Here is a 57,671-nt window from a genome sequence, read left to right on the forward strand (position 1 = left end):
GCAGTCGGCACCGTTGCCGGATGCGGCGTAAACGCCTTATCCGGCCTACGGATGGTGCGGGAATTTGTAGGCCTGATAAGACGCGCAAGCGTCGCATCAGGCAGTCGGCACTGTTGCCGGATGCGGCGTAAACGCCTTATCCGGCCTACGGAGGGTGCGGGAATTTGTAGGCCTGATAAGACGCGCAAGCGTCGCATCAGGCAGTCGGCATCGTTGCCGGATGCGGCGCGAGCGCCTTATCCGGCTTACCGATCACAATACAATCAGTTCTTTTTCACAAACTCAGATTTCAGTTTCATCGGACCAAAACCGTCGATTTTGCAATCGATGTTATGGTCGCCTTCAACCAGGCGGATGTTTTTCACTTTGGTGCCAATTTTCAGCATCGAAGAGCTACCTTTCACTTTCAGATCTTTAATGATGGTAACGCTGTCGCCGTCAGCCAGCAGATTGCCGTTAGCATCTTTAACGATCAGCTCGTCGCTTTCCTGTGCAGGTTCTGCGTCGTTCCATTCGTAGGCACATTCCGGGCAGATGTACATGCCGTTATCTTCGTAGGTGTATTCGGAGTTGCATTTTGGGCAGTGTGGTAATGACATGTGGATTTCCTCAAAAGTCAGCAGGGCAAAAGCGCCAAAAAACGGCAGATTGCCGAAAAAGGCCGCAATTATACACAAAATCCCTGAGTTTGTCGGGGGTACTGCTGATTTTAGACGACGATCGTTTTCATTTGAAAGGAAACGCAAAAAGAAAATAATCTTTTTGCCTCCATTTATTATTTAAGATAAGGTTAATGTTCTACTTGTTCTTTTTTTAATTCAAATGATATTTTTTATCTTTCTGACGTTTTAAACGTATCGGAAGACGTTATTTATTCTAATAAAAAATAACACTCTAAATATAAAATTATTTCTTGCAGTAATTATAAAAGCCGAAAACAGAACTCAAAAGCAATCTGGCTAAATAAAAGTAATAAAATTTGCTTTAAGGAAGAATTTTCTATGTACACACAGACCCTGTATGAGTTAAGTCAGGAGGCTGAACGCCTGTTACAGCTTTCTCGCCAACAGTTGCAGTTACTGGAAAAAATGCCTCTCTCTGTCCCCGGAGACGATGCGCCACAACTGGCTTTACCCTGGAGTCAGCCTAATATCGCCGAACGTCACGCGATGCTGAATAATGAGTTGCGTAAAATTTCCCGACTGGAAATGGTGCTGGCGATTGTCGGTACCATGAAAGCAGGGAAATCAACCACCATTAATACCATTGTTGGTACGGAGGTTTTGCCTAATCGTAATCGCCCAATGACTGCGCTGCCGACGCTTATTCGCCATACGCCCGGGCAAAAGGAACCGGTACTGCATTTTTCACATGTCGCGCCAATCGATTGTTTAATTCAAAAATTACAACAGCGCCTGTGTGATTGCGATATTAAGCATCTGACCGATGTGCTGGAAATAGATAAAGATATGCGTGCGCTTATGCAGCGGATCGAAAATGGCGTCGCTTTCGAAAAATATTATCTGGGTGCCCAGCCTATTTTTCATTGTCTGAAAAGTTTGAATGATTTGGTGCGACTGGCGAAGGCGCTGGACGTCGATTTTCCTTTTTCTGCTTACGCCGCCATTGAGCATATTCCCGTGATTGAAGTGGAGTTTGTCCATCTGGCGGGGCTGGAGAGTTATCCCGGTCAATTGACGTTACTGGATACCCCCGGGCCAAATGAAGCCGGGCAACCGCATCTGCAAAAAATGCTTAACCAGCAGCTGGCACGCGCCTCGGCGGTACTGGCGGTGCTGGATTATACGCAATTGAAATCGATCTCCGATGAAGAGGTCCGTGAGGCGATTTTGGCGGTGGGGCAATCGGTGCCGCTGTATGTGCTGGTCAATAAGTTCGATCAACAGGATCGTAACAGTGACGACGCCGACCAGGTGCGGGCACTGATTTCCGGGACGCTGATGAAAGGCTGTATTACGCCACAGCAGATATTTCCGGTGTCGTCGATGTGGGGCTACCTGGCGAATCGGGCGCGCCATGAGTTAGCCAACAACGGTAAGTTACCACCGCCAGAGCAACAACGCTGGGTGGAAGATTTTGCCCATGCCGCGCTCGGCAGGCGCTGGCGTCATGCCGATCTGGCTGACCTCGAACATATTCGTCATGCTGCCGATCAGTTGTGGGAAGATTCGCTGTTCGCCCAGCCAATTCAGGCGTTGCTTCATGCCGCTTACGCTAACGCCTCGTTGTATGCTCTGCGATCTGCCGCGCATAAACTGTTGAATTACGCGCAGCAGGCGCGGGAATACCTGGATTTTCGTGCGCACGGGTTAAACGTCGCTTGTGAACAATTGCGGCAAAATATCCACCAGATCGAAGAAAGTTTGCAGCTATTGCAACTCAATCAGGCGCAGGTGAGCGGCGAGATTAAACATGAAATCGAGCTGGCCCTGACCTCCGCCAACCACTTTCTGCGTCAACAGCAAGATGCGCTGAATGCGCAGTTAGCCGCCTTGTTTCAGGATGATTCGGAGCCGTTAAGCGAGATTCGTACCCGCTGTGAGACACTGTTACAGACGGCGCAGAACACCATTAGTCGCGACTTTACGCTGCGTTTTGCCGAGCTGGAATCCACCCTTTGCCGGGTGTTAACCGATGTTATTCGCCCCATTGAGCAACAAATCAAAATGGAATTGAGCGAGTCAGGGTTTCGTCCTGGGTTTCATTTTCCTGTTTTTCACGGCGCAGTTCCCCACTTCAACACTCGCCAGCTGTTCAGTGAAGTCATTTCGCGCCAGGAAGCAACGGACGAGCAGAGCACGCGTTTAGGCGTTGTGCGTGAGACTTTTTCGCGCTGGTTGAATCAGCCCGACTGGGGACGGGGAAATGAGAAATCCCCGACAGAGACGGTTGATTACAGTGTGTTGCAACGAGCATTAAGCGCAGAAGTCGATCTTTATTGCCAACAAATGGCTAAAGTTCTGGCAGAGCAGGTCGATGAATCTGTTACGGCAGGCATGAATACTTTTTTCGCTGAGTTCGCTTCATGTTTGACGGAATTACAGACGCGTTTACGCGAAAGCCTGGCTCTGCGTCAACAAAATGAATCGGTGGTCAGGCTGATGCAGCAGCAATTGCAGCAGGCTGTGATGACTCACAGCTGGATTTACACCGACGCTCAGCTGTTACGCGATGATATTCAAACACTTTTCACGGCAGAACGATATTGACCAAGACGTTACTGGACGGCCCCGGTCGCGTGCTGGAGTCGGTTCATCCGCGCTTTTTAGTGGATCTGGCGCAGGGCGATGATGCCCGCCATCCACAAGCCCATCAGCAGCAGTTTCGTGAACGACTGATGCAGGAACTTCTTGCGCGTGTGCAGCTTCAGGCATGGACGAACGGCGGGATGTTAAATGCGCCGCTTAGCCTGCGTCTGACATTGGTGGAAAAACTGGCGTCGATGCTGGATCCCGGTCATCTGGCGCTGACGCAGATCGCGCAGCATCTGGCGCTGCTGCAAAAAATGGATCACCGCCAGCACTCTGCTTTCCCGGAGCTCCCCCAGCAAATTGCCGCCTTGTATGAGTGGTTTTCAGCCCGTTGTCGCTGGAAGGAAAAGGCGTTAACGCAACGAGGCCTACTGGTGCAGGCGGGTGAACAGAGCGAGCAAATTTTTACCCGCTGGCGTGCTGGGGCGTATAACGCCTGGTCGTTGCCTGGGCGCTGTTTTATCGTTCTGGAGGAGTTGCGCTGGGGGGCATTTGGCGATGCCTGCCGTCTGGGAAGCCCGCAAGCGGTGGCGTTGTTGCTGGGTGATTTGCGCGAGAAAGCGACACAACATCTGGCAGAGAGTATCAATGCGGCACCGACCACGCGTCACTATTACCATCAGTGGTTTGCCTCTTCGACCATTCCGACGGGCGGGGATCATGCTGATTTTTTAAGTTGGCTGGGAAAGTGGACCACGGCAGATAAACAACCCGTTTGCTGGTCAGTGACCCAACGCTGGCAAACTGTCGCGCTGGGGATGCCACGACTCTGTTCAGCGCAGCGTCTGGCGGGGGCAATGGTCGAGGAAATCTTCTCTGTAAATTTGGTGTAAATAATCAGTTACATCAATGAGTCCTAAACGAAATCCATGTGTGAAGTTGATCACAAATTTAAACACTGGTAGGGTAAAAAGGTCATTAACTGCCCAATTCAGGCGTCAACTGGTTTGATTGTACATTCCTTAACCGGAGGGTGTAAGCAAACCCGCTACGCTTGTTACAGAGATTGCATCCTGCAATTCCCGCTCCCCTTTTGCGGCCGTCGCGCTGATTTTTCTGGCGTTTGCGGAAATGGGCCAACTCTGCGAGGAAAGCTATGCTGAAAAGGAAAAAAGTAAAACCGATTACCCTTCGTGATGTCACCATTATTGATGACGGTAAACTGCGTAAAGCCATTACCGCAGCATCACTGGGTAATGCAATGGAATGGTTCGATTTTGGTGTTTATGGTTTTGTTGCTTACGCATTAGGTAAAGTTTTTTTCCCGGGGGCTGACCCCAGCGTGCAGATGGTTGCTGCACTTGCCACTTTCTCCGTTCCCTTTCTGATTCGACCGCTTGGCGGACTCTTCTTTGGTATGTTGGGCGATAAATATGGTCGCCAGAAGATCCTCGCTATCACTATTGTGATTATGTCGATCAGTACGTTCTGTATTGGCTTAATACCGTCCTACGACACGATTGGTATTTGGGCACCGATTCTGCTGTTGATCTGTAAGATGGCACAAGGTTTCTCGGTCGGCGGTGAATATACCGGGGCGTCGATATTTGTTGCGGAATACTCACCTGACCGTAAACGTGGCTTTATGGGCAGCTGGCTGGACTTCGGTTCTATTGCCGGGTTTGTGCTGGGTGCGGGCGTGGTGGTGTTAATTTCGACCATTGTCGGCGAAGCGAACTTCCTCGACTGGGGCTGGCGTATTCCGTTCTTTATTGCTCTGCCGTTAGGGATTATCGGGCTTTACCTGCGCCATGCGCTGGAAGAGACTCCGGCGTTCCAGCAGCATGTTGATAAACTGGAACAGGGCGACCGCGAAGGTTTGCAGGATGGCCCGAAAGTCTCGTTTAAAGAGATTGCCACCAAACACTGGCGCAGCCTGTTGACGTGTATTGGTCTGGTAATTGCCACCAACGTGACTTACTACATGTTGCTGACCTATATGCCGAGTTATTTGTCGCATAACCTGCATTACTCCGAAGACCACGGGGTGCTGATTATTATCGCCATTATGATCGGTATGCTGTTTGTCCAGCCGGTGATGGGCTTGCTGAGTGACCGTTTTGGCCGTCGTCCGTTTGTGCTACTTGGTAGTGTTGCACTGTTTGTGTTGGCGATCCCGGCGTTTATTCTGATTAACAGTAACGTCATCGGCCTGATTTTTGCCGGGTTACTGATGCTGGCGGTGATCCTTAACTGCTTTACGGGCGTTATGGCTTCTACCTTGCCAGCGATGTTCCCGACGCATATCCGATACAGCGCGCTGGCGGCGGCATTTAATATTTCGGTGCTGGTTGCCGGTCTGACGCCAACACTGGCGGCCTGGCTGGTCGAAAGCTCGCAGAATCTGATGATGCCTGCCTATTACCTGATGGTAGTGGCGGTGGTTGGTTTAATCACCGGCGTAACCATGAAAGAGACGGCAAATCGTCCGTTGAAAGGTGCGACACCGGCGGCGTCAGATATACAGGAAGCGAAGGAAATTCTCGTCGAGCATTACGATAATATCGAGCAGAAAATCGATGATATTGACCACGAGATTGCCGATTTGCAGGCGAAACGTACTCGCCTGGTGCAGCAACATCCGCGAATTGATGAATAAGCTGAAACGGATGGCCTGATGTGACGCTGTCTTATCAGGCCAATTGAAGTCTTAAGGTTCACTTAATCTCTGACGCGCATACTCTCCTCCAGGTTAACGGAGGAGAGTGCAATGAAAAACCGTGTTTATGAAAGTTTAACTACCGTGTTCAGCGTGCTGGTGGTCAGCAGCTTTCTTTATATCTGGTTTGCCACGTACTGATCTTTCTTCAGCCGTACCCAGGCCCGCGTGCCGGAAGTCTCTTGCCGGTTTTGCAGGAAAAACTGCCCGTGATGCAACTGTGTAATGCGGCTGACAATACTTAACCCCAGACCAATCCCGCCATAACGGCTGTCCATACGTACAAACGCTTTACTCAACTCCCCGCATTTACTCTCATCAATACCCGGTCCTTCATCTTCAACGGCCATGACCGCTCCACCATCTTCTTGCAGCTTAATCATAATGTTGCTGCCTTGCGGGCTGTAACGATGGGCGTTTTCTACCAGGTTTCGCAATAACATCCGCAGCAGGGTTGCATCACCCTGAACGGTGATGTCGGCGGCGCTCTCTGGCAATAGCAGGGTTTGCTGTCGCTGGTCGAGCATGGTACTGAGTTCGTCATACGAGGGGAGAATGACATCTTCCAGCAGTTTTACATGTTGATAATTACCGGAAGAAAATGACTGTCCGGCACGCGCCAGTTGCAGCAGCTGGGAGACACTCTCCATCATCTGATCAAGTCGAGCCACTAACGGTGCTACATCAATGTGATGCGTTTTCGCCAGCAGTTCCAGATGCAAACGCACCCCCGCCAGTGGCGTTCGCAGTTCGTGCGCGACGTCAGCGGTAAACAACCTTTCGTTATCCAGCGTGCTGGTCAGGCGACTGACCAGATCGTTCAACGCCGAAACCACCGCTTCGATTTCGAGGGTGGCGCTGTGAATGGCAATAGGCGTTAAGTTGTCGGCGGTGCGCGCTTCCAGCTCTTTTTGCAGCTCCGCCAGCGGCCGGGTGATGCGGCGTACCGCCTGATAGCAGATAAATAGCGTCAGGCTGACCATAAAGACGCCGGGGACGATCAGGCTGGCGACCGCCTCGCGGATCTCGCGCATGATGTGGCGATCGTTGTTGCGATTGTCGCGTAGCGCCTGCTCAAACAGCTGAATCTGCTCGGTACTTTCATGCCATAGCCAGAAGACGCTGATCAGCTCAAACACCAACAAAATGGCCCCGATGGTCAATATCAGCCGTTGGCGCAGCGATATTGGTCGGCGCAGAAAACGCATCAGATTCAATTAGTTTTCCTCATTTGCGACCAGCATATAGCCAAAGCCGCGCACGGTGCGGATACGGGCTTTGCCCACTTTGTCGCGCAGATTGTGGATATGCACTTCCAGGGTGTTGGTCGAGGGTTCATTGTCCCAGTTATAGATGTCGTTGTAGAGAATTTCCCGATGCACCGGGCTGCCTGCTTTAAGCATCAGGCGCGACAGCAGAGCATATTCTTTGGGCGTCAGAATCAACTCTTCACCGCCCATCCATACCTGACGGCGACCCATATTCAGCGTCAGATTGCCAACAATCAGCTCACTTTCGCCCTGATTATTATGGCGTCGTAGCAGGGCGCGGATACGGGCGTGTAACTCTTCCAGCGCAAAAGGCTTCACCAGATAGTCATCGGCACCGACATCCAGCCCGGCGATTTTGTCGGTCAGCGTATCGCGAGCGGTGAGGATCAGTACCGGCAGGGTGTATTTTTTCTGCCGGATACGGGCGAGAAAATGCAGTCCATCTTCGTCGGGTAACCCTAAATCCAGTACCACCAGGCTGTAATGACCGGCCTCAAGGCTTTGTTCCGCCATCCGCGCGGTTGTCACGCCATCGCACGCGTAGCCTTCGGTTTGCGCCGCCAGAATCAATCCCTGCAATAACAGCGTATCGTCTTCAACAATCAGAATTTTCATTCACTCACTCTCCTGCAAGTTTGCAGAATATCATCCGCAGCCTGGTAATACTTCGTCTCAACGCCAGTTAATCCCAATAGCGTGGAGAATAAATTATCTTGTGAATAGTGTTGCGTTTGCGCCTGTTTTTGCAGGCAGTTCTGGTCAACCTGATACCGTTTTTGATAATCCTCCGACAGCCACAGCAGCATTGGTACCTGTTTTTGGCTATCCGGGGCGATGGCATAAGGCAGACCGTGCAGATAGATGCCATTTTCACCTAACGACTCACCGTGGTCAGAAAGATAAACCAGGCTGGTGGTGAATTTATCCTGATGTTCTTTCAGCAGATTAATCGCTTTATCAACAATATAGTCGACGTAAACCAGCGTGTTGTCGTAAGTGTTCACCAGTTGCTCTTTGGTACAGGTCTGGATCTCGTTAGTGTCGCAGGTTGGGGTAAATTTCCTGAACTGCGGCGGATAGCGGTTGTAATAGGTCGGACCGTGGCTGCCGATGGTGTGTAAGACAATCACGCCATCACCCTGCAGGTTATTGATGTACTCTTCCAGCCCGTGGAACAGCACTTCGTCATAGCATTCGCCGTTGATGCACTGACCAGGCAGGTTCAGCGCGGTGACGTTCTGGTGAGGTACGCGATCGCAAACGCCTTTACAGCCGCCATCGTTGTCTTTCCACAGCACGTTGATGCCCGCTCGCTGAATGATATCCAGCACGCCTTCCTGGTGCTGTGCCAGCTCTTCTTTGTAGTGCTCACGCGGCATATCCGAGAACATGCACGGTACTGAAACTGCCGTTGCCGTGCCGCAAGATGCGGTATTAGGGAAATAGACCACGTTATCTTTTGCCAGCCGCGGGTTAGTTTCACGCGGATAGCCATTGAGGGAGAAGTTCTCCGCCCGCGAGGTTTCGCCGACAATCAGGATGGTCAAATTTTTACGTTTCTCTTTCTGCATTAATGGGTTGCGGTGCGCATCTTCACCAATTCGCACCAGCGGCAGATTTGCCAGTCGCTGATGGGAGTACCATGACCAGCTGGCAACAATGCTGTTAGAGGGGCTTAAGGATTTCACCAGCTCTTTGTTATTGCGAAACAACGAGGCGTAGTCTTTATAAAACAGTGCGGCGACCAGCAAAATCAGCAGTACAGAAACCAGAATATTGGCACCACGGAAAAGAACACTGCGCAGGCGCGAGGTGGCTGGTTTGATTTTAATCCAGCAGGCAATCAGCGCAGCAAGCACGCCGCTGAATCCCAGCGTTAATAACATTTGCGGCGTCATCAACGCATAACTTTCTGCCGGAGTGGTATCAATAATATTGGCAATCATCGAGCGGTCGATGACGATGCCGTAAGTCATTATGAAATATTGTGCAGCCGCGCCGACCAGAATAAACAGGCAGGCCAGCGGTCGATTAAGCCATAAGAAAGAGCTTAGTGTCAGGACAATATTAATCACGCTGAAGGCGACGACTGGCATCGACAAGAAAACCAGTACGTTATGCAGCGAGTCCAGCGGCAGCGCCTGCAACACCTGTTTAAAAAAGGCAATATTCAGGCAGATAGAGATATAAAAAGCGGCCAACAATAGCCAGGCGAGTAAATTCAAAGAGGGTCTTTTTAGTAGGCGCTTCAACATCACGGTGTTTCCATCGAACAAAGTGCGCATATGCTCGCAAAGCAAAATTAAGCCAACCTTAAGTTCTTAAGGTTGGCTTTTATGTTTGCTGGATTAAGGGGAATTAATCTTTGCTTATTGGTGCATCTAAGGGATACGGGTTTTTATGCAGCCGGTTGTAATTCAGTGCATACATAGCGGTGATGACCATCAGGGTGACAAATGACCACATAACCTCTTTCGCCCCGGACCCCACCACGGCCCAGATGCAGTAGAGGAAGGCAATGGTAGTCACTGCCAGATATGCCGGGCGTGCTTTCCCAAAATGACCGTGGCCGAGCAGCAGTAACGCCGCACAGGTGTAAAGATATGGCACCAGTGTAAAGATGACCGAGACGGAAGAAACCAGACCGAACTCTTTGGTCGCGTTTGGCGAAATGCTGCTGAGCTGGAAGATGGTCATCAAAATACCGACGATAATCAGCCCCGCCACTGGTGTACCCGCTTTATTAACACGGGCAAAAATTGGTGGGAACAGTCCGTCATCGGCAGCGGCTTTCGCCGTTTGACCCGCCAGCAATGTCCAGCCGCCCAGTGAACCTAAGCAACCCGCAGCTGCGCAGAAGGAAACAATGGCCCCGGCGGTGTCACCCAACGCCATCCGTGCGGCATCACCGAATGGCGAGGCAGAAACGCGCAGTGCGGCATTAGGGATCATCCCCATAATCGCGGTGGTGGAGAGCACATAGCAAACGGCGGCAATCAATACCCCACCAATGGTGGCGATAGGGACGTTGCGTTTCGGGTTTTTCACCACACCTGCGGCAACGGAGGCACTTTCCACACCGATGAACGACCACAGCGTAACGTTAAGGGTACTTTGAATCGCGCCGAAGGTGCCCAGGCCGCTGACGTTCCATGCCGCCATATAGGTTTCACCACGGAACCAGAACCAGCCAAATACGGCAATCCCGACGATGGGGATCAGCGCCAGCACGGTGGCAACGGCCTGCACGCGGGTGATCATTTTCGGACCGACAATGTTCAGCAGGACGAAGATCCACAGCACCACGACGCAGGTGATGGTTAATACCAATGGATCTTTCAGAATCGGGAAGAAGTAACTTAAATAACCTACGCCAATGACCACCATGGCGATATTGCCGATCCAGCAGGCCAGCCAGTAGAGGACGTTGGTTTGATAACCGAGAAACGGCCCAAAGCAGCGGCGGGCGTAAGCGTAAGAACCACCAGGACTTGGGTCGAGGAACGACATTTTGGCGTATACCATCGAGAGCCCCAGCGCACCGATAATCGTCACCAACCATCCATAAATGGCAATCCCGCCAGTGGAGGCCAGGTTTGCAGGTAACAGAAAAACACCTGACCCCATAATATTCCCCGACACCATCAGGGTGACGGGGATTAAGCCCACTTTGTGAGCATCAGCATCCGAAGACATAATTAAACTCCTGCGAAGGCGAGCTTCGTGACAATAAATTACGTCATATCATACGCCTGCATTCGATAGTTGAATTATTATCGACCGGGTTATCGCTGATGCCGTTATTAATATAGCTCTTCGTTAAGGTTAAAAATCAGGCGACAGTGCGTTCTCTGTGCTGACTAACATAATGCAGAGGCGTCATACCGTAGAAGTCTTTAAAGACAGAAATAAAGTACGACGTACTGTTGTAGCCGCAGGATTGTGATACCTGAGAGATATTTTTACCGTCCATCATTAATTCATTTACGGCATAACGCATGCGGCAGGTGGTGATTATTTGGCTATAACTGGTGTTTTCGCTTTTCAGCTTTTTCTTTAACAGACTCGGGCTAAGACATAAACAACTGGCTACCATACTAAGATTCCAGTCTTTGTGGATATCGCTTTCAATAATTTGATAAACGCTGTCACTTACACAATTACGTAACATATACATCATTAGTGAAAGGAATTTTTTACTGTCGAGAAAACGGGATAGCACAGTGAATAATAATGCACGTGTTCGTTCCTTTTCTGACTCAGTTTCAGCGGGCATCATGCTGTGTTGCGCGGCAACGCGAAAGACGTCTGGCGTCAGGCATGGCAGAGTGAGGATGGGCGTAGCGCTACGTTGCCATACTGGTATTTGCGAGAGATCTTTATTCAGAAACCGGAGGTAATCTTTGATGATGTCGTGACTAATATGAGCAACCAAAGTGTTATTAAGAGAGGAGACGTCGATAATATTATTTTCACAATTTAATAACGCCATATGGTTAGCTTTAAGGCTAATAGGTTCTTTCCCATTCACCCTTATCCAGACATCTTTTTCAGTCAATAAAACAATACAAGGTTGGTCGCTGCAAATCCTCATACATGTACTCCTGAGTGCGAATAAAAGACCAGTTCTCGCTAAAGCGAAGCGATACCGGGAAATGGTTATATAATTGTATGATGAATATAAACATGCATAAAAATAACGAGTTTTACTAATATTACAAATTTTTATAGTAATTTCTCATGTACATATTTTTTTACAGGGTAAATAACAGGCAAAAAAAGCGCGGGGTGGGACCGCGCAAAAAGTATGACATTTTTTGTTTGCAGCAATTTTTATGAAAACGTTGCCATACTTAAAAGGCCTCAAGCCAGGCGGCGTAATGTTATTTAAACAATTACGCCTTCAGCGGAATAGTGGTTACGCTTTCACACACATAACGTGGTAAATACCGTCAATAATTTCAGTCCCTTCAGTTTCGTGTTCAAATCCAGGGAAATGATGGTCCCAGGATTGCAGCGAGCGTAAATAACTTACTTGCGGACTGTTTTTATCGCCGAAGTTTTCACCAGACAGCAGCATCGGGATTCCTGGCGGATACGGGATAACTGAGTTTGCCGCGATGCGTCCTGGTAGGTTTTCAATGGATACCAGTTCGACATTGTTGTCGACAATCGCGTTGTACGCTTCTCGCGGGGTGATTTCCGCCACCGGCAGGCCGGAATAGGCTTCGTTCAACCGTGCGCCAGGGTTGTTTTCTTTCAGCCAGGCAAACATGGTGTCACCCAGATCGTGAATCCCCATGTTCGCGTAAGTGTCAGGATATTGTTCAACAAGTTCCGGCATCACCTGCGCCAGCGGTGTGTTGGCGTCATAGTGGCGTTTGAAGGAGCAAAGGGTGTTAACCAGAGTCCCCCATTTCCCACGGGTTACGCCCATAGAGAACAGGAACATAATCTGGAAGTCAGTGGTGCGGGTAGGCACAATGCCGTGGCGACCAAGCCAGGCAGTGACCAGCGCCGCTGGAACGCCGGTTTCTTCCAGTTCACCATCTTCACCCATTCCCGGAGCAAGGATGCTGACTTTAATCGGGTCGAGCATACTCCAGTTATCCGGAATATCTTTGAAGCCGTGCCAGCTTTCGCCCGGATGCATGACCCAGCAGTCCTGAACGGTGGTCAGCAGTTTGGTTGGTGCGTCAGCAAAGTCATAGGTTTTGCCGGTTTGTGGGTCGGTGACGACTTCTTTGTTCCACGGTTTGAAGAACCAGCTACCGTCAGCGGTGAACTCTTTATACAGCCGCGCCATCGCCTGACGGAAATCAACCGCTTCGTCGATCACTTCCTGCGTCAGTGACAGGCCGCTGTTGCCGTCCATCATCGACACCGCCACGTCGTTGGATGCGCAGATGGCATACAGCGGGGAGGTGGTGGCATGCATCATGTAGGCCTGGTTGAAGCGGGAGAAGTTAATCGCCCCACGACCTTCACGTACATGAATATAAGAGGCCTGTGACAGTGCATTCAGCAGTTTGTGGGTGGAGTGGGTGGCGAAAACGGTAGGACCGTTGTGATCGCCAGGTTCGCCGCGCATGGCATAGTGATCGGCATAGATCGGGTTGAAACGTGCATAGCCGTACCAGGCTTCGTCAAAGTGCAGACGATCGGAGGTTTTTTCCAGCAGATCCTGCGCTTCTTTAGCGTTATAACACACGCCGTCATAGGTACAGTTGGTCACTACGCAGTAAGACGGTTTTTGCCCGGTTTTGTCTTTAGTCAGCGGGCTTTCACTGATTTTCTTCTGCAAGGTTTCAGGTTGCATTTCCTGCGGATAGATTGGCCCGATAATGCCGTAGCGGTTGCGGCTTGGCACCATGTAGACCGGTTTCGCGCCTGTCAGCATCAAACCTTGTTCGATGGATTTATGGCAGTTACGGTCAACGACCACGACATCGTTATCGGTCATGCAAGCCTGCATGATGGTGCGGTTAGAGCCGGAAGTACCGACGACTACCGACCAGGAGCGATCGGCACCAAATACGCGTGCAGCATATTTTTCGCTTTCGCCAAATGCGCCAGTATGGTCAAGCAAAGAACCGAGGGAAGTTCGTTCGATGCCCATGTCGGTGCGGAACAGATTTTCACCATAGTAGTCATGGTAGAAACGTCCGGCGGGTGTTTTGGTAAAACCAACGCCGCCCTGGTGGCCTGGCGCTGCCCAGGAATATTCATGGATGTCGCTATATTTCATCAGCGCGCTGAACAGTGGCGGCAACAGTTGCTGGCGGTAGCGGGTCATCGCGGCAACGGCGCGTCCGGCGATAAAGTCGGCGGTATCTTCCAGAATCCAGGCGAATTCATCGACAAGCTCCAGCAGATCCCGGTCCATTGCGGCGAGGGCTTTTTCCCGATCGCCCAACAGGAAGACCGGCACGTTTTGTTGGCGCTCATGAAGCTTACCGATCAATTGTCTGACGTTTTGATGTTCGTCCGGATGTTCCATTTGATAGCTGAACATCAGGCAGTCAATGGCTTCGTTTGAAGAGAGAATGGCAAAACCATCATCAAAGGAGGTGGATTTAATCACGGTAACATTTTGCTGGCTTAAAGCATCTGCCAGACGCTCAACGGCGTTACCGACCCAGGTGTCTTGATGGAGAAACTCGCTTTCAACAATTAATACTTTCATCATTGCTTACCCGGTTATGAAGGAATCTTCGTTGCGGGCAAGTATCTTCCGGCCTTTTCGGGCTGTAAAGCGCGTGAAAAACAAACATTTTTGAAATATTTGTTTTTATAAACAATATGTTATGTGATTATTTTAAATTATTTTCACTGCTTATTATCGACGGCTAAACTATTTTTTTGGCTGATACTGATATCGTCTTTAGCCGGGAAACGTCTGGCGGCGCTGTTGGCTAAGTTTGCGGTATTGTTGCGGCGACATGCCGACATATTTGCCGAACGTGCTGTAAAAACGACTACTTGAACGAAAGCCTGCCGTCAGGGCAATATCGAGAATACTTTTATCGGTATCGCTCAGTAACGCGCGAACGTGGTTGATGCGCATCGCGGTTATGTACTGTTTCATCGTCAATTGCATGACCCGCTGGAATATCCCCATTGCATAGTTGGCGTTAAGTTTGACGTGCTCAGCCACATCGTTGATGGTCAGCGCCTGATCATAGTTTTCGGCAATAAAGCCCAGCATCTGGCTAACATAAAATTGCGCATGGCGCGAGACGCTGTTTTTGTGTGTGCGCGAGGTTTTATTGACCAGAATCGGTTCCCAGCCAGAGAGGCTAAATCGCTTGAGCATCAGGCCAATTTCATCAATGGCGAGCTGGCGAATTTGCTCGTTCGGACTGTTCAATTCCTGCTGCCAGCGGCGCACTTCAAACGGGCTAAGTTGCTGTGTCGCCAGTGATTTGATCACCATACCGTGAGTGACGTGGTTAATCAGGTCTTTATCCAGCGGCCAGGAGAGAAACAGATGCATCGGCAGATTAAAAATCGCCATGCTCTGACAGGTTCCGGTATCTGTTAGTTGGTGCGGTGTACAGGCCCAGAACAGCGTGATATGTCCCTGATTGATACTCACTTTTTCATTGTTGATCAGGTATTCCACATCGCCATCGAAAGGCACATTCACTTCGACCTGACCATGCCAGTGGCTGGTGGGCATGATATGCGGTGCGCGAAACTCAATCTCCATCCGCTGGTATTCCGAATACAGCGACAGCGGGCTGCGGGTCTGTTTTTCGTCGCTGCTGCACATAAACGTATCTGTATTCATGGATGGCTCTCTTTCCTGGAATATCAGAATTATGGCAGGAGTGCAGGAAGATGACTGCGAGTGGGAGCACGGTTTTCACTCTCTTCCCAGAGAGGCGAGGGGACCATCCGAGCATTCTGAGGCCGAAAACTCTGCTTTTCAGGTAATTTATTCCCATAAACTCAGATTTATTGATGCTTCACGCAGGATCTGAGTTTATGGGAATGCTCAACCTGGAAGCCGGAGGTTTTCTGCAGATTCGCCTGCCATGATGAAGTTATTTAAGCAAGCCAGGAGATCTGCATGATGTCTGCACCCAAAATTACATTTATCGGCGCTGGTTCGACGATTTTCGTTAAAAATATTCTTGGTGATGTGTTCCATCGCGAGGCGCTGAAAACGGCGCATATTGCCCTGATGGACATTGATCCCACCCGCCTGGAAGAGTCGCATATTGTGGTGCGCAAGCTGATGGATTCAGCAGGGGCCAGCGGCAAAATCACCTGCCACACCCAACAGAAAGAAGCCTTACAGGATGCCGATTTTGTCGTGGTGGCATTTCAGATTGGCGGTTATGAACCTTGCACGGTGACTGATTTCGAGGTCTGTAAGCGGCATGGTCTGGAACAAACCATTGCCGATACGTTGGGGCCGGGCGGTATTATGCGCGCGCTACGTACCATTCCGCATCTGTGGCAAATTTGCGAGGACATGACGGAAGTCTGCCCCGATGCCACCATGCTCAACTACGTTAACCCAATGGCGATGAATACCTGGGCGATGTATGCCCGCTATCCGCATATCAAACAGGTCGGGCTGTGCCATTCGGTGCAGGGAACGGCGGAAGAGCTGGCGCGTGACCTCAATATCGACCCGGCTACGCTGCGTTACCGTTGCGCAGGTATCAACCATATGGCGTTTTACCTGGAACTGGAGCGCAAAACCGCCGACGGCAGTTACGTGAATCTCTACCCGGAACTGCTGGCGGCTTATGAAGCAGGGCAGGCACCGAAGCCGAATATTCATGGCAATACTCGCTGCCAGAATATTGTGCGCTACGAAATGTTCAAAAAGCTGGGCTACTTCGTCACGGAATCGTCAGAACATTTTGCTGAGTACACACCGTGGTTTATTAAGCCAGGTCGTGAGGATTTGATTGAGCGTTATAAAGTACCGCTGGATGAGTACCCGAAACGCTGCGTCGAGCAGCTGGCGAACTGGCATAAAGAGCTGGAGGAGTATAAAAACGCCTCCCGGATTGATATTAAACCGTCACGGGAATATGCCAGCACAATCATGAACGCTATCTGGACTGGCGAGCCGAGTGTGATTTACGGCAACGTCCGTAACGAGGGTTTGATTGATAACCTGCCACAAGGATGTTGCGTGGAAGTAGCCTGTCTGGTTGATGCTAATGGCATTCAGCCGACCAAAGTCGGTACGCTACCTTCGCATCTGGCCGCCCTGATGCAAACCAACATCAACGTACAGACGCTGCTGACTGAAGCTATTCTTACGGAAAATCGCGACCGTGTTTACCACGCCGCGATGATGGACCCGCATACTGCCGCCGTGCTGGGCATTGACGAAATATATGCTCTTGTTGACGACCTGATTGCCGCCCACGGCGACTGGCTGCCAGGCTGGTTGCACCGTTAAAACGCGACTAAACGCTACTGCGCCGGGGGATTTATTCCGGCGCACACCTCTGACGATACCAATAACAGAAGGCGGGCGTTGGTAACAGCGACCCGATACCCTATGAGCATTTCAATGACTACAAAACTCAGTTATGGATTTGGAGCGTTCGGGAAGGATTTTGCGATCGGCATTGTGTATATGTACCTCATGTATTACTACACCGATGTCGTCGGGCTGTCTGTGGGTTTGGTCGGTACTTTGTTTCTGGTGGCGAGGATCTGGGATGCTATTAACGATCCGATTATGGGATGGATTGTAAATGCTACGCGATCGCGATGGGGTAAGTTCAAACCCTGGATCCTGATCGGTACGTTGGCAAACTCTGTAATCTTATTTCTCCTCTTTAGTGCGCATCTGTTTGAAGGTACTACTCAGATTGTCTTTGTTTGCGTGACCTACATCCTCTGGGGCATGACTTACACCATTATGGATATTCCCTTCTGGTCGCTGGTTCCAACCATAACGCTCGATAAACGTGAGCGCGAACAACTGGTTCCTTATCCGCGTTTTTTTGCCAGTCTGGCGGGCTTTGTTACGGCAGGTGTGACGCTACCATTTGTTAATTATGTCGGCGGTGGCGATCGGGGATTTGGCTTTCAGATGTTCACTCTGGTACTGATCGCCTTTTTTATTGTTTCAACCATCATCACTCTGCGCAATGTGCATGAAGTCTTTTCGTCAGACAATCAACCGTCTGCTGAAGGAAGCCATCTGACACTTAAAGCCATCGTTGCGCTTATTTATAAAAACGATCAGCTTTCATGCCTCTTGGGTATGGCTCTTGCTTATAATGTAGCCAGCAATATTATTACCGGCTTTGCTATCTATTATTTCTCATATGTTATCGGTGATGCGGATTTGTTCCCCTATTATCTGTCGTATGCGGGAGCTGCTAACCTGGTGACGTTAGTATTCTTCCCACGCTTAGTTAAATCATTATCCCGACGCATTTTATGGGCCGGAGCATCTATTCTTCCGGTGTTAAGCTGTGGTGTTCTCCTGTTAATGGCATTAATGAGCTATCACAACGTCGTCCTCATTGTGATTGCGGGTATCTTGCTGAATGTGGGAACGGCGCTTTTCTGGGTATTACAGGTCATCATGGTGGCAGATACCGTTGATTACGGTGAATATAAACTGCACGTACGCTGTGAAAGCATCGCTTACTCCGTGCAGACTATGGTGGTGAAGGGCGGTTCAGCCTTTGCGGCTTTTTTCATTGCGGTTGTGTTAGGGATGATTGGCTATGTACCGAATGTTGAACAGTCTACGCAAGCCCTATTAGGTATGCAGTTTATTATGATTGCTCTACCGACTCTGTTTTTCATGGTAACGCTGATTCTCTACTTCCGTTTCTATCGCCTCAATGGTGACACGCTGCGCAGGATCCAGATCCATCTGCTGGATAAATATCGCAAAGTACCGCCCGAGCCTGTTCATGCTGATATTCCGGTCGGTGCAGTGAGTGATGTGAAAGCCTGACGTGGACAATAGCTAACGAAAATGGCCTGATGCGATATGTTTATCAGGCCATGTCTTAATGTAATGCTTTGGATTTGCAAATTTTGTAGACCGGATAAGGAATTCACGCCGCATCCGGCGTCAACAAAGCGCACGTTGTTATCCGGTTATCAAGCCAAAGCGCCGTAGCTGGCGGCAATGAAAGCGAGCGAGAAATATCACCGTCGTTAATGCGCCAAGCAGCGCGCAGAACATATCGGATTGCGTGTCCCACTGGTCGCCCTGGGTGCCGAGAAAATCATCCGCTCCCTGGCCCATTGCCAGCGCCGCCCACCACTCGATTAATTCATACATCGCGCTTATCGCCAGCGCCACGCAGCAGACCAGAAACGCCACCATCTTATGTCCGCGAACGTACATCCCGCGCACAAGGATCTCTCGTGCCACCAGTGCAGGCACCAGCCCCTGGAAAAAATGCCCCAGTTTGTCATACGGATTACGGCTCAACCCCAGCCATTCCTGCACCTCAAAACCAACGGGGACTTTCGCGTAGGTGTATTGTCCGCCGACCATCAGGATGATGGCGTGAAAGAAAATGAGCGTATAGAGCAGCGGCGTTAACGGATAACGTCTGGCGGTGGCAAGCAGTAGCGGCACGACAATAATCACCGGTGTCACTTCCATCAGCCAGGTGAGTTTGTCATGGGCCGAAATGCCGGTATAAATCAGGATTAACGTTAGCGTCAGTGCGCTGGTGTTAAGAATTAACGGCTTGAGTGTGCGGGTCATGGTGAGTTCGCAAGTCAGGGAAAATACTGACTATTCACCAGCAAGCGTGAAATTACAATCGCAAAAGAGGTGGCCCAGGGGGATCACCTGGCAGCATGCTGCCAGGCGCTGGGCCGAAGAGGTTACTTAGTGCAGTTCGCGCACTGTTTGTTGACGATTTGCTGGAAGAAGTCGTTGCCTTTGTCATCGACCAGGATAAACGCCGGGAAATCTTCTACTTCGATTTTCCAGATAGCTTCCATACCCAGCTCCGGATAAGCGACGCATTCCAGATCCTTGATGCTCTGCTGCGCCAGTACCGCCGCCGGACCGCCGATGCTACCGAGGTAGAAGCCGCCGTGTTTATGACACGCGTCGGTAACCTGCTGACTGCGGTTACCTTTCGCCAGCATGATCATGCTGCCGCCGTGGGATTGCAGCAGATCCACGTAGGAGTCCATACGACCTGCGGTGGTTGGGCCAAGTGAACCTGATGGATAACCGGCAGGGGTTTTCGCCGGACCCGCGTAGTAGATCGGGTGATCTTTGATGTACTGCGGCAGTTCTTTACCGGCGTCAATCAGCTCTTTCAGCTTGGCGTGTGCAATATCTCGGCCCACGATAATGGTGCCGGTGAGCGACAAACGAGTGGATACCGGATATTGCGAAAGCTGGGCGAGGATCTCTTTCATCGGGCGGTTAAGGTCGACCTTCACCGCTTCGCCTTCACCGGCCTGGCGCAGTTCTTGTGGAATGTACTGGCCTGGATTGCGTTCCAGTTTTTCGATCCAGATACCTTCGCGGTTGATTTTCGCTTTAATGTTACGGTCAGCGGAGCAGGAGACGCCCATGCCTACCGGGCAGGATGCGCCGTGACGTGGCAGACGGATAACGCGAATGTCGTGCGCGAAGTATTTACCACCAAACTGCGCGCCAAGACCGAGTTTCTGGGCCTCTTCCAGCAGTTCCTGTTCCAGCTGGACATCGCGGAACGCCTGACCATGTTCGTTCCCTTCCGTCGGCAGTTCATCATAATAGTGAGCGCTTGCTAACTTGACGGTTTTCAGGTTGGTTTCCGCAGACGTACCGCCAATCACAAACGCGATATGGTACGGCGGGCAGGCTGCCGTACCGAGGGTACGCATTTTCTCAACGAGGAAGTTTTTCAGTTTGCCGGGAGTCAGCAGGGCTTTGGTTTCCTGGTAGAGATAGGTTTTGTTGGCAGAGCCGCCGCCTTTAGCAACACAGAGGAATTTGTACTCATCGCCATCTACCGCGTACAGGTCGATTTGCGCAGGCAGGTTAGTGCCGGTGTTGACCTCTTTGTACATGTCCAGCGCCGCGTTTTGCGAGTAGCGCAGGTTATCCTCGATATAGGTGTTATAGACGCCTTTCGACAGCGCTTCTTCATCACCGCCACCGGTCCACACGCGCTGGCCTTTTTTACCGACGATGATCGCGGTGCCGGTATCCTGGCAGGTCGGCAGCACGCCTTTGGCGGCGATTTCGGAGTTTCTTAAGAATTGCAGCGCCACGTACTTGTCGTTTTCGCTGGCTTCTGGATCGTGAAGAATAGCCGCAACCTGTTTCTGGTGTGCCGGACGGAGCATGAAAGAAGCGTCGTGAAAGGCTTGCTGCGCCAGCAGGGTCAGGGCTTCTGGTTCCACTTTCAGAATGGTTTCGCCGTCGAAGTCGGCAACGCTAACGTAATCGGAAGTGAGTAGATAGTATTCGGTATTGTCTTTCCCCATCGGGAAAGGTGCCTGGTAGATAAAGGGTTTGTTTGACATAGCTTCCAGCCTGTAACTCTGTATTTGTTATTCGAAAATGGCGTGCCGCGTAGTCACGGGCGGCACGCAAAGTGCATTTATAAGAACCCGTACATCGCGGCGAAGATCCAGCCGAAGACGCACGATACGCTCACACCAATCAACCCCGGCAGAATAAAGCTGTGGTTGATGACGAAGCGACCGATGTGGGTGGTGCCGGAACGGTCAAACTGAATCGCTGCCAGATCGCTCGGATAAGTCGGCAGGATGTAATAACCGTAGCAAGCCGGTGCTGAAGCCACGATGTATGCTGGATCAACGCCGATCGCCAGCGCGACCGGAACAATCGCCGCCAGCGCCGCAGCCTGAGAGTTTACAAACTTAGAAACCAGCAGCAGAACAATGGCATAGGCCCACGGATACTCTTTCACCATTTCACCCAGTACGCCCTGAATTTCAGACATATGCGCACCGAACATGGTTTCTGCCATCCATGCGATACCGTACACCGCCACGATGGCGATCATACCGGAACGGAAGACTTCGTTTTTTGAGATAGACGCGGGATTGGTTTTGGTCAGGATAATAATCAGCGCCCCGGTAAGCAGCATAAACATCTGAATAACCAGTACCATCGACAGCGGTTTGCCACCGAAGGATGGACGCAGGTCCGAATCAGCACCAAGAAGTGCGACTACAGCGATTGCCCCGAGGAAGATCCACATTGCAAGCCAGTTGCTTTTCGGCAGTTTTTTATCGAGCAGCGTCGCGGTATCACCGTAAACATACTCACGGTTTTCCGGTACGGAGATGAATTTCTGGAACTCTTCGTCTTTATCCAGATCTTTACCGCGGAACCAGCTGAAGATACCGATCGCCAGGATACCGATTAACGTCGATGGAATGGTGATTGCCAGCAGGTCGAGGAACTCAAGATGGCGACCATCAAAGGTGACATTACCCAGCATTGCAACCAGAGACACGACCGCAACCGACACCGGACTGGCGATAATCCCCATCTGTGCACCGATAGAACTTGCCGCCATCGGGCGTTCCGGACGGATGTTGTTCTTAATGGCGACGTCGTAGATGATCGGCAGAATGGTGTAAACCACATGACCCGTACCGCAAAGAATGGTCAGCGTACAGGTCACAAACGGCGCGACAATTGAGACATATTTCGGGTTGCGGCGCAGCAGCTTCTCGGCAATTTGCAGCATGACATCAAGACCGCCCGAAGCTTGCAAGGTCGCCGATGCCGCCACCACCGCAATGATAACCAGCATGACATCAACCGGTGGTTTACCTGGCTGAAGGTGGAAGACGAAGACCAGAATGACCAGACCGATACCGCCTAATAAACCCAGCGCGATACCACCCTTTCTGGCACCATAAAACAGACATATCAGTATTATGATAAGTTGGATAGTAAATAACATGTGTGAACCCTCGCGATAATCCTATTTAAATTTTTGCTGAATAGATCACAGTCACGTTCTGTTTTGTATGAACTGTTTTCAGAGCCTGACTAAATATCCGTTTGGTCGTTACCGGCTTTAGCAAATACCTCACAGTGAATATTGGCTGATTAAAGCAGCGGCAAATTTATGCACTGTGATAAGCGGCTTTTTCAGAGAGAAAAACTCTCTGGCGATGGGTTTATAGTTTGTACTGCGCAGATGTTAATGTTTTGTTTGCTGTTATCTTATTGATATTTATCGGTCTATTTTTTGTTCTCAGGGCAGATATCATTAGGTTTATAGATTAATCTGATCTACCCATTTGTGGGTAAAAATACACATAATGCGGGTGACATAATAGTTAATTAACTTTTGTTAGCGTTTTGAAATTAAAAACACCGTTCATCTGAAGAGATATTAATTTTTAACGATGATGGAGGGATAATTATATTTGATCTGGCACAAGTTTTACTGATGAAGAATGTAACTTGTGCCAGGGGTATTTTGCATTACGGTAATAATTATTACTTACAGATAACCAGCGATCCGTTATTGGCAATATTGTTTCAGCAGTGAGTAGTGTTCTGCCTGAATACGGTAACGGTAAACCGGACGCCCTGTGACGCCATAATGGATACTGGTGAACAAGATGTGGCAGTTGACCAGCCAGATGAGGTATTTTCGGCAGGAAACACGCGAGATGTTAACCTCGTTAGCCAGCTCGTCGGTTGAAAACTCATAGTCCTGATGCGCGTCAATCCACTGGCACAGCGTGCGTAACGTCTGCGGCGTTAAGCCTTTTGGCAAGCGACGAGGATCCTGCTCGTTGGAGCTGCTGCCGTGGATTAGCTGATCAAGCTCGGCCTGGTCATAATACTGATGTTTTTCCAGCGCCATTTTCTTTTGCCGCCAGCCGGTGAGCGCCTCTTCAAAGCGGGAAGCCTGGAAGGGTTTGATCAGGTAATCCACAACACCGTAATGCAGGGAATCTTTAATGGTTGCCGCATCGGCTGCGGAGGAGATGACAATCACATCACTTTTGCAACGCGCGTTATGCAGGACAGGCAGTAAATCGAGCCCGTTCTCTTTTTGCATATAGATATCGAGCAATATCAGGTCGATAGGCGTATCGCTATTGAAGATAATCTCTTTGGCTTTCTCCAGCGTCGAGGCTGTTCCACAGCATTGAAAGCCTGGGATTTGTGCTACGTATCGGCGATTCAGCTCCGCGACCATTGCGTCGTCATCGATAATTAATACATTGATCATCTGTTCGACCTCTCCCCGTCCCAGGGTATCTGGACAAAAAATTGTGTGAAAATCCCGGGTTCCGATTCCACGGCGATGCTGCCGCCGAGATTTTCTACCTGTTGTTTGACAAGTGCTAAACCGACGCCTCGCTCGCTTCCTTTTGTCGAGACACCTTTGTCAAAAATGTGATCGATTTTGTCGGGTGCGATCCCCGGTCCATCATCGTTAACTTCACAGTGCAGCCAGCCGTGACGGTAGTGCAATGTTACGCTAATTTCGCCTCCGGGTTCCGGCCCTAATGCTTCCAGCGCGTTTTCTATCAGATTTCCCAATGTGGTAATCAGCGTCGCGACCTGGTCCTCACTGCCGCTGTCTGGCAGTTGGCTTTCACTGTTTAAAATCAGCGTATGGCCTAAATCGGTCGCGCGGTTAATCTTGCTGATTAAAAAACCAGCGATAACCGGAGATTTGATCTTACCCAGCAGAGAGCCAATCTCTTCCTGATAGTTATTGGCTGTTTTGAGAATGTAATCTTCCAACTGCTTATAACTCTTCAGATGCAATAATCCGAGAATCACATGCAATTTATTCATAAATTCGTGGGATCGTTCACGAAGTGCGTCAGCATAGTTGACCAGACCGTCGAGTCGCTGCATCAGTTTACGTACTTCAGTTTTGTCTCTGAAGGTTGAAATGGCACCGATGATAACGCCATTACTGCGCACCGGAACGGTGTTGATCAGTAATAGCCGGTCTTTAATCGTAATCTCTTCGTCGCGGCGCGGCGTACCGTCGCGTAACACTTCCGAGACATCTACTACCTGTGACCACGAGTGGCTTAGCGTCGACAGCTTCTCATCGTCCTGCGACTTACGGTAATTCAGCAATTCTTGTGCGGCATCGTTGATCAGCGTGACTTCACCGCGATCGTCCACGGCAACGACGCCTTCTTTGATGGACTGCAACATGGCCTGGCGCTGCTCAAACAGCGTGGAGATTTCGTAGGGTTCCAGGCCAAAAAGAATTTTTTTCAGTACTTTAACCAGAATGCAGGTGCCAATCAGTCCGACCAGCATGCCAAATAATACCGACCAGATAATGCTCCAGCGACTGTCATTGATCTGTTGGGTCACGCGGCTTAACTCAAGGCCGATCGCCACCACGCCAATTTGCTTATGATTTTCATCGTAGATGGGGGTAAATACGCGTAAAGCCTGCGCCAGAAAACCGCGATTGATAGCGACATTTTCTTCGCCATTCAGCGCTTTAAGGATGTCATCACCTTTAAATGGCTGACCAATACGCTGGGCTTCAGGATGCGAGTAGCGAAGACTTTGCATATCGGTAACGACAATAAACAGCAGATCGTTGCGTTTGCGCACGGCTTCCGCGATGGCCTGGATGCCGCTCTCCTGCGGTTTTTTCTGCAAGCCCTGACGGATTTCCGGCGAGTCGGCGAGGGTACGCGCCACCGCCAGTGCCTTGTTGGCTAGCCCGTCTCGCGTCATATCACTGATTTGCGAGAAGTAAATCAGATGCACCACCAATAGCACCGAGAACAGTACCGCGCTGACCATTAAGATCACAGTGGTACTCAATTTCATCGGACGTTTGCGTAACATGCGGTAGGGCAATGAATGTCTCATCAGCTTCCTTGTGTGACAAATTTCTTAAGCATTATCTCTGATGAGGCGGGTAATTCAAAGGGAGTAAGAATGATTGGCTATATAGGGGAAGAGATTCTGGCAACGGAAACTGCCAGTGCTGTATGAAGATTCCAGGGCTATGCTTATAGTGAAAACCATACTGATGAGAGAGGGAAGGTCATGGATCGGGCGCTACTGGACGGGGGTTATCGCTGTTATACCGGCGAAAAGATCGATGTCTATTTCAATACTGCGATATGTCAGCATTCTGGCAATTGCGTACGTGGCAACGGCAAGTTATTTAATCTCAAACGTAAGCCGTGGATCATGCCGGATGAAGTCGACGTCGCCACTGTGGTGAAAGTGATTGATACGTGCCCGAGTGGCGCGCTGAAATACCGTCATAAATAAGCGAGGGTAAAATGGAAATACGCGAAGGCCACAATAAATTTTACATTAATGACGAACAGGGCAAGCAAATCGCTGAAATTGTCTTTGTGCCGACCGGAGAGAATTTAGCGATTATCGAACATACCGATGTCGATGAAAGCCTGAAAGGGCAAGGGATTGGTAAACAGCTGGTTGCGAAAGTCGTGGAAAAAATGCGTCGGGAAAAACGAAAAATTATCCCATTATGTCCATTTGCGAAACACGAATTTGATAAAACGCGGGAGTATGATGATATTCGCAGTTGATGGGAGAGTACAGAGTCACGATATTTTTCATGCTCTCCGCGGGGTGATGCAGGAGAGCATCTGAAGGGTAGGGGGATGCACAAAGAATGGTCAGAGAGCGCGTTTTTTTGTCCCAAGTCATCCCCTTTACTGAGCAAAAAAAAAAGAATATCTCCTATATGAGAATCATCGATCGGGGTTAATAAGTTTTGCGTCCCCAGAGCGTTTAAAATTGATAGGAGTCATATTATGGAAGGTAAAAACAAGTTCAATACTTATGTTGTTTCTTTTGATTATCCATCATCTTATTCCTCAGTGTTCTTAAGGTTAAGATCATTGATGTATGATATGAATTTCTCCTCTATCGTGGCTGATGAATATGGGATACCACGACAATTGAATGAAAATTCCTTCGCAATAACGACATCGTTAGCCGCAAGTGAAATCGAAGATTTAATCAGGCTTAAATGCTTAGACTTACCGGATATTGATTTTGACCTCAACATTATGACCGTTGATGACTATTTCCGTCAGTTTTACAAGTAGCCAGGAAGGATAAGAAGAACATAAAAAATGGCACTATTCTCTAAAATATTAATTTTTTATGTGATTGGTGTGAACATATCCTTTGTCATTATCTGGTTTATCTCACATGAGAAAACACATATTCGTTTACTTAGTGCATTCCTGGTAGGAATAACCTGGCCAATGAGTCTGCCTGTGGCATTACTTTTTTCTCTCTTTTAGGAGCTGTAGTTGAGTGGACCCGCTGGTTATCTTGAAACGAAGCGTCTCTCCTCAAAACTGGATTTGCGGAACGACGAACGAAGCAGTCGCCTGACTGCTTCGTTCATTTAGTGAAATTTATTTCTGTGGGCGCATCGCTGGGAAGAGAATAACGTCGCGAATAGTATGGCTGTTAGTAAACAGCATAATCATTCGGTCGATACCAATACCCAGACCAGCGGTTGGCGGCAGACCATATTCCAGCGCAGTCACGTAATCTTCGTCATAGAACATGGCTTCGTCGTCACCTGCAGCTTTAGCGTTAACCTGTTCCTGGAAACGTTCAGCCTGGTCTTCTGCGTCGTTTAATTCGCTAAAACCATTACCGATTTCACGACCACCGATGAAGAATTCAAAACGGTCGGTGATTTCCGGGTTAACATCATTACGGCGTGCCAGCGGTGACACTTCTGCCGGATATTCCGTAATAAAGGTTGGCTGAATCAGATGTGCTTCTGCCACTTCATCAAAGATCTCCGTCACAATACGTCCCAGCCCCCAGCTTTTCTCTACCGTAATACCGATAGATTCAGCTAATGCTTTAGCAGCATCAAAATTATCCAGGTCGGCCATATCGGTTTCTGGACGATATTTTTTGATTGCTTCGCGCATGGTAAGTTTTTCAAACGGTTTGCCGAAATCAAACACATGCTCGCCATAAGTGACTTTAGTGGTACCAAGAACCTCTTGTGCCAGGGTGCGGAACAGGGACTCCGTCAGTTCAATCAAATCGTGGTAATCCGCATACGCCATGTAGAGTTCCATCATTGTGAACTCAGGATTATGGCGAACAGAAATACCTTCATTACGGAAGTTACGGTTGATTTCGAATACCCGTTCAAAACCGCCTACAACCAGACGTTTCAGATACAGCTCCGGCGCGATACGCAGATACATATCTAAATCCAGAGCATTATGATGGGTAATAAACGGGCGAGCAGATGCCCCACCTGGAATTACCTGCATCATCGGGGTTTCTACTTCCATAAAGCCGCGCGCGACCATGAACTGACGGATAGCGGCCAGAATTTTTGAACGGACAACAAACGTTTGACGGGATTTATCGTTAGCGATGAGGTCCAGATAACGTTGACGATAACGGACTTCCTGATCCTGCAGACCATGGAATTTATCTGGTAAAGGACGTAGTGCTTTAGTCAGCAGGCGCAGCTCAGTACAGTGAATGGAAAGCTCACCCGTTTGCGTCTTAAACAGCGTACCGCGGGCACCGATAATGTCACCCAGATCCCATTTTTTAAACTGATCGTTATAAACACCTTCTGGCAGGCTATCTCTTGCAACGTACAGTTGAATACGGCCACCGACATCCTGCAACGTTACAAAGGAGGCTTTCCCCATGATACGACGGGTCATCATTCGGCCAGCAACCGAGACTTCAATGTTTAAGGATTCCAGTTCCTGGTTATCCTTCGCATCAAACTCTTCGTGCAACTGGTCAGAGGTATGGTCGCGGCGAAAATCATTGGGAAACGCCACACCTTGCTGACGCAGTGCCGCCAGTTTTTCGCGGCGATTTCTCAGTTCATCGTTAAAATCAATAGCCTCATTGGCTCCCCGTGTTTCTCGTTCAGACATTTTGGTTCCTCTAAATCCAGCTTTCAATTTAGCGTAGATAAAGAGACAGATCGGTACACTGTATTATCTGCCTCGACTATTAATAACTCAGTTTATCTTATCGAAACTAACGCTTACCTCAAGTTGATATCACTAATAAATAACCATAAAAATGGTTTAAATAACTTATTAATCTCGATTTACTAGTGTGATAAACTGAAAGTTAATTCATTCATAACCAATTGTTTTTACGACAGTTAATCGTTGCTCTCCTGTATCATATTCGTCGGCGTGCTAAACAGAAAACGGGCAGCAAAGGCCAATACCACGATGATCGCGACACAAGCCAACGTCCACTCACCCATCTGAGAAAAGAATCCCTGGTAAGCTGCAATTGCCATACCGCTAATTTGCGACTCTGTGGTCTGCTGTGCCACGACGCCTGCCAGCCAGTTGGCGACCGCGCCTGTTGCCAGCATATAAATACCGGTTAATACGCCAGACATTTTCAGACGCGTGATTTGCGCAATCGCCACCGGGTCAATAAAGAGTTCGGCAAAGCCCATTAGCGCCAGCCCGGATATCATCACGCCCATTGACGCTTGACCGTCAGCCGCTGCATGTCGGGCATCAAATGCCAGCAACATAAAGCCACAAGCCATCAGCAATAAGCCAAAGGCAAACTTCAGCCAGACGCGCAATGTTGAGTTGCCGTGGCTTTCTGGCGACGCCAGCCAGGCCAGAACAACCCCAGCGAGCATCACCGCAATTGCGTTCACTGACTGGAATAGTGCAGTAGGTACTTCAATATTGAATGCCTGACGATTCACAAAGCGATCGATAAACAAGCTGATGGTACTGCCGCCCTGTTGTGCCAGTACCCAGAATAATGTCCCGACAAACATCAACAATACAATTTGCCAAAGAGCACGGCGGTGTTCGGGGAATTTGATCATCATGCGGGCAATGATTTGTGCGGCAATGAGGCAAACGATCGCCAGCAAATATCCTGACCAGTCGTTCTCCAGCAGCAGGGTAAAAAATACAGGGGCTAAACAGAGCATCACCACTAACCAGCTCCATACTGGTAAGGCAAATTTGACGCTTGTGAGCGCTTTTTTATCCATACTACGCGTGGACTGGAAATGACGATGACCGCTTAAGAAAATCAACAAACCGATAAACATGCCGCCACCCGCAAGGGCAAAGCCAACATGCCATCCATACCACTGAGCAGCCAGGCCGCAGGCGATGGGGGCTGCGATAGAACCGATATTGCCCGCAGCATACAGCAGCGAAAAACCGCCATCACGTCGATGATCTTTCTCGTCGTAGAGCTCGCCAAGTAAACAGCTGATGTTTGATTTGAATAAACCGTAGCCACAAATAATGATAGCCAGCGCCAGATACAGGCTAAAAGTTGAATTTGTATCAATGCCCAGCACCACATGGCCAAGGGTCATTAACAGCGCGCCGGCAATCACTGCAGTGCGGTTGCCGAGCAGGCGGTCGGCAAGCCAGCCGCCGAGAATAGGGGTAACGTAAACCAGAGAAGCATATGCGCTGAACAGGCTGATGGCATGGTTATCATTAAAACCAAGCTGATGGGTGAGATAGAGAATGAGTAAGGCACGCATGCCGTAAAAACTGAAGTACTCCCAGATTTGGATCGCCACGATATAGTATATCGCGCGCGGCTGTGAGGGTGTTTTCATGTGTTCTCCTTATGAGCAAAAAAGGGAAGTGGCAAGCCACTTCCCTTGTACGAGCTAATTATTTTTTGCTTTCTTCTTTCAATACCTTAACGGTATAGCGGCCATCAGCCTGACGGTATGCACCGTGAATATCGGTTTCAAAGCCCGGATAGTGAGCGCCGATTTCACACAGCATCTGCAGGAACTCCAGAACCGGACGGCTTTCTTCGGTGATCATTTCACCCGGCATTACCAGAGGAACTCCCGGCGGATACGGAAGGATCATATTGGCGTTAATACGACCTACCATTTCGTCGAGGTAAACTTCTTCGGTCATACCGTGCAGCTCTTTCTGGAACGCAGCATACGGAGTCATTACCATGGTCGGCAGAACTTCAAATGCGCGATACATCAGATCCGGCAGATTGTGGTGAACAATCAGTTTGTGGATATTCTGAGCCAGTTCCTGAATACGCATGTTTTCATAGAATTCAGGATCTTCACGATACAGAGACGGCAGCATGTTTTTCACACGCAGGTTCAGATCGAACGCACGTTTGAAGTCTGTCAGAGCACGCAGCAGGCTCAGTGCTTTGGTCTTATCGATACCGATGCTGAACAGGAACAGCAGGTTATACGGACCGGTTTTCTCAACAACGATGCCATGTTCGTCGAGGTATTTCGCCACGATGCTGGCCGGAATACCGAAGTCGCTCATGGTGCCGTCTTTTTCCATCCCCGGAGTCAGCAGGGTGACTTTGATCGGGTCAAGATACATGTGCTCGTTATCGATGTTTTTGAAGCCGTGCCAGGTGCTGTCAGAACGCAGCGGCCAGCATTCAGTGGTATCGATATGATCCGGCTGCCATACATCAAAGAACCAGCCATCAGATTCCGTTCTCAGACGTTTGATCTCTTTACGGAATTTGATCGCACGTTCAATGGAACCGTTGATCAGACGCTTACCTGCATTGCCTTTCATCATCGCCGCAGCGGTTTCAGTGGACGCCACGATACCGTAGTGCGGAGAAGTGGTGGTGTGCATCATGTAGGCTTCGTTAAAGGTTTCTTCGTTTACGTCACCTTTAACGTGGATCATGGAAGCCTGAGAGAACGCCGCCAGCAGTTTGTGAGTAGACTGGGTTTCGTAAATCACTTTCCCTTCTACACGGCCACCGCTCATACCGCATTTACCTTCGTAAATCGGTGAGAAGTTGGTGTAAGGCACCCACGCGGAGTCAAAGTGGATGGATTTCACATCCAGTGTTTTCTTGATGAAGTCGGTGTTGTACAGCAGACCATCATAGGTAGAGTTGGTAATTACGGCATGTACCGGCCAGGTCGCGTTTGGTGTTTCTTTCACGCGCTTAGCAATGGTAGCGTGCTGGAATTCACTCTGTGGGATACCACCAAGAATACCGTAAGCGTTACGGGTCGGGCGGAAATAGATTGGCGTAACATCGCTCATCATCATCAGGTGGGTCAGCGATTTGTGGCAGTTACGGTCAATCAGAATGGTGCTGCCTGCCGGAGCAGAGTACATACCAACAATTTTGTTCGCAGTGGAAGTACCGTTGGTCACCATGTAGCTGCGGTCTGCGTTAAAGACGCGAGCGATATACTGTTCTGCTTCTTTGTGTGGACCACTGTGATCCAGCAGAGAACCCAGTTCAGATACTGAAATGGAAATATCAGATTTCATGGTGTTCGGACCAAAGAAATCATAGAACAGGCTACCTACCGGGCTTTTCTGGAATGCAGTACCGCCCATGTGACCAGGAGTACAGAAAGTATATTTACCTTCACGAACATATTTAAACAGTGCTTTAGTCAGCGGAGGCAGAATAGTGTTGATATATTCGTCAGTGGTCTGCTTGATCTTATTAGCAATATCTTCAGCAGCACCCAGCGCATACTCAAAGAAGCTAATCTGTAAACGCAGGTCATTCAGGCTTACATCGAGAGTGGAATACGTATTAGCGAACGCGTACAACGGCAGGTTCTCGTTCATTTTGCTAATTTCTTCGCACAGCTCGAGATTATATTTATCCCAGTCAAAAATAACGCCGCACAGACGCGCATTGTTTTCGATCAGTTTTAATAAGTCGTCACGGTCGTTCGGGTAAACAATCTGGAAGTTCAGACGTTCAAGCGCGCGATGAAGTTCACGGATGGGTTCTTCTTTAAAATAAACCCCCATGTGATTCAATATTGCAATAACGTTCATAGTCATATCTCCAGGTAAAAAAGGCCCCTCCCAACACATGGGACAAAATGAAAGGAGGAGCCTCGGAAAATACTTTTAATTAATGTGCGTTAGACGCTGTGTGGTTATCCATTGAGTGGCTCTGGCGCTCGTGCATTTTGCGAGCGTAGAACATCAGAATAATCAGGCTGACGATGAAGGTACCTGCCAGCTCGAAGGAGCTTGCGCCCATCAGCGCGATGAAGCAGAACACGCAACCCAGTACAGAGCAGATCAGGCTGACAAAGTTGCGGATGTTAACGCCTTCAAAACGAATCAGGTCAACGCAAGAGTAGAAGTACGGCAGCATAGTCAGCAGTACTGCGATACCGGTCAGTTCACCGAACAGGTCAGATGCTTTACCACCGGCAGAGTTCATCAGAGTGATGAGGATCATCAGGGCAGTCATTTTCACTGCAGCCAGCAGCAGACCTTTTTTCGGAATACCGTTGCTGTCGACTTCACCATAAACTTTCGGGAAGTTACCGTCGTTAGCGGCACGTACACCTGCCTGGCCTACCAACATCATCCAGGAGCCCAGAGAAGTCAGGCACGCAAAGGCGGTGAATGCAGAAACCAGCGGCGCAGCCCAGTTACCGAGGATAGTTGAAGCACTGATTGCAAACGGAGCACCGGAAGCTGCCATTACAGAAGACGGATACATACCGGAAAGCACCTGAGTCGCAGCGATATAAACAATACCTGCTAAACCAGTACCCAGCATGGTTGCCAGCGGAACGGTACGTTTCGGGTTTTTAACCATACCAGTACTTACTGCTGCGGATTCAACACCCACGAAGGCCCACAGGCAGAGCAGAATACTTTTAATGATCGCATGACCATCAGTGGTATCCGCAGTATTCCAGTTAGCTGCATAAGTTGCAGCATCAAACCAATGCCAGCCAACAATAGCAGTCATCACCACAGGAATAAGAACCAGCACCAGACCAATAGTGGTTAAACGGCTTACCCAGGTACCGCCGAGCATATTTACAAAGGTAAATACCCAGACGATAGCAATACAGGCGATACCCGCCGGAACAGGATCATTTAATACTGGGAAGAAGGTGGAAAGATAAGATACAGCGGTAATACCAATCGCCAGGTTACCAATCCAGTTAGCATGGTAATAAAGAACACCTGTCTGAAAACCAAATGCAGGGGAAATTTCTCCGGCATAAGCAATTGGGCCACCTTGTTGCGGGTTTTTTGTTGCCAGTCGGGCATATACATACGCCAGCGACATTGCACCAATAATAGAGATAATCCAACCCCAGATAGCAATACCACCGATACTTGCTAGGTTCGCAGGTAATAATGCAATACCGCTCCCCATCATATTACCGGCAACCACACCGGTACAGGCAAATAGCCCGATCTTCTTGGCAGAACTCATGCTCTTCTCCTAATTTCATTTTTGAATTTGGAGTCCGGGTCATGATGTATAACTATTTCCTGACCAGACCAAACTGGCGCTAAGAATACTCACGAAAAAAGGATTAATCCTAAAGATTAGGTGAAATAACACAAAAGTTTCTGTAAGTGAGAACTTGAGGTTTTTTATTAACACATCAGGATCGCAAGTTGATATCATGAAAAGATAAACATTCAATGTTTACAATGGATTGCGGGACATTTTCTGGTTAAATTTATGTAATAAAAATTATGCGGCAAATAAATTGCCGCAACATATTATACCAACAGAAACATACAAAAACTCAACAATAAATATTGCCGAGCATAAATCAACCCGGGAGTTACTTATTCTGAAGCGAGAAATTTGTCGAGATAAGGTACAACATAAGGAACAGAAGTCTGGAATATACCATTTTCAATCCAGTAAAGGGTGTTTGCCCCTGGGCGTAAATTAAAGGCGGTGAGATATGCATCAGCTGCTTCCCGGTTCATCCCCTTCATTTCATAAACCTTGCCAAGCAACACATAATTTAGCCAGGACATTTCAAGATCAATGCCAGTATTTATCGCCTGGTAAGACTCATCTGTTTTACCTTTTACCAGAGCACTGACCGCTTTTATTTGATATATAATGGACAGGTTATTCAATTCCGGTAGTGTAACAATGTTATCTATTTCTGTGTTCAGTGCTGCTAATTGTTTTTCATCTAAAGGATGTTGAGAATGGCGCACGATATCAACTAATGCTTTTTCTGCTCTCGCGTAGGTAAATTCTGGGGATGATTGAACAATCTCACCTAATAATTCACTGGCACGGTTCAATGATTTATCATCGCCATGCAGTAAATAATCATGTGCCTGATAAAAATTAGTTAATAACGCACCACGATGAGGCAAAATTTGCTGGAGCATCTCCTGCATTCGTTGTGGCCACGGTTGGTTTAACGCTTTTGATAAACTCTGGAGTAAATCATTTTGAATCGCCAGCTGATTACCGTTAGTGATGACATAACGTTTATCCAGCATGGTTGAACCATCTGCATTGTCTACCAATTTTACCGACATAAAGCATTGTTGAGCACGGTATTGGCGCTGATTAACAAACGCAATAGATAATGTTTTACCGGAACTGCTCGGTTCATCAATGTTGTAGTTGATTTTGTCATGCACCATAAAGGTGGAGAAGGTGTTAAGTGATGTCGCCACCAAATCACCCACGCCTATCGCGTAAGAGAGCTGATACGGGGAACTCCAGCTGTTACAACTTTTATTTACCATATTAATGTCAATATCGCGTGGATTGAGCAAAATACGCGATTTGCTCATCGGAAGACGTGTATCAAGACTTGAAAACGCTACCAGTGCTACACAGATACCTAACGACAACAGGAAAAAAAACCATACCCAAAAGGTAGTGAATCGTTTGCTTTTAACTGGGGATTGTTCAGGTGGCGTTGCGGTGTTTTGAATGTTAAGACTGTGGGAGGGAGAATCTGTGTCAGGAACCGCCTCTGGTATAGGGGGAGGCGAAGATAGCATTATTTCCTCTCCCTCTTCTTCGCTGTACCAGATAACCGGCACCATTAATTTATAGCCGCGCTTTGGTACAGTAGCGATATAGACAGGACTATCTTCATCATTATCTTTTAATGACTTACGTAGTTCTGAGATACTCTGCGTCACAACGTGATTGGTGACAATACTTCTCTTCCAGACATTATCGATAAGTTCATCCCTGCTAAGTACTTCGCCACTGTGTTGAGCAAAGAAAACCAGAAGATCGATTAATCTCGGCTCAAGGGTAAGTTGACGCCCATTGCGGCTAATTTGGTTTATGGACGGAGTAACAAGCCATTCGCCAACGCGAACTACAGGTTGTTGCATAATAGAAACTCATTCGAAAAGGGAATGATGCAATGATAATTGCCACAACCTATTTTTACCATCTATAGATGGGTTTATTTACATATTATTGGTGAATGCAAGACGTTATTTTTACCAGACATAAACTTCTTGATCACATAGTATTGAGAAAGGATTTTACTGAGAACCAGAAGTAATATTCCTTACCATCAAAATTCATCATCTTTGCCAAAGAAAAATGTTCAGAAAATAATCCATGGAAAATTGTCCGGAGCGCTTACTATTTTAATGGATTGTTAGTCTTTGCATGAGCAAGCGGACTGATACATTTCTCTTTGTTCTCATTCAGAAAATCTCATCAGTCGGCGTTCAGACCGGTGTTGTGCTTTATGGATGCGTTACGCTCCTGATGACGTCATTTGACATTCAACAGCATCACGGGGTCGCACGACATTTCACGTCAGTCAGCGCTATAGCTCAGGAACAAATTTTCCCGAATTGGGATATACCCGCAAAATGCTGGTGTTGTGGGGAGAATTTGGTTGAGTTCGGTAGAAATGATTTTTAGGCAGAACGCTTAAATTGTGGCGTCCTGAAACGAAAAACGGACCTCCGTGGAGGTCCGTTTATATGAATTTGGTGCCCGGACTCGGAATCGAACCAAGGACACGGGGATTTTCAATCCCCTGCTCTACCGACTGAGCTATCCGGGCAACGGGGCGCATTAAACCGTAATCTGCACATCTCGTCAACCTAATTTCAGTAAAAGCGATTCAACTGCTTAAGATTGCGGCAAATCGCTTCTTTTCTGTGTTTCTGTCAGGTCAGTGCGCCACCCTGGCGGCAGCGAGCGAAGCGCAGGATATCTTCTGCCAGCCGATGTGCGGTGTCGACATCCGCCTGGCTACGATTCACCAGCATTCGGCTTAAACAGCCTTCCAGCACCAGTTCCATCTGCTTTGCTACCATCGCCGGATCGTCAACTTCCAGCGTGGTTAACAGTTCGTGGGTGAAATCGTAGGCCGCGCTTTTTTGCTGATCGGCCAGTTGATGAATAGGGTGGCCAGGATCGGGATAAAACGTACAGGCAGCGATAAACAGACAGCCCGGATAGCGGTTGTTTTTAACGCACTCCGATAACGCCTGATAACGTGCCAGCAGCTTTTGTTCGGCGGTTTGCGTTTCGTCCAGCATCAGCTGACGACGCCAGACATCTATCTGTTGGCTAAGATAACGCAGCGCATCGTAGAGGATTGCCTCTTTGTCTGGCCAGAAACGGCGCAGCTCGTCCAGTGGATAATCCACACGTTCAGCAACCATCTCCAGCGTGGTGTTGGCAATCCCTTGTAATTCTAATAATTTCAGGGCTTCTCCCAGTACATCTTCACGTTGCACGCTATTTTCCTCCGTCTTTCCCACTGCAAGTGTCGTTCACGGTTGGCGATCGCGCAAATGTGCGCTGAAGGTTTCAGCATCCATAAAGCCCGTGACGCGTGCTTGTGGATGCTCCTGGCCTTGTCCGTCAAAAAAGAGAATTGTCGGTAGGCCAAGGACATTAAGATGCTTTAACAGCGCCACATCTTGTGCGTCGTTGGCAGTGACGTTGGCCTGAAGTAATACCGTGTCTGCTAACGCTTTTTGCACCTGCGGGTCGCTGAAGGTGTATTTCTCAAACTCTTTACAGGCGACGCACCAGTCGGCATAGAGATCTAACATCACCGGTTTGCCTTTGGCTTCAACGAGCGCCTGATTTAACTCATCTACCGTTTTGATTTGTGTAAAGTTGAGATGCGTCTGAGTTTGCGCGGTATGCGTCGCACCAAATGCCCAATCCTGAAGTGGGCGCACGCTAACTAATGCCGCTGCCAGCAGGATTATTTGCACCACGCGCATCCAGCCGCGTTTGGCCTGTAGGCTGGTGATAAAGGCCCAGCCAAAGAATGCGACACCAAGCGCCGACCACAAGCGTAATCCCCATATATCACCAATCACTCGCTCCAGCAGGAAGACCGGCAGTGCGAGGATCACAAAACCAAACGCGGTTTTGACTTGTTCCATCCACGGGCCGCTTTTCGGCAGCAGGCGGTTACCAAAGACGGTTATTAGCATCAGCGGCAGGCCCATGCCCAACGCATAGAGATAAAGCGTGCCGCCCCCCAGCAACATGTTCCCGCTTTGGGCGATATACAGCAGAATCGCGCTAAGCGGTGCGGTGGTGCATGGTGAACAGATCAGTCCGGCAATCGCCCCCATAACAAACACACCGCCAGGTGAGCCGCCCTGTTGGCGATTGCTCATCAGCGTGAGACGTGTTTGCAGCGAAGAGGGGAGTTGCAGAGTAAACAAGCCAAACATTGACATCGCCAGCAAGGTAAAGACGATAGCGAGGCCAATGAGCACGTATGGGTGCTGTAGCGCCGCCTGGAACTGTAACCCTGCGGCGGCAACCACCAGACCCAGTGCCGTGTAAGTCAGCGCCATCCCCTGCACATAAATAAAGGTCAGCAACAATGCTCTGGCAGTGGAGAGCCGCTGTTTACCGCCCAGCACGATACCAGAAATCAGTGGGTACATTGGCAGCACGCATGGCGTAAAGGCGATACCAATACCGATCAACAACGCCCAGAGCGCGGAAAAGGGCAATTGCGCGGTGGGCTGCTCTTGCTGCGGAACAGACACAGGCTGTGGCGCTGAGTTGTTGACGACCACTTCGCTTAACGGAACGGTTTTGGTTTCTGGCGGATAACAGAAACCGGCATCAGCACAGCCCTGGTAGGTGACAGTTAACGTCGCTCCCGCACTCGCCTTGTTGATGGTTACGGGAAGCGTCAGCCGATCGCGGTAAATCTCGCTTTTGCCGTAAAACTCATCTTCATGCCAGACGCCTTGCGACAGCTGTACGTCGGCAATTTTCGCGTGTTCCGGCGTAATGCGGATCTGTTTACGGTAGAGGTAATAACCGTCTTTGATCTGCCAGGTCAGATTCAGGTCATGTTGGTTTTGCTGAAAATCAAAAGCAAAGGCTTGATCCGCGGGGACAAATTGTGAACGTCCCGGCGCGTCGAATAATCCGGCAAAAACGGAAGTGCTGCAAAGTAGCAGGATCAGCGTAAAGATGCGTTGAGCCATGAGAGGTAATCTGTGTCTCCGTGTGTAACAGGTAAAACCAGAAGTTCCGGGGTTTGATATGGATGATGAGACTTCAGGCATTCCAGCAGTGCCTGCTGGTGAGATACGGTAGTTTTTAAAATCATCTGCACTTCGTATTCTTGCTCCAGCTTACCTTCCCAGTAATAAAGAGAGGTTGCGCCGGGGATCAAGGTCGCGCAGGCCGCCAGTTTTTCCGCCAGCACTTTGGCGGCTAAATCCTGGGCTGTCGCTTCATCCGGTGCCGTACATAGCACCACGACAGACGCGGTATTCGAACTTTTTTCATCAAGCATAAACACCTCGCAAGAACAGATGGAACCGCAAGAGAGAGGTCACTATACAACGGACGGGGGAAGGATGTTAGTCGGCGGGAAAGAAAGCGGGGCCTGAAGCCCCGCGATTGATCATTACAGCATGAAGCTACCCAGCACGAAGCCGAAGCAAACGGCCAGGGCAACACCCAGAGTACCCGGGATGAAGAACGGATGGTTGAAGACGAATTTACCGATACGGGTTGTACCCGTGTCATCCATCTGTACCGCAGCAACCAGCGTCGGGTAGGTCGGCAGAATGAACAGACCTGACACCGCAGCGAAAGAAGCAACAGCGGTCAGCGGAGAAACGTTCAGTGCCAGAGCCATCGGCATCAGTGCTTTTGCGGTTGCAGCCTGAGAGTACAGCAGAGCAGAAGCAAAGAAGAAGATGACGGCCAGCAGCCACGGATGACCCTGAATCACTTCACCAGCGGTATCTTTGATCCAGTCGATGTTGTTGGAAACGAAAGTATCGCCCAGCCACGCAACACCCAGGATACAAATACAGGCGCTCATACCTGCTTTGAAGGTGCTGGAGTTGAGGATGTTGTCGGTATCGACTTTACAGATAACGGTGGTCAGAGTTGCAACGCTGAGCATGATGATCAGGATTGCGTTGGTGGTGTTCATCAGCGGTTTTTCAACCAGACCCATGCTTGGGCTGTTGATGATTGCATAGATAACCACGCCAACTACGCCCAGCAGGAATAGCCAGACGGACGTTTTTGCACCGGATTTGATTTCAATCTGCTTTTCACCGCGCAGTTCAACCAGGCCTTCTTCCAGACGCTTGCGATAAATCGGATCGTCAGAGAGTTTGGAGTTGAACAGCATAGTGACCAGGAAGGACATCACCAGAACCGCCAGCAGGGTGGACGGGATGACCACGGAGAGCAGATGGAGGTAGCTGATGCCATGACCTTCCATTACGGAAGACATGTAAACCACTGCTGCTGAGATTGGCGATGCGGTGATCGCAATCTGCGCGGATACCACTGCAGTAGACAGCGGACGGCAAGGTTTGACGCCTTGTTCCTTCGCAACTTCAGCGATAACTGGCAGTGTCGCCAGAGAGATGTTGCCAGTACCAGCAAAGATTGTCAGGAAATAGGTCACGATCGGCGCGAGGATCGTGATGTATTTCGGGTTACGGCGCAGCAGCTTTTCTGTCTGATGAACCAGATAGTCCAGACCGCCAGCAACCTGCATGGCAGAAATAGCGGCGATAACCGCCATGATAATGGAAATGACATCGAACGGGATGTTACCGGGTTTAACGCCAATAGCGGCAAGAACCAGCACCCCCAATCCGCCTGCAAAACCAATACCTATTCCCCCCAATCTGGCGCCCAAGAAGATCGCCAGCAAAACTATGATGAGTTCTACAACTAGCATATTAGCCTTCCTTGTTTTTTAACAAGTTGATATTGGATTGTTATTTTTAAGTTACTGCTCACAAGAAAAAAGGCACGTCATCTGACGTGCCTTCTTTATTTGTACTACCCTGTACGATTACTGTTCGCTTTCATCAGTATAGCGTTTTGCTTTGTAAGCCGGGTGCATCAGATTCTGTACGGAGAAAATATCGTCAAGTTCCGCTTCAGTCAACAGACCGCGTTCCAGAACGACTTCACGTACACTCTTACCGGTTTCGGCACAGATTTTACCCACGATGTCACCGTTGTGGTGACCGATGAACGGGTTCAGGTAAGTAACGATACCGATAGAGTTGTAAACGTAACCTTCGCACACTTCTTTGTTAGCAGTGATGCCGTTAATGCATTTTTCCAGCAGGTTGTAGCAAGCGTTGGTCAGAATGTGAACGGATTCAAACATGGCCTGGCCAATGACCGGCTCCATAACGTTCAACTGCAGCTGACCTGCTTCTGCGGCCATGGTAACAGTGGTGTCGTTACCGATGACTTTGAAGCATACCTGGTTAACCACTTCCGGAACAACCGGGTTTACTTTAGCTGGCATGATGGAAGAGCCCGCCTGCAGTTCCGGCAGGTTGATCTCGTTCAGGCCGGCACGTGGGCCAGAAGAGAGCAAGCGCAGGTCGTTACAGATTTTGGACATCTTCACAGCCAGGCGTTTCAGCGCGCCGTGAACCATAACATAAGCGCCGCAGTCAGAGGTCGCTTCGATCAGGTCTTCAGCCGGTACGCATGGGAAGCCAGTGACTTCAGCCAGTTTTTTCACTGCCAGCGGAGAGTACTCTTTCGGCGTGTTCAGACCAGTACCGATTGCTGTTGCGCCAAGGTTAACTTCCAGCAGCAGTTCAGCGGTACGTTGGATATTTTTCACTTCTTCTTTCAGCAGGATGCTGAAAGCGCGGAATTCCTGACCGAGGGTCATCGGTACTGCGTCCTGCAGCTGGGTACGACCCATTTTCAGGATGTCCTGGAATTCGACAGCTTTACGTTCAAAGCCTTCACGCAGTTGGTTAATCGCATCTACCAGCTTAATCAGGGAAGAGTAAACTGCGATACGGAAACCGGTCGGGTAGGCGTCGTTAGTGGACTGACATTTGTTAACATGGTCGTTCGGGTTCAGGTACTGATATTCACCTTTCTGGTGACCCATCAGTTCCAGACCGATATTGGCCAGCACTTCGTTGGTGTTCATGTTTACGGAAGTACCTGCGCCGCCCTGGTAGACGTCTACCGGGAACTGATCCATGCATTTTCCGTTGTTCAGGACTTCATCACATGCGGCAATGATGGCATTCGCTACACTTTTAGGAATGGTTTGCAGCTCTTTGTTTGCCATAGCTGCGGCTTTTTTAACCATTACCATACCGCGAACAAATTCAGGAATATCACTGATTTTGTTGTTGCTGATATAGAAGTTTTCAATCGCTCTCAGAGTGTGAACACCATAGTAGGCATCAGCTGGAACTTCCCTGGTACCCAACAGATCTTCTTCGATACGAATGTTGTTTGACATGTGAACCTTCTTTTTCAAGCTGCCAATGATTTGCTTTAAACACACAGAATATATGTGGTTTCGAATGTTTTTCGACCGACGATTATCCCCTGCATCGACCGAATACCCGAGATCATATGCTGCTTGAGGATTTCTACCGTAATCTGGATCACTTTAAGTGTCGGTTTTTACCCCTTAATTATTAATTTGTGAAATAGATCACCGCTTTGGGATTACTACCAAAAATAGTTGCGCAAACATCTTGAAATTTTGCTAATGACCACAATATAAGCTGAACGCGATTCGCAACCCATTCAGGTAGCCGGGTTTAACCGGCTGCTATTACAGGAGAAACCTTTGCGCTGGTTACCTTTTATTGCCATTTTTCTTTATGTCTATATTGAGATTTCAATCTTTATTCAGGTTGCCCATGTATTGGGGGTATTGCTGACCCTCGTGCTGGTTATATTCACGTCAGTTATCGGTATGTCACTGGTACGCAACCAGGGCTTTAAGAATTTCGTGCTGATGCAGCAAAAAATGGCGGCGGGTGAAAACCCAGCGGCGGAGATGATTAAAAGTGTTTCGCTGATCATTGCTGGTTTGCTGCTTTTATTACCGGGCTTTTTTACCGACTTCCTCGGTCTTCTGCTTTTATTGCCGCCGGTGCAAAAGCATCTGACAGTGAAGTTGATGCCGCATTTGCGCTTTTCTCGCATGCCAGGCGGCGGTTTTAGCGCCGGGACCGGTGGCGGTAATACTTTTGATGGTGAGTACCAGCGAAAGGATGATGACCGCGACCGCCTTGATCATAAAGACGATCGCCAGGATTAATGTCGAAACGCCGGATTATGTGGTTATGCCATTTTCCGGCGTTTTTCGTTTTGGCAGAAACAGCCATAACCCCGCCAGCATGATCAGCGCATAGAGACTTTTCCAGCCGACCATTGCCAGTAACAGAACGCATAACAGCCCGCCAACCACCGCCAGTAGTCGATAACGTCCTTGCAATAATTTACAACCTGCCAGCATGCATAACAGATAAATCATAATAAAGATGCCATTGGCATAAATAATAAGAGCGTCCAGATTGATCTCTAAAGCATGAATCACCAACGTGCTCACCACGCAGCAGCCGAGTACCGCATTGAGGGCATTATTCGGGATATGACGAGAAGAGAGGCGTGCCAGGTAGTGGTCAGGATTATGTTGCGCCTGCGACCAGACCAGGCGGGCGAAGCTCTGTATATAAATGTTGAGACTGGCAAAGCAGGCCAGATAGCCAATCACGCAGGCAATCCATAACGCTCCTACACCGAACAGTTGCACTACAATTTTTGGAAGCGATGCTGCTGCCGCCATTTGTTCACCATAGGCGTCGAAGTGTAAGACGACTACCGTACAGCCCCAGTAGACTAATCCTGCCAGCAGCAGACCAATCATCAAAGCACGAGGAAAATCACGCTCTGGATTTTTAAATTCCGAGGCAAGATGGGCAAATGCTTCCAGACCGACAAAGCACCAGAACATCACTGATAACGCAGCAAATAACCCGGTAAGTTCGATATTACCAGGTGCAGGGAAGGGGATACTCGCAGGTTTGATATCGCCCGCCCACCAGATAGCGACAATCAGCGCGACGATAAGTCCGGCAATAACTGTTTGTAGATTAGCACTGGAACTGGCACCGCGAGTACCGATATACCACACCAGCGCCAGCGTACCGAGTTCTGCCAACAACAGTTGCCAGCTATGCCAGCCAAACATTGCCTGGCCGAACCCGGCAGCAATTTGTAACGCGGCAGGCAAACCCACGGGAATGACCGATAAAAACAACCAGCCGGTGACTCGCTCAAGCCGCGAACCAAACGCCATACCGACGAAGTGCGCGACACCGCCTGCGCTGGGATAGTGGCGACCCAGAATCGCAAACACAATCGCAATCGGGAACACTAAGATAATCAAAACGGGCCACGCCCACAGGCTGTTATTGCCTGCTACCAGTGCAGCTAACGCAGGAACGGCAAACACGCCGGTGCCTAATAATGACGTCGATAGCAGGCCAATGCCCTGGGCCAGCCCCAGTTCTTGTTTGAGTCCACTCATGGGTTGATGTCCGATTGCGCCCAAATTATGGGCAACTGCGTAGATTTTCGATGGTAGCACAATCAGATTCGCTTATGACGGTGATGAAGAAATTGCGATGAAATGTGAGGTGAATCAGGGTTTTCACCCGATTTTGTGCTGATCAGAATTTTTTTTCTTTTTCCCCCTTGAAGGGGCGAAGCCTCATCCCCATTTCTCTGGTCACCAGCCGGGAAACCACGTAAGCTCCGGCGTCACCCATAACAGATACGGACTTTCTCAAAGGAGAGTTATCAATGAATATTCGTCCATTGCATGATCGCGTGATCGTCAAGCGTAAAGAAGTTGAAACTAAATCTGCTGGCGGCATCGTTCTGACCGGCTCTGCAGCGGCTAAATCCACCCGCGGCGAAGTGCTGGCTGTCGGCAATGGCCGTATCCTTGAAAATGGCGAAGTGAAGCCGCTGGATGTGAAAGTTGGCGACATCGTTATTTTCAACGATGGCTACGGTGTGAAATCTGAGAAGATCGACAATGAAGAAGTGTTGATCATGTCCGAAAGCGACATTCTGGCAATTGTTGAAGCGTAATCCGCGCACGACACTGAACATACGAATTTAAGGAATAAAGATAATGGCAGCTAAAGACGTAAAATTCGGTAACGACGCTCGTGTGAAAATGCTGCGCGGCGTAAACGTACTGGCAGATGCAGTGAAAGTTACCCTCGGTCCGAAAGGCCGTAACGTAGTTCTGGATAAATCTTTCGGTGCACCGACCATCACCAAAGATGGTGTTTCCGTTGCTCGTGAAATCGAACTGGAAGACAAGTTCGAAAATATGGGTGCGCAGATGGTGAAAGAAGTTGCCTCTAAAGCGAACGACGCTGCAGGCGACGGTACCACCACTGCAACCGTACTGGCTCAGGCTATCATCACTGAAGGTCTGAAAGCTGTTGCTGCGGGCATGAACCCGATGGACCTGAAACGTGGTATCGACAAAGCTGTTACCGCTGCAGTTGAAGAACTGAAAGCGCTGTCCGTACCGTGCTCTGACTCTAAAGCGATTGCTCAGGTTGGTACCATCTCCGCTAACTCCGACGAAACCGTAGGTAAACTGATCGCTGAAGCGATGGACAAAGTCGGTAAAGAAGGCGTTATCACCGTTGAAGACGGTACCGGTCTGCAGGACGAACTGGACGTGGTTGAAGGTATGCAGTTCGACCGTGGCTACCTGTCTCCTTACTTCATCAACAAGCCGGAAACTGGCGCAGTAGAACTGGAAAGCCCGTTCATCCTGCTGGCTGACAAGAAAATCTCCAACATCCGCGAAATGCTGCCGGTTCTGGAAGCTGTTGCCAAAGCAGGCAAACCGCTGCTGATCATCGCTGAAGATGTAGAAGGCGAAGCGCTGGCAACTCTGGTTGTTAACACCATGCGTGGCATCGTGAAAGTTGCTGCGGTTAAAGCTCCGGGCTTCGGCGATCGTCGTAAAGCTATGCTGCAGGATATCGCAACCCTGACTGGCGGTACCGTAATCTCTGAAGAGATCGGTATGGAGCTGGAAAAAGCAACCCTGGAAGACCTGGGTCAGGCTAAACGTGTTGTGATCAACAAAGACACTACCACCATCATCGATGGCGTGGGTGAAGAAGCTGCAATCCAGGGCCGTGTTGCTCAGATCCGTCAGCAGATTGAAGAAGCAACTTCTGACTACGACCGTGAAAAACTGCAGGAGCGTGTAGCGAAACTGGCAGGCGGCGTTGCAGTTATCAAAGTAGGTGCTGCTACCGAAGTTGAAATGAAAGAGAAAAAAGCACGCGTTGAAGACGCCCTGCACGCGACCCGTGCTGCGGTAGAAGAAGGCGTGGTTGCTGGTGGTGGTGTTGCGCTGATCCGCGTAGCGTCTAAACTGGCTGACCTGCGTGGTCAGAACGAAGACCAGAACGTGGGTATCAAAGTTGCACTGCGTGCAATGGAAGCTCCGCTGCGTCAGATCGTCCTGAACTGCGGCGAAGAACCGTCTGTTGTTGCTAACACCGTTAAAGGCGGCGACGGTAACTACGGTTACAACGCAGCAACCGAAGAATACGGCAACATGATCGACATGGGTATCCTGGATCCAACCAAAGTAACCCGTTCTGCTCTGCAGTACGCGGCTTCTGTGGCTGGCCTGATGATCACCACCGAGTGCATGGTTACCGACCTGCCGAAAAACGATGCAGCTGACTTAGGCGCTGCTGGCGGTATGGGCGGCATGGGTGGCATGGGCGGCATGATGTAATTGCCCTGCACCTCGCAGAAATAAACAAACCCCCGGGCAGAAATGTCTGGGGGTTTTTCTTTTGGTCATCTTTCTAGTATAAGATTCAGACACGGACGACGCGAGTGGCGTCCAGCTCATTGATTATGGGGAATAACATGCACGTAAAATACTTAGCAGGGATTGTCGGTGCCGCGCTACTGATGGCGGGTTGTAGCTCCAGCAACGAATTGAGTGCTGCCGGTCAGAGTGTACGCATTGTGGACGAGCAGCCAGGCGCAGAGTGCCAGCTGATTGGTACTGCGACAGGTAAGCAAAGCAACTGGCTTTCCGGGCAACACGGTGAAGAGGGCGGTTCTATGCGCGGCGCAGCAAACGATCTGCGCAACCAGGCTGCTGCAATGGGCGGTAACGTGATTTATGGCATCAGCAGCCCGTCGCAGGGGATGTTGTCCAGTTTTGTCCCGACGGATAGCCAGATTATCGGCCAGGTATATAAGTGCCCGAACTGATGGGATCCAGAGGCTGGATACTTCCAGCCTCGTAGTAAAACAGATGGGATTATTTCGCCTGTGGTGCAGTTTTGCTGGTGGATTGAACACGTAAGTGATGTAGCGCGCGTAAGCATTGATCCTGGGTTAGCGGTTGGGCGTTATTTGCCGCTACGGTGCGAACATAGACCTGACATGGTACACCCGCGAGTTTTTTCAGTCGTGGGCTGAAATCAAGCATTCGGCGAGTGATCGCCTCCACTTCTTTACCCGGCGTTGCTTCACGCGTTTTCACCACTGCGCCGCTAAATTGTTCTTTGCCACTTTCATCTTTAAAGCGGTAAAGCACCGCCAGATAATGGTTGAACAAGTTATGTTTCCATTCCGGTTGGGAATAGGTGTCATATTCCAGATTGCCATTGTCCTGGCAGTCAACATCGTATAACGGTAGGAAATCTAACAGTGAGGTAATACGTAATGCCAGTTCACGCATTTCCGCATTATTAATTGCATGAATGATTGCTCGCGCCAGCATTTCAATCTGCAATTCATTGATGACTAATTCACATTTGCTACCGTCATGTAGCGTTAATACGAAGGTAAGATTTTCACCCTGATTATCGGTAAGTTCCAGCGTGTTAACCCGACGATTAATATCGGCATTTTTAAGCTCATCAACCAGAATTTCTGGGATATTTTCTGCCATTTTCTTAATGACTTTATCGCGAGCTTGCTCATACTGAAGGCGTGCAGCAGCATCCAGTTTATGCTTTTGATGCAAACGGCTTTCCAGCGCAATCAGAAGGTCGCGCAGTTCCATGACAGACAGAAAGAACAACGATTCTTTATTGCGAGGCTCTTTAATTTTCAGCGCCAGTGCAATGAAATTATTGCTCTTGCGAATAACACCGGTATTAACACCCTTGATGCTTATGGCCATGTAGGTTCTCCCTAACCATTTCTCAATTAAATAATTAATTTTAATTTATAAGCCAGATAAATGGGCTTGGTAGTAATAGTTGTTAAAATAACATAAATAGCCGTGCTCACTCTATATAAACAGAAAAGAAAGGTTAATTATTGGTGTTGGTTATATAAAAAGTAATAACAGCAATGTATATGAATAATTAAAGGTTATGCAACGTGCAAAGATTAAACTTCCCTGTTTAATCAGTTACTGCTGGCGTAGCTGGAGATCCAGCGGCGTTTTGCTGGGTTCGCCGCCAATTTCTCGCGCCAGTTTAGGCACCAGATATCCCGACACCAGTGTCAGCAACTCACGCATAATCTGCCGTGCTTCGTCATCACTCACCATAAAATGCGCCGCGCCCTGTACTTTATCGAGCACATGCAGGTAATACGGCATCACGCCCGCATCGAACAACGCATTACTCAGGTTTGCCAGCGTTTGCGCGTTATCGTTCACACCACGTAACAGAACGCTCTGGTTCAGCAAAGTAACGCCTACCCGGCGCAACTTAGCCATCGCCTGACGGAATGTTTCATCTACCTCATTGGCATGGTTGATGTGATTCACCAGCAAGATTTGCAGCGTAGAATGTGAAAAGTGTTCAACCAGCGCATCTGTGATGCGTGCCGGGATCACAATCGGCAGACGGCTGTGAATCCGCAGACGTTTGATATGCGGGATGGCTTCCAGTTGTGTGAGCAACCAGTCCAGCTCGTGATCTTTCGCCATCAGCGGATCGCCGCCGGAGAAAATCATCTCGTCCAGTTCCGGATGCGCAGCAACATACTCAAGTGCAGTTTGCCAGTTACGCTTGTTGCCCTGATTTTCGGCATAGGGGAAGTGGCGACGGAAGCAATAGCGGCAATTTACCGCGCAGCCGCCTTTGACCAGCAAAAGCGCCCGGTTGTGGTATTTATGCAACAAACCTGGCACTACGCTGTGCTGTTCTTCCAGCGGGTCGGTGGAGAATCCGGGCGCGACGACAAACTCATCTTGCGAGGTAATTACCTGACGCAAAAGCGGATCGTTCGGATTGCCTTTCTCCATGCGATCGATAAATGAGCGGGGCACACGCAGGGCAAACAGCTTTTTGGCGCTGCGTCCGGCCAACAGTTTTTCGTCCGCGTCTATATTCAAAAGACGCAGAAGTTCATCAGGATCGGTCACAACATCGGCAAGTTGCGTTAACCAATCTTCTCTGGATGGGGTATTTAGGGTTACAATATGCGCCATTTTGTGGCTTAGCTACCAATTAACAAATTTCAGAGGGCCTTATGGCAACGTACTATAGCAACGATTTTCGTGCTGGTCTTAAAATCATGTTAGACGGCGAACCTTACGCGGTTGAAGCGAGTGAATTCGTAAAACCGGGTAAAGGCCAGGCATTTGCTCGCGTTAAACTGCGTCGTCTGCTGACCGGTACTCGCGTAGAAAAAACCTTCAAATCTACTGATTCCGCTGAAGGCGCTGATGTTGTCGATATGAACCTGACTTACCTGTACAACGACGGTGAGTTCTGGCACTTCATGAACAACGAAACTTTCGAGCAGCTGTCTGCTGATGCAAAAGCAATTGGCGACAACGCTAAATGGCTGCTGGATCAGGCAGAGTGTATCGTAACTCTGTGGAATGGTCAGCCGATCTCCGTTACTCCGCCGAACTTCGTTGAACTGGAAATCGTGGATACCGATCCGGGCCTGAAAGGTGATACCGCAGGTACTGGCGGCAAACCGGCTACCCTGTCTACTGGCGCTGTGGTTAAAGTTCCGCTGTTTGTACAAATCGGCGAAGTCATCAAAGTGGATACCCGCTCTGGTGAATACGTCTCTCGCGTGAAGTAATGCGGTTGTGGTGCGGCCTGCAGGCTGCACCATCACTTATTCAGGTCAGAGATGATGAAACGCCTTATCGTTCTTGTTTTGCTTGCCAGTGCGCTGCTCACGGGCTGTAACACCGCTCGCGGTTTTGGTGAAGACATTAAACATCTCGGTAATTCCATCTCCCGCGCTGCCAGCTAATTTTTCTTCTCTTCCGAAAAATCATCAGATTTCCATCATTTTTGGTGATGTTGTCTATTATTAATTTGCTATAGGCAAACATAAATAACATTACCTAAAAGGAAGACGTTATGGTGAAGAAGACAATTGCAGCGATCTTTTCTGTTCTGGTGCTTTCAACAGTATTAACTGCCTGCAACACCACGCGTGGCGTTGGTGAAGACATTTCTGATGGCGGTAACGCGATTTCTGGCGCAGCAACGAAAGCGCAGCAGTAAGCAATAACGGTACGACAGTTATGTCGTGCCGTTTGTTTTTTTGCGATAGTCACAAAGGTAATAGTTGAAATTCCCCTGCCACCTGGCAAAATATCCGTTCAACCATCAGCTTTGCAGGACGACCTGCAAACGCCTCTTTTCACCGGGGACGGCCCCAATTCTCCGGAGCCTGATATGTCCTGGATTATCTTAGTTATTGCTGGTCTGCTGGAAGTGGTATGGGCCGTTGGCCTGAAATATACCCACGGCTTTAGTCGTTTGACGCCAAGTGTTATTACTGTGACGGCGATGATTGTCAGTATGGCGCTACTTGCCTGGGCGATGAAATCGTTACCAGTAGGGACGGCTTATGCCGTGTGGACGGGTATTGGCGCAGTCGGCGCGGCCATCACCGGCATTGTGCTGCTCGGCGAGTCCGCTAACCCGATGCGCCTGGCGAGTCTGGCGTTAATCGTATTGGGGATTATTGGTCTGAAACTCAGCACTCACTAACTACCGGGCTGCTGTACCCAAATAAACTTACTGACATCAAACCCTTCCCGGGTCGCGACTGCCAGCATCTCCTGTTTCACTTCGTCAGAAATGGTTGGCGTGCGGGAGAGTATCCACAGGTAGTCGCGGTCCGGGCCGCAAACCAGCGCATGGCGGTATTCCCGATCGAGTGCAATAACGTTATAACCGCCATAGAAAGGACCAAAGAATGACACTTTCAGCGCAGCGCGAGTTGGTGCGCCGGTAAAGTACGCTTTCCCTTCACTCTGCTGCCACATTTCTCTGTCAGGGTTATAGCCTTTATTAATGACATTCAGGCCGCCGTCATCCCGCAGGCTGTATGTTGCGGTGACTTTTTCCAGTCCACGTTCAAAGCGGTGATCAAAACGGGCAATCTCATACCAGGTACCGAGATAGCGTTTAGCATCGAAATTATTCACTACTGTCACGCCACGGGGCGGCGTAGGAGAACTGCAGGCAACGACCAGAAATGCAGCTGTCGCTGCGGCAACGAGAGGGAGCAGGCGCATAAATGTTTCCTTACTGGTTTTTTTCTAAGTGTAGATGACAGCAAGGAAAAGCGGAGAAAAGGTCCAAAAATTCGGACCCGATGAAATTTTACTGTAGAGCGTTGAGAATCTGCCAGGCGGCAGTGACTCTCGCTGGATTGGGATAGTTTTTGTTAGCCAGCATCACGATACCCAGCTCTTTTTCTGGAATAAACGCAACATAGCTACCAAATCCGCCGGTCGCCCCCGTTTTATGTACCCATGATGCGCATACTGCAGGAGTTGGGGGCGTAATCGCTTTTACGGGGCGTGCTGCCAGTGCAATTTTATTGTCACTGCCGTTAATGATGATGTCAGGATTTACCGGCCAGTCCAGCATTTCCCAGCCCAGGCCCTGATACATATCGCCGGTTTGCCAGTAGCGAGATTGTGCCAGTTGTATCCCTTGTTGAAGCGTTAGCGAGATTGTGCCAGTTGTATCCCTTGTTGAAGCGTTTTCTCAGTGATATCAAGGGGTTTTAAATTGCTTTGCACCCAGCGGGCCATATCTTCAATGGTCGACTTCACACCATAAGCTTCAGCATCTAACGCCCCAGGCGAAACATGCACTGCCTTACCTTCGCGATATCCCCAGGCGTAATTCTTTTCTTCTGCGGACGGCACATTAATCCACGTATGAGTGAGTTTGAGTGGCTGGAAGACACGAGTTTGCATCGCCTGCTCAAAACTCAAACCAGACGGCTTCACAGCCAGTGCGCCGAACAAACCGATACTGGAGTTGGCATACAGACATTGTGTTCCTGGAGCCCATGCAGGCTGCCAGTTTTGATAGAAGCGCAGCAAGTCGCTTGAGGATTTAACGTCATCCGGCACCTGCAATGGCAGACCGCCAGCAGTGTAGGTTGCGAGATGTAATAGTGTGATCCCATTCCACTGTTTAGCGGTAAGTTCAGGCCAGTATTTTGTTGCGGGATCGCTTAACTTGATTTCCCCTCGAGCAATAGCGTCGCCACCAAGCACGCCCGTAAATGTTTTGCTGACCGAACCTAACTCAAACAACGTTTGCTGTGTGACGGGCTGCTTTTTGGCGATGTCCGCATAGCCCCAGGTAAAGTAATAAGGTTTACCCTGATAAATTACCGCCACCGCCATACCGGGGATCTTTTGTTGCTCTATAAGCGGGGTTATTGTGCGATGCACAATATCGTTGATTTGTTGAGGGGCAGCAAATGTGGAGCAAGAGGCGGTAATTAATAAGGCGCAGAGCGTCATTTTGAACATAGGGTCTGGTTTCCATACAAAACGGCCCGCCATAGGCGGGCCGGATTTACATTGGCGATGCGTTAGATTGTAACGACACCAATCAGCGTGACAACTGTCAGGATAGCAGCCAGACCGTAGAAAACCCATTTGCCCGCAGGTACGTGGATTTTCAGATCGTGCATCGCGTGGTGCATACGGTGTAAACCACACCACAGCGGCAGAACGATCATCAGGAACAGGAATACGCGACCAATGAAGCTCTGCGCGAACGCCAGAACGCGCTCGTAGCTCAGTGCATCACCCGGAAACAGCCCCAGCGGCAGCAGAATACCCACCAGCAGGATCATCACCGGCGCAATAATTGCGCTCCACATACCACCGGCCCCGAAGAGGCCCCAGAATACCGGTTCGTCAGAACGCTTTGGATTTGGATTAATCATCTCAGGCTCCTTACCAGTACAGGGCAACAAACAGGATTACGATGGTGGCAACCACAGTTACCGCCCAGAGACTTTTGATAATTGGCTCTGGTCCCATTTTTTCGTCTTTTACAATGATATTGGCCGCTTTCGGTGCCAGTTCAAACCAGGTTTTGGTGTGCAGCAGAGCTGCCGCCAGAGTGATCAGGTTAATGATCACAATAACCGGGTTTTGTAAAAAGTCGACGAATCCCGCCCAGCTTTCCGGGCCATTTTTCAGGGCAAACAGCCCGAAAATCAGTTCAATGCTGAACCACACAGCCGGAACCGCCGTGCCTTCGCGCAGCATGTAAAAGCGATAAAACGGCAATTTTTTCCACCAGGTGGACGTCATTGGCCGTACATACGGTTTACGTTTAGTCGTCATGTTGCACTCCTTAGCGTGGTTTCAGGGTCGCGATAAGAAAATCTTTCGAACTTTCTACTTTGCCCTGCTGAATGGCCGCAGCCGGATCGACGTGTTTCGGGCAGACTTCGGAGCAGTAGCCCACGAAAGTACAGCTCCATACGCCGTTCTGGCTGTTCAACTGCGCCATACGCTCCTTCTTACCGTGGTCGCGGCTATCTTCGTTGTAACGATGCGCCAGCGTAATGGCAGCCGGACCGATGAACTCTGGGTTCAGGCCAAACTGCGGGCACGCGGCGTAGCACAGACCACAGTTGATGCAACCGGAAAACTGGTGATACTTGGCCATCTGCGCCGGGGTCTGGATGTTAGTACCCTGATCCGCGGTGCGGGAGTTGCCGATGATGTACGGTTTGATCGCTTCCAGACTTTCGATGAAGTGGGTCATATCGACCACCAGATCGCGTTCAATCGGGAAGTTAGCTAACGCTTCAACCTTCATACCGTCGGTGTAATCACGCAGGAAGGTTTTACATGCCAGTTTTGGCACGTTGTTAACCATCATGCCGCAGGAACCACAAATCGCCATACGGCAGGACCAGCGGTAGCTCAGGTCCGGTGCCAGGTTGTCTTTGATGTAGCCCAGCGCATCCAGTAATGAGGTAGTTGCGTCATAAGGCACTTCATAGAATGCGCTATGCGGTGCGGTATCGACTTCCGGGTTATAGCGCACCACCTCAATTTTCAGGTTTTTCATCTCAGCCATTCGCCTTCTCCTTCTTATTGGCTGCTTCCGCCTTATCGGCTGCATCCGCTTCGCCACCGTAAACACGTTTAGCTGGCGGCAGCGTAGTAATTTTCACGTCGCTGTACTCCAGGCGAGTCGTGCCATCAGCATCGCGGAAGGCGAGGGTGTGTTTGAGGAAGTTGACGTCGTCACGCTCGGTGCAACCTTCGTCCAGACGCTGGTGTGCGCCGCGGGACTCTTTACGTGCCATTGCGGAGTGCGCCATACATTCAGCAACGTTCAGACCGTGGCCCAGTTCAATGGTGTAGAGCAGGTCGGTGTTGAACACGCTGGAAGTGTCAGTGATGCGCACGCGCTTGAAGCGTTCCTGCAGCTCTGCCAGCGTGTCGATGGTTTTCTGCATCAGTTCCGGCGTACGGTAGATACCGCAACCTTCTTCCATAGCCAGGCCCATTTCGTCGCGGATCTTCGCCCAGTTTTCGCCGCCATCCTGGTTAACCAGATCTTTCAGACGTTGTTCAACGCCAGCTGCCTGCGCTTCAATTGCCGCTTCGTTGCCATTACCGGCAGTTGCTGCACGCTCTGTCGCTTGTTCACCGGCCAGACGGCCGAAGACCACCAGTTCCGCCAGGGAGTTGGAGCCCAGACGGTTTGCACCGTGTAGACCAACAGAGGAACATTCACCCACGGCGAACAGACCTTTAATGCGGGTTTCACAGTTCTGATCGGTTTCGATACCGCCCATGGTGTAGTGTGCGGTCGGACGTACCGGAATCGGTTCTTTAACCGGATCGACGCCAACGTACGCTTTCGCCAGTTCGCAGATGAACGGCAGACGTTCATGCAGTTTTTTCTCGCCGAGGTGACGCAGGTCGAGATAAACCACATCGCCACGCGGCGTGGAGATGGTGTTGCCTTTACGCCATTCGTGCCAGAAGGCCTGAGAAACTTTGTCGCGTGGCCCCAGTTCCATATATTTGTTTTTCGGCTCGCCCAGCGGAGTTTCCGGGCCCATGCCGTAATCTTGCAGATAACGGTAGCCATTTTTGTTGACCAGAATACCACCTTCACCGCGGCAGCCTTCTGTCATCAGGATACCGGAACCGGGCAGACCGGTTGGGTGATACTGAACGAATTCCATGTCACGCAGAGGAACGCCGTGGCTTAGCGCCATACCCATACCGTCACCGGTAACGATGCCGCCGTTGGTGTTGTAACGATAAACGCGACCTGCACCGCCGGTAGCCATAACGACCGCGTTAGCACGGATCTGCACCAGCGTGCCTTCCATCATGTTCATTGCTACCAGGCCGCGAACATGACCATCATCAACCAGAATATCCAGCACGAAATGTTCGTCAAAACGCTGGATCTGCGGGAATTGCAGAGAGGTCTGGAACAGCGTGTGCAGCATATGGAAGCCGGTCTTATCGGCGGCGAACCAGGTACGCTCGATTTTCATGCCGCCGAAGCGACGTACGTTGACGCTACCATCCGGGCGACGGCTCCATGGGCACCCCCACAGTTCCAGTTGGGTCATTTCGGTTGGGCAGTGGTGGACGAAATAATCCACGACATCCTGCTCACACAACCAGTCGCCACCCGCTACTGTATCGTGAAAGTGATATTCGAAGCTGTCATGATCCTGCGCGACAGCGGCGGAGCCCCCTTCTGCAGCAACGGTATGGCTACGCATCGGGTATACTTTTGAGATTAGTGCGATTTTTGCATTTGGATTTGCCTGCGCGGCAGCAATTGCAGCACGTAATCCCGCGCCACCGGCGCCTACAATGGCAAGATCGGCTTGAAAGGTTTGCACGACATTCCTCCAGATTGTTTTTATCCCACAGCCCCGTACTTCAGGGTAAGTGCCTGAAAGTTACGGTCTGCGAACGCTATTCCACTGCTCCTTTATAGGTACAACAGTATAGTCTGATGGATAAGTCTGAAATTTGACGAGATCGATTTTTTTAGTGCGCAAGAGGGCTAAATTATCACTGAAGATGATTAATTTAATTACTAAACCATCAGATCGTGCTTTTTTTAGTCACAGCCCACCCTTGTTTGATTCCTGCGTAAAATTTGTCTCGCCGTCGCGTTGCGAGTAGACTTCGTGCCCTTGTCAAAAACTGGAGATTTAACTATGAGCGAAACGGCATCCTGGCAGCCGAGCGCATCCATTCCTAACTTATTAAAACGCGCGGCGATTATGGCGGAGATCCGTCGTTTCTTTGCCGATCGTGGAGTGCTGGAGGTGGAGACGCCTTGTATGAGCCAGGCGACGGTAACCGATATTCATTTGGTCCCGTTTGAGACACGTTTCGTTGGCCCCGGGCATTCGCAGGGGATGAATCTCTGGTTAATGACCAGCCCGGAATACCATATGAAGCGCCTGCTGGTTGCCGGTTGTGGGCCGGTATTCCAGCTGTGCCGCAGCTTCCGTAATGAAGAGATGGGGCGTTATCACAACCCTGAGTTCACTATGCTTGAGTGGTATCGACCGCACTATGATATGTACCGGTTGATGAACGAGGTGGACGATCTCTTACAACAAGTGCTGGACTGCCCGGCAGCAGAAAGCCTTTCTTATCAACAAGCTTTCTTGCGTTATCTGGAAATTGACCCGCTCTCTGCCGACAAAACGCAACTGCGGGAAGTGGCAGCGAAACTGGATTTGAGCAACGTTGCCGATACTGAAGAAGACCGCGACACGCTTCTACAATTGCTGTTTACCTTTGGCGTAGAGCCAAATATTGGCAAAGAAAAACCGACCTTTGTGTACCACTTTCCAGCCAGCCAGGCATCACTGGCGCAAATCAGTACCGAAGATCATCGGGTCGCTGAACGCTTTGAGGTTTATTATAAAGGTATTGAGCTGGCGAATGGTTTCCATGAATTGACGGATGCCCGTGAGCAGCAACAACGCTTTGAACAAGATAACCGTAAGCGCGCGGCGCGCGGTTTGCCGCAGCACCCCATTGACCAGAATCTGATTGAAGCCTTGAAAGTCGGTATGCCTGACTGTTCCGGCGTGGCATTAGGCGTTGATCGTCTGGTGATGTTGGCGCTGGGCGCGGAGACACTGGCTGAAGTCATCGCCTTTAGCGTTGACCGGGCATAATTCTGAAAAATTACTGAATTAACCGCGAAGAATGGCGTGATAAGCGCCATTCTGTAGCATATGTTTTCATTTTTCCGCTAAAGGCCACAATTTAAGACTGGATATTTGATATCATCCAGGTATCAATTCTGTATTGGTTTTTACGCTGCCCGCTCAATGTTGGGCAGTGCAGTTCAGTGGGCGCGTTTTATACACGCGCTGAAATGAAGGATGGTTTCATGCCTCACACGATAAAAAAGATGAGTCTGATAGGACTCATATTGATGATCTTTACTTCCGTATTTGGATTTGCCAATAGCCCATCGGCTTATTACTTAATGGGTTATAGTGCGATTCCCTTTTATATATTTTCTGCATTGTTATTCTTTATTCCATTCGCCTTAATGATGGCTGAAATGGGAGCTGCTTATCGCAAAGAAGAAGGTGGTATCTATTCCTGGATGAATAATAGTGTCGGA

General features: G+C 49.6%; 51 protein-coding genes, 1 tRNA gene and 2 pseudogenes (1 of these 54 running past the window's edge). 20 read left to right on the forward strand and 34 right to left on the reverse strand.

The window, feature by feature from the left end; all coding sequences use genetic code 11:
• Nucleotides 1-263 precede the first annotated feature (263 nt).
• The gene (locus ACJHYR_RS19265; protein ID WP_001300891.1) at nt 264-599 is read right to left on the reverse strand and encodes a zinc ribbon domain-containing protein YjdM; all 336 of its coding nucleotides are present in this window, start codon (nt 597-599) and stop codon (nt 264-266) included.
• Nucleotides 600-1,001: 402 nt separating this feature from the next.
• Here ACJHYR_RS19265 and crfC point away from each other — a divergent pair, with 402 nt between their 5' ends.
• From crfC to pmrR, 4 genes are all read left to right on the forward strand, one after another.
• Entirely contained in the window at nt 1,002-3,230 is a 2,229-nt protein-coding gene (crfC, locus tag ACJHYR_RS19270) for a clamp-binding protein CrfC (RefSeq protein WP_059328096.1), read from the forward strand.
• Complete coding sequence (locus ACJHYR_RS19275) at nt 3,227-4,105, forward strand: YjcZ-like family protein (RefSeq protein ID WP_059328097.1); 879 nt, start codon at nt 3,227-3,229, stop codon at nt 4,103-4,105. The genes crfC and ACJHYR_RS19275 overlap by 4 nt, the downstream gene beginning before the upstream one ends.
• Nucleotides 4,106-4,368: 263 nt before the next feature.
• On the forward strand, nt 4,369-5,871 hold the full coding sequence (proP, locus tag ACJHYR_RS19280) for a glycine betaine/L-proline transporter ProP (RefSeq protein ID WP_001305708.1): 1,503 nt from the start codon (nt 4,369-4,371) through the stop codon (nt 5,869-5,871).
• A 111-nt stretch (nt 5,872-5,982) separates the two neighbouring features.
• Nucleotides 5,983-6,072 carry an LpxT activity modulator PmrR gene (gene pmrR, locus ACJHYR_RS19285; RefSeq protein ID WP_000797657.1) on the forward strand — a complete coding sequence of 30 codons (90 nt, stop codon included), beginning with the start codon at nt 5,983-5,985 and terminating at the stop codon, nt 6,070-6,072.
• Here the strand turns inward: pmrR and pmrB are convergent.
• From pmrB to melR, 7 genes are all read right to left on the reverse strand, one after another.
• The gene (gene pmrB, locus ACJHYR_RS19290; RefSeq protein ID WP_001052138.1) at nt 6,048-7,148 is read right to left on the reverse strand and encodes a two-component system sensor histidine kinase PmrB; all 1,101 of its coding nucleotides are present in this window, start codon (nt 7,146-7,148) and stop codon (nt 6,048-6,050) included. The genes pmrR and pmrB overlap by 25 nt on opposite strands.
• Nucleotides 7,149-7,817, reverse strand: a complete 669-nt coding sequence (gene basR, locus ACJHYR_RS19295) for a two-component system response regulator BasR (RefSeq protein ID WP_000697915.1) — start codon at nt 7,815-7,817, stop codon at nt 7,149-7,151.
• On the reverse strand, nt 7,814-9,457 hold the full coding sequence (eptA, locus tag ACJHYR_RS19300; protein WP_001445820.1) for a phosphoethanolamine transferase EptA: 1,644 nt from the start codon (nt 9,455-9,457) through the stop codon (nt 7,814-7,816). Before eptA ends, basR begins: the two co-directional genes overlap by 4 nt.
• Nucleotides 9,458-9,560: 103 nt before the next feature.
• Nucleotides 9,561-10,898, reverse strand: coding sequence for an arginine/agmatine antiporter (adiC, locus tag ACJHYR_RS19305; RefSeq protein ID WP_000093154.1), 1,338 nt, complete (start codon nt 10,896-10,898; stop codon nt 9,561-9,563).
• A 136-nt stretch (nt 10,899-11,034) separates the two neighbouring features.
• Complete coding sequence (adiY, locus tag ACJHYR_RS19310) at nt 11,035-11,796, reverse strand: DNA-binding transcriptional activator AdiY (RefSeq protein ID WP_001217059.1); 762 nt, start codon at nt 11,794-11,796, stop codon at nt 11,035-11,037.
• A 324-nt stretch (nt 11,797-12,120) separates the two neighbouring features.
• Nucleotides 12,121-14,388: an arginine decarboxylase gene (gene adiA / locus ACJHYR_RS19315; protein ID WP_077248666.1), complete on the reverse strand. Its 2,268-nt coding sequence runs from the start codon at nt 14,386-14,388 to the stop codon at nt 12,121-12,123.
• Nucleotides 14,389-14,586: 198 nt separating this feature from the next.
• Nucleotides 14,587-15,495 carry a transcriptional regulator MelR gene (gene melR, locus ACJHYR_RS19320; protein WP_001090771.1) on the reverse strand — a complete coding sequence of 303 codons (909 nt, stop codon included), beginning with the start codon at nt 15,493-15,495 and terminating at the stop codon, nt 14,587-14,589.
• A gap of 282 nt (nt 15,496-15,777) precedes the next feature.
• Between melR and melA the strand changes: the two genes are divergently transcribed.
• Complete coding sequence (gene melA / locus ACJHYR_RS19325) at nt 15,778-17,133, forward strand: alpha-galactosidase (protein WP_000986625.1); 1,356 nt, start codon at nt 15,778-15,780, stop codon at nt 17,131-17,133.
• A 102-nt stretch (nt 17,134-17,235) separates the two neighbouring features.
• The gene (melB, locus tag ACJHYR_RS19330) at nt 17,236-18,657 is read left to right on the forward strand and encodes a melibiose:sodium transporter MelB (RefSeq protein WP_000028114.1); all 1,422 of its coding nucleotides are present in this window, start codon (nt 17,236-17,238) and stop codon (nt 18,655-18,657) included.
• A 138-nt stretch (nt 18,658-18,795) separates the two neighbouring features.
• Here the strand turns inward: melB and ACJHYR_RS19335 are convergent, their stop codons facing one another.
• From ACJHYR_RS19335 to ACJHYR_RS19355, 5 genes are all read right to left on the reverse strand, one after another.
• On the reverse strand, nt 18,796-19,425 hold the full coding sequence (locus ACJHYR_RS19335; protein WP_000198772.1) for a DUF2238 domain-containing protein: 630 nt from the start codon (nt 19,423-19,425) through the stop codon (nt 18,796-18,798).
• Between the two features lie 122 nt (nt 19,426-19,547).
• Complete coding sequence (fumB, locus tag ACJHYR_RS19340) at nt 19,548-21,194, reverse strand: class I fumarate hydratase (RefSeq protein WP_001586574.1); 1,647 nt, start codon at nt 21,192-21,194, stop codon at nt 19,548-19,550.
• Nucleotides 21,195-21,271: 77 nt separating this feature from the next.
• Nucleotides 21,272-22,612, reverse strand: coding sequence for an anaerobic C4-dicarboxylate transporter DcuB (dcuB, locus tag ACJHYR_RS19345; protein ID WP_000899522.1), 1,341 nt, complete (start codon nt 22,610-22,612; stop codon nt 21,272-21,274).
• A gap of 570 nt (nt 22,613-23,182) precedes the next feature.
• Nucleotides 23,183-23,902 (reverse strand): two-component system response regulator DcuR, encoded by a 720-nt coding sequence (dcuR, locus tag ACJHYR_RS19350; RefSeq protein ID WP_000611288.1) that lies wholly within the window; start codon nt 23,900-23,902, stop codon nt 23,183-23,185.
• Nucleotides 23,899-25,530, reverse strand: coding sequence for a sensor histidine kinase (locus ACJHYR_RS19355; protein WP_001216477.1), 1,632 nt, complete (start codon nt 25,528-25,530; stop codon nt 23,899-23,901). The genes dcuR and ACJHYR_RS19355 overlap by 4 nt, the downstream gene beginning before the upstream one ends.
• A gap of 180 nt (nt 25,531-25,710) precedes the next feature.
• Here ACJHYR_RS19355 and yjdI point away from each other — a divergent pair, with 180 nt between their 5' ends.
• The 4 genes from yjdI to ghoT all read left to right on the forward strand — a co-directional run bounded on the left by yjdI (nt 25,711) and on the right by ghoT (nt 26,951).
• Nucleotides 25,711-25,941 carry a 4Fe-4S mono-cluster protein YjdI gene (yjdI, locus tag ACJHYR_RS19360; RefSeq protein ID WP_000373291.1) on the forward strand — a complete coding sequence of 77 codons (231 nt, stop codon included), beginning with the start codon at nt 25,711-25,713 and terminating at the stop codon, nt 25,939-25,941.
• An 11-nt stretch (nt 25,942-25,952) separates the two neighbouring features.
• On the forward strand, nt 25,953-26,225 hold the full coding sequence (locus ACJHYR_RS19365; RefSeq protein WP_000405647.1) for a GNAT family N-acetyltransferase: 273 nt from the start codon (nt 25,953-25,955) through the stop codon (nt 26,223-26,225).
• A gap of 228 nt (nt 26,226-26,453) precedes the next feature.
• Nucleotides 26,454-26,750: a type V toxin-antitoxin system endoribonuclease antitoxin GhoS gene (gene ghoS, locus ACJHYR_RS19370; protein ID WP_000398619.1), complete on the forward strand. Its 297-nt coding sequence runs from the start codon at nt 26,454-26,456 to the stop codon at nt 26,748-26,750.
• Nucleotides 26,751-26,777: 27 nt separating this feature from the next.
• A complete protein-coding gene (gene ghoT, locus ACJHYR_RS19375) occupies nt 26,778-26,951 on the forward strand; it encodes a type V toxin-antitoxin system toxin GhoT (RefSeq protein ID WP_001173343.1) in 174 nt (57 codons plus the stop codon).
• A 117-nt stretch (nt 26,952-27,068) separates the two neighbouring features.
• Here ghoT and lysS read toward each other — a convergent pair whose 3' ends face one another.
• From lysS to aspA, 12 genes and pseudogenes are all read right to left on the reverse strand, one after another.
• A complete protein-coding gene (gene lysS / locus ACJHYR_RS19380) occupies nt 27,069-28,586 on the reverse strand; it encodes a lysine--tRNA ligase (protein ID WP_000003806.1) in 1,518 nt (505 codons plus the stop codon).
• 236 nt (nt 28,587-28,822) lie between these two features.
• Nucleotides 28,823-30,280, reverse strand: a complete 1,458-nt coding sequence (dtpC, locus tag ACJHYR_RS19385) for a dipeptide/tripeptide permease DtpC (RefSeq protein ID WP_072837429.1) — start codon at nt 30,278-30,280, stop codon at nt 28,823-28,825.
• Between the two features lie 58 nt (nt 30,281-30,338).
• The gene (gene cadA / locus ACJHYR_RS19390; protein ID WP_001295383.1) at nt 30,339-32,486 is read right to left on the reverse strand and encodes a lysine decarboxylase CadA; all 2,148 of its coding nucleotides are present in this window, start codon (nt 32,484-32,486) and stop codon (nt 30,339-30,341) included.
• A 79-nt stretch (nt 32,487-32,565) separates the two neighbouring features.
• The gene (cadB, locus tag ACJHYR_RS19395; protein ID WP_000092909.1) at nt 32,566-33,900 is read right to left on the reverse strand and encodes a cadaverine/lysine antiporter; all 1,335 of its coding nucleotides are present in this window, start codon (nt 33,898-33,900) and stop codon (nt 32,566-32,568) included.
• Nucleotides 33,901-34,265: 365 nt separating this feature from the next.
• The gene (gene cadC / locus ACJHYR_RS19400) at nt 34,266-35,804 is read right to left on the reverse strand and encodes a lysine decarboxylation/transport transcriptional activator CadC (RefSeq protein WP_001187199.1); all 1,539 of its coding nucleotides are present in this window, start codon (nt 35,802-35,804) and stop codon (nt 34,266-34,268) included.
• 259 nt (nt 35,805-36,063) lie between these two features.
• Nucleotides 36,064-36,178, reverse strand: a pseudogene (locus ACJHYR_RS19405) (integrase); the annotation flags it as partial.
• Nucleotides 36,179-36,420: 242 nt separating this feature from the next.
• Nucleotides 36,421-36,496, reverse strand: a tRNA-Phe gene (locus ACJHYR_RS19410).
• 106 nt (nt 36,497-36,602) lie between these two features.
• The gene (locus tag ACJHYR_RS19415) at nt 36,603-37,178 is read right to left on the reverse strand and encodes a transcriptional regulator (RefSeq protein WP_001188520.1); all 576 of its coding nucleotides are present in this window, start codon (nt 37,176-37,178) and stop codon (nt 36,603-36,605) included.
• 36 nt (nt 37,179-37,214) lie between these two features.
• A complete protein-coding gene (dsbD, locus tag ACJHYR_RS19420; RefSeq protein WP_410233131.1) occupies nt 37,215-38,912 on the reverse strand; it encodes a protein-disulfide reductase DsbD in 1,698 nt (565 codons plus the stop codon).
• Complete coding sequence (cutA, locus tag ACJHYR_RS19425; protein ID WP_000883400.1) at nt 38,888-39,226, reverse strand: divalent cation tolerance protein CutA; 339 nt, start codon at nt 39,224-39,226, stop codon at nt 38,888-38,890. Before cutA ends, dsbD begins: the two co-directional genes overlap by 25 nt.
• Before the next feature lie 114 nt (nt 39,227-39,340).
• The gene (dcuA, locus tag ACJHYR_RS19430; RefSeq protein ID WP_000961959.1) at nt 39,341-40,642 is read right to left on the reverse strand and encodes an anaerobic C4-dicarboxylate transporter DcuA; all 1,302 of its coding nucleotides are present in this window, start codon (nt 40,640-40,642) and stop codon (nt 39,341-39,343) included.
• A gap of 117 nt (nt 40,643-40,759) precedes the next feature.
• A complete protein-coding gene (aspA, locus tag ACJHYR_RS19435; RefSeq protein WP_000069437.1) occupies nt 40,760-42,196 on the reverse strand; it encodes an aspartate ammonia-lyase in 1,437 nt (478 codons plus the stop codon).
• 336 nt (nt 42,197-42,532) lie between these two features.
• Here aspA and ACJHYR_RS19440 point away from each other — a divergent pair, with 336 nt between their 5' ends.
• Nucleotides 42,533-43,009, forward strand: a complete 477-nt coding sequence (locus ACJHYR_RS19440) for an FxsA family protein (protein WP_001267445.1) — start codon at nt 42,533-42,535, stop codon at nt 43,007-43,009.
• 15 nt (nt 43,010-43,024) lie between these two features.
• On the opposite strand, the gene yjeH is transcribed toward ACJHYR_RS19440, so the two are convergent.
• Nucleotides 43,025-44,281 carry an L-methionine/branched-chain amino acid transporter gene (yjeH, locus tag ACJHYR_RS19445; RefSeq protein ID WP_000015852.1) on the reverse strand — a complete coding sequence of 419 codons (1,257 nt, stop codon included), beginning with the start codon at nt 44,279-44,281 and terminating at the stop codon, nt 43,025-43,027.
• Between the two features lie 275 nt (nt 44,282-44,556).
• Between yjeH and ACJHYR_RS19450 the strand changes: the two genes are divergently transcribed.
• The 3 genes from ACJHYR_RS19450 (at nt 44,557) to ACJHYR_RS19460 (ending at nt 47,031) form a co-directional block, all read left to right on the forward strand.
• Nucleotides 44,557-44,850 carry a co-chaperone GroES gene (locus ACJHYR_RS19450; RefSeq protein WP_001026276.1) on the forward strand — a complete coding sequence of 98 codons (294 nt, stop codon included), beginning with the start codon at nt 44,557-44,559 and terminating at the stop codon, nt 44,848-44,850.
• 43 nt (nt 44,851-44,893) lie between these two features.
• Nucleotides 44,894-46,540, forward strand: a complete 1,647-nt coding sequence (gene groL / locus ACJHYR_RS19455) for a chaperonin GroEL (protein WP_000729117.1) — start codon at nt 44,894-44,896, stop codon at nt 46,538-46,540.
• Nucleotides 46,541-46,677: 137 nt separating this feature from the next.
• Nucleotides 46,678-47,031, forward strand: a complete 354-nt coding sequence (locus tag ACJHYR_RS19460) for a DUF4156 domain-containing protein (RefSeq protein ID WP_000558209.1) — start codon at nt 46,678-46,680, stop codon at nt 47,029-47,031.
• Nucleotides 47,032-47,080: 49 nt separating this feature from the next.
• Here ACJHYR_RS19460 and ACJHYR_RS19465 read toward each other — a convergent pair whose 3' ends face one another.
• Together ACJHYR_RS19465 and epmB are read right to left on the reverse strand one after the other, a co-directional pair.
• The gene (locus ACJHYR_RS19465; RefSeq protein ID WP_001008025.1) at nt 47,081-47,950 is read right to left on the reverse strand and encodes a YjeJ family protein; all 870 of its coding nucleotides are present in this window, start codon (nt 47,948-47,950) and stop codon (nt 47,081-47,083) included.
• A 234-nt stretch (nt 47,951-48,184) separates the two neighbouring features.
• The gene (epmB, locus tag ACJHYR_RS19470; RefSeq protein WP_000940541.1) at nt 48,185-49,213 is read right to left on the reverse strand and encodes an EF-P beta-lysylation protein EpmB; all 1,029 of its coding nucleotides are present in this window, start codon (nt 49,211-49,213) and stop codon (nt 48,185-48,187) included.
• Between the two features lie 41 nt (nt 49,214-49,254).
• Between epmB and efp the strand changes: the two genes are divergently transcribed.
• The 4 genes from efp (at nt 49,255) to sugE (ending at nt 50,747) form a co-directional block, all read left to right on the forward strand.
• Nucleotides 49,255-49,821: an elongation factor P gene (efp, locus tag ACJHYR_RS19475; protein ID WP_000257278.1), complete on the forward strand. Its 567-nt coding sequence runs from the start codon at nt 49,255-49,257 to the stop codon at nt 49,819-49,821.
• 51 nt (nt 49,822-49,872) lie between these two features.
• Nucleotides 49,873-49,998, forward strand: a complete 126-nt coding sequence (ecnA, locus tag ACJHYR_RS19480; RefSeq protein WP_000977754.1) for a lipoprotein antitoxin entericidin A — start codon at nt 49,873-49,875, stop codon at nt 49,996-49,998.
• 110 nt (nt 49,999-50,108) lie between these two features.
• The gene (ecnB, locus tag ACJHYR_RS19485; RefSeq protein WP_000239596.1) at nt 50,109-50,255 is read left to right on the forward strand and encodes a lipoprotein toxin entericidin B; all 147 of its coding nucleotides are present in this window, start codon (nt 50,109-50,111) and stop codon (nt 50,253-50,255) included.
• A 174-nt stretch (nt 50,256-50,429) separates the two neighbouring features.
• Nucleotides 50,430-50,747: a quaternary ammonium compound efflux SMR transporter SugE gene (gene sugE, locus ACJHYR_RS19490; RefSeq protein WP_000118482.1), complete on the forward strand. Its 318-nt coding sequence runs from the start codon at nt 50,430-50,432 to the stop codon at nt 50,745-50,747.
• On the opposite strand, the gene blc is transcribed toward sugE, so the two are convergent.
• The 6 genes and pseudogenes from blc to frdA all read right to left on the reverse strand — a co-directional run bounded on the left by blc (nt 50,744) and on the right by frdA (nt 55,911).
• The gene (gene blc, locus ACJHYR_RS19495) at nt 50,744-51,277 is read right to left on the reverse strand and encodes a lipocalin Blc (RefSeq protein ID WP_001238369.1); all 534 of its coding nucleotides are present in this window, start codon (nt 51,275-51,277) and stop codon (nt 50,744-50,746) included. The genes sugE and blc overlap by 4 nt on opposite strands.
• Nucleotides 51,278-51,365: 88 nt before the next feature.
• Nucleotides 51,366-52,537, reverse strand: a pseudogene (locus ACJHYR_RS19500) (BlaEC family class C beta-lactamase).
• A 62-nt stretch (nt 52,538-52,599) separates the two neighbouring features.
• A complete protein-coding gene (frdD, locus tag ACJHYR_RS19505) occupies nt 52,600-52,959 on the reverse strand; it encodes a fumarate reductase subunit FrdD (protein WP_000609663.1) in 360 nt (119 codons plus the stop codon).
• 10 nt (nt 52,960-52,969) lie between these two features.
• Nucleotides 52,970-53,365 (reverse strand): fumarate reductase subunit FrdC, encoded by a 396-nt coding sequence (gene frdC / locus ACJHYR_RS19510; RefSeq protein ID WP_000208763.1) that lies wholly within the window; start codon nt 53,363-53,365, stop codon nt 52,970-52,972.
• A gap of 10 nt (nt 53,366-53,375) precedes the next feature.
• Entirely contained in the window at nt 53,376-54,110 is a 735-nt protein-coding gene (gene frdB, locus ACJHYR_RS19515) for a fumarate reductase iron-sulfur protein (RefSeq protein ID WP_000829498.1), read from the reverse strand.
• Nucleotides 54,103-55,911: a fumarate reductase (quinol) flavoprotein subunit gene (frdA, locus tag ACJHYR_RS19520; RefSeq protein WP_410233132.1), complete on the reverse strand. Its 1,809-nt coding sequence runs from the start codon at nt 55,909-55,911 to the stop codon at nt 54,103-54,105. Before frdA ends, frdB begins: the two co-directional genes overlap by 8 nt.
• Nucleotides 55,912-56,235: 324 nt before the next feature.
• Here frdA and epmA point away from each other — a divergent pair, with 324 nt between their 5' ends.
• Entirely contained in the window at nt 56,236-57,213 is a 978-nt protein-coding gene (gene epmA / locus ACJHYR_RS19525; RefSeq protein ID WP_000004771.1) for an elongation factor P--(R)-beta-lysine ligase, read from the forward strand.
• Nucleotides 57,214-57,431: 218 nt separating this feature from the next.
• A protein-coding gene (gene yjeM, locus ACJHYR_RS19530) for a glutamate/gamma-aminobutyrate family transporter YjeM (protein ID WP_059327965.1) crosses the window boundary here: on the forward strand, nt 57,432-57,671 show its start. It continues 1,263 nt past the right edge of the window; only the first 240 of its 1,503 coding nucleotides appear in the window; the start codon lies at nt 57,432-57,434; its stop codon lies off the right edge, out of view.

The organism is Escherichia sp. WS1450 (assembly GCF_046487395.1).
Lineage (GTDB): Bacteria > Pseudomonadota > Gammaproteobacteria > Enterobacterales > Enterobacteriaceae > Escherichia > Escherichia coli.

Coding starts and splice junctions, on each gene's coding strand:
- ACJHYR_RS19335 (WP_000198772.1), bottom strand. CDS start 19,425: ATGACCCGCACACTCAAGCCGTTAATTCTTAACACCAGCGCACTGACG.
- ACJHYR_RS19355 (WP_001216477.1), bottom strand. CDS start 25,530: ATGAGACATTCATTGCCCTACCGCATGTTACGCAAACGTCCGATGAAA.
- pmrR (WP_000797657.1), top strand. CDS start 5,983: ATGAAAAACCGTGTTTATGAAAGTTTAACTACCGTGTTCAGCGTGCTG.
- crfC (WP_059328096.1), top strand. CDS start 1,002: ATGTACACACAGACCCTGTATGAGTTAAGTCAGGAGGCTGAACGCCTG.
- adiY (WP_001217059.1), bottom strand. CDS start 11,796: ATGAGGATTTGCAGCGACCAACCTTGTATTGTTTTATTGACTGAAAAA.
- blc (WP_001238369.1), bottom strand. CDS start 51,277: ATGCGCCTGCTCCCTCTCGTTGCCGCAGCGACAGCTGCATTTCTGGTC.
- ghoT (WP_001173343.1), top strand. CDS start 26,778: ATGGCACTATTCTCTAAAATATTAATTTTTTATGTGATTGGTGTGAAC.
- eptA (WP_001445820.1), bottom strand. CDS start 9,457: ATGTTGAAGCGCCTACTAAAAAGACCCTCTTTGAATTTACTCGCCTGG.
- fumB (WP_001586574.1), bottom strand. CDS start 21,194: ATGTCAAACAAACCCTTTATCTACCAGGCACCTTTCCCGATGGGGAAA.
- dtpC (WP_072837429.1), bottom strand. CDS start 30,280: ATGAAAACACCCTCACAGCCGCGCGCGATATACTATATCGTGGCGATC.
- melR (WP_001090771.1), bottom strand. CDS start 15,495: ATGAATACAGATACGTTTATGTGCAGCAGCGACGAAAAACAGACCCGC.
- dcuA (WP_000961959.1), bottom strand. CDS start 40,642: ATGCTAGTTGTAGAACTCATCATAGTTTTGCTGGCGATCTTCTTGGGC.
- dcuR (WP_000611288.1), bottom strand. CDS start 23,902: ATGATCAATGTATTAATTATCGATGACGACGCAATGGTCGCGGAGCTG.
- efp (WP_000257278.1), top strand. CDS start 49,255: ATGGCAACGTACTATAGCAACGATTTTCGTGCTGGTCTTAAAATCATG.
- melA (WP_000986625.1), top strand. CDS start 15,778: ATGATGTCTGCACCCAAAATTACATTTATCGGCGCTGGTTCGACGATT.
- lysS (WP_000003806.1), bottom strand. CDS start 28,586: ATGTCTGAACGAGAAACACGGGGAGCCAATGAGGCTATTGATTTTAAC.
- ghoS (WP_000398619.1), top strand. CDS start 26,454: ATGGAAGGTAAAAACAAGTTCAATACTTATGTTGTTTCTTTTGATTAT.
- ACJHYR_RS19365 (WP_000405647.1), top strand. CDS start 25,953: ATGGAAATACGCGAAGGCCACAATAAATTTTACATTAATGACGAACAG.
- dsbD (WP_410233131.1), bottom strand. CDS start 38,912: ATGGCTCAACGCATCTTTACGCTGATCCTGCTACTTTGCAGCACTTCC.
- yjeH (WP_000015852.1), bottom strand. CDS start 44,281: ATGAGTGGACTCAAACAAGAACTGGGGCTGGCCCAGGGCATTGGCCTG.
- ACJHYR_RS19450 (WP_001026276.1), top strand. CDS start 44,557: ATGAATATTCGTCCATTGCATGATCGCGTGATCGTCAAGCGTAAAGAA.
- adiA (WP_077248666.1), bottom strand. CDS start 14,388: ATGAAAGTATTAATTGTTGAAAGCGAGTTTCTCCATCAAGACACCTGG.
- ecnB (WP_000239596.1), top strand. CDS start 50,109: ATGGTGAAGAAGACAATTGCAGCGATCTTTTCTGTTCTGGTGCTTTCA.
- groL (WP_000729117.1), top strand. CDS start 44,894: ATGGCAGCTAAAGACGTAAAATTCGGTAACGACGCTCGTGTGAAAATG.
- cadC (WP_001187199.1), bottom strand. CDS start 35,804: ATGCAACAACCTGTAGTTCGCGTTGGCGAATGGCTTGTTACTCCGTCC.
- epmB (WP_000940541.1), bottom strand. CDS start 49,213: ATGGCGCATATTGTAACCCTAAATACCCCATCCAGAGAAGATTGGTTA.
- frdD (WP_000609663.1), bottom strand. CDS start 52,959: ATGATTAATCCAAATCCAAAGCGTTCTGACGAACCGGTATTCTGGGGC.
- cadA (WP_001295383.1), bottom strand. CDS start 32,486: ATGAACGTTATTGCAATATTGAATCACATGGGGGTTTATTTTAAAGAA.
- ACJHYR_RS19460 (WP_000558209.1), top strand. CDS start 46,678: ATGCACGTAAAATACTTAGCAGGGATTGTCGGTGCCGCGCTACTGATG.
- ACJHYR_RS19465 (WP_001008025.1), bottom strand. CDS start 47,950: ATGGCCATAAGCATCAAGGGTGTTAATACCGGTGTTATTCGCAAGAGC.
- cutA (WP_000883400.1), bottom strand. CDS start 39,226: ATGCTTGATGAAAAAAGTTCGAATACCGCGTCTGTCGTGGTGCTATGT.
- basR (WP_000697915.1), bottom strand. CDS start 7,817: ATGAAAATTCTGATTGTTGAAGACGATACGCTGTTATTGCAGGGATTG.
- dcuB (WP_000899522.1), bottom strand. CDS start 22,612: ATGTTATTTACTATCCAACTTATCATAATACTGATATGTCTGTTTTAT.
- proP (WP_001305708.1), top strand. CDS start 4,369: ATGCTGAAAAGGAAAAAAGTAAAACCGATTACCCTTCGTGATGTCACC.
- sugE (WP_000118482.1), top strand. CDS start 50,430: ATGTCCTGGATTATCTTAGTTATTGCTGGTCTGCTGGAAGTGGTATGG.
- ecnA (WP_000977754.1), top strand. CDS start 49,873: ATGATGAAACGCCTTATCGTTCTTGTTTTGCTTGCCAGTGCGCTGCTC.
- frdC (WP_000208763.1), bottom strand. CDS start 53,365: ATGACGACTAAACGTAAACCGTATGTACGGCCAATGACGTCCACCTGG.
- ACJHYR_RS19265 (WP_001300891.1), bottom strand. CDS start 599: ATGTCATTACCACACTGCCCAAAATGCAACTCCGAATACACCTACGAA.
- aspA (WP_000069437.1), bottom strand. CDS start 42,196: ATGTCAAACAACATTCGTATCGAAGAAGATCTGTTGGGTACCAGGGAA.
- epmA (WP_000004771.1), top strand. CDS start 56,236: ATGAGCGAAACGGCATCCTGGCAGCCGAGCGCATCCATTCCTAACTTA.
- frdB (WP_000829498.1), bottom strand. CDS start 54,110: ATGGCTGAGATGAAAAACCTGAAAATTGAGGTGGTGCGCTATAACCCG.
- cadB (WP_000092909.1), bottom strand. CDS start 33,900: ATGAGTTCTGCCAAGAAGATCGGGCTATTTGCCTGTACCGGTGTGGTT.
- adiC (WP_000093154.1), bottom strand. CDS start 10,898: ATGTCTTCGGATGCTGATGCTCACAAAGTGGGCTTAATCCCCGTCACC.
- melB (WP_000028114.1), top strand. CDS start 17,236: ATGAGCATTTCAATGACTACAAAACTCAGTTATGGATTTGGAGCGTTC.
- yjdI (WP_000373291.1), top strand. CDS start 25,711: ATGGATCGGGCGCTACTGGACGGGGGTTATCGCTGTTATACCGGCGAA.